The following is a 57,671-nucleotide window of genomic DNA, read 5'->3' on the forward strand; positions in this document are numbered from 1 at the left end:
AAGGTAAAGAGCAAGGCAATAGTATTACTATTGCTGGTAAAGGTATCAGTGTAACCCTTACCAAACAGCCATTTGACAAAACTAAGCATAAGATTACCAAGAAAAAATATAAATATTATGAGGAGTTAATCATTGATGGTAAGAGAGCTCAAGGTACGGACACCTCCTTTATACCTGAAGACCATTACAAGAGTATCATTGTAACTATCAACGGCAAAAATGTATCTATCCCTAAAAGTGCTTATGATGATTTGTACGAAGTAGCTATGTATACTGATAATAATGCGGTATATTATGACAAAGAGGAAGATACAATTTACATTATTGCCCATAATGGTAGTGGTGCCAACGCTTACGAAGTATGTTGGCAAGTAGTAAAAGGAGAGTATAAAACCCGTATAGTGGGAGATCCGTTCTGATATGGAAAAACAAGTACATTTTATTCCTTTCAATATAGAGGATAAATTTCCTTTTCGGTTGGAGTTTATTGAAAAGACAGTTTTCAAAAATACCTATTTTCAGATAACTTACTTAAAGTTTAAGGGGCGAATAAATACCCCTGATGAGCAACAATTATTGGGCTACTTTATAGAAAAGAATTTAGATGAAAACGCTAAAGCAGTATGTCGCATTTTAGATTTTACAGAATTGATTTTCAACACTGTTCCTAATATAAGAGAGGAAGTGATTATCTCACTTCAAAAAGTATTTTCCAATCCTTTTACAAGCAAACTGGATGCTATCAATTTTTTCCAAGAAAAGAACATCAAAAAGTTTCCCAATGCCTCATATAAGCATTATGAGCAATTGCCTAAAATGGAAAGATTAGAACGAGATAGCCAGCTAAGCAAAGTAACAATAGAAACATTGCTATCTGAAAATAATACTATTGGAATGCTTAAGCTCATAGGTATTTATCCTTATAAAGGAAGTTTAGAGGCTAATTATATTCAGAACAGTATAGATATATTTGTAGAACTGACTTCTATACAAGCACTTATAGTAGATATTACCGATTTCAGTTTAGAATATGATTGGGATAACGATTTGTATGACTTAAAACCTACCCATCCTAAATATGATCATATACCCATCTATTATTTGGATAAAGAAAAACGTGATTTTATGTCAGAACACAATAATATGATCCTCAATCTAAATGAAATTAATGGATTATACGAATTTTGAAAAGAAATTACAGAAATGAATACTATAACAGACCTCACAACTATTTGTGCCATACTTAAAGAATTCAAAGCGGATAGTGTTCTTCTGACTCAGTATGCTCCTACATTTAAGAGAGTAGTGCTGTACCTTACAGAAAAGGACACAACAGCAACCTTATATCTTATAGTCATAGGGAGTAAATATATACAAGGAAATTTCAGCTGGCACAATCCTTCTTTTGAGATTACCTATAATGAAATAACCCAAGAAAGCCTTATTGAAGATAAGGCAAATGGGTTTTGTCTTATCTGTGATGGAGGGATTATACTTGTAGAAAGTACTAAAGGAAGTAATTTTGAAATTATACAATGAAACAATGTATTTGTAACCAGTTAACAGATATTGTAGAGGGGGAATCAATCAAAAACTTTCAAAGCAAAATAGCTTATAAAGAGATAGCTTTAGAAGTTATGGGGATTTCTTATGCCAAAGGAGGAGACTATTGCTCAGAAACAATTAAGAGTTTTGCGGAAGGTTATTTGAAAACAGTTGAAATATGAAAAAAATCCTCACAACTTATGGAAAGCTCCTTTATATAGGGCTATTTGTAGTATTGTATGGGGTTTTCCGCTATGAGCCAACACTTACTGAGCAGTGGTATAGTATAGGGCTTTATCCCTATATAGGCAGAACAGTACGTTTTTTGCTCGGTTGGCTTCCTTTTTCTGTGGGAGATGTGCTCTATACAATACTTCCCTTGGGGGCGGTGTACTATATTGTTAGGTATTTTAAGCAGCTACGTAAGACTCCTCTTCGTTTCCTTAGGAAAGTAGGGGAGGGACTTGTTCTAGTGGTGAGCTTGTTTTATTTCCTTTGGGGGTTCAACTATTATAGGCAACCCTTATCAGTACAATTGGGTTGGGATTTTTCTTATACCGAGGCAGAACTAGAGCAGGCAACCCAAAGACTTATCAAGGAGGCCAATGCCTTACACGAACAATTAGAACCCTCAGCATCACAGGCGGCGAAGATGCCTTTTACTCCAGCAGAGGTGTATGAGAGGATACCTCAGGGATATAGGGTGCTTTCGTATAAGTTTCCCAGATTTGAGCTCTATACTCCTAGTCTCAAATCGTCTTTGTATAGTAAAGTGCTTACCTATATGGGGTATAGTGGCTATCTGAATCCTTTTACAGGAGAGGCGCAGGTCAATGCCTTGGCTACTCATTATAGCTTTCCAGTAACAGCAGCCCATGAGGTGGCACACCAATTGGGCTATGCCTCGGAAAAGGAAGCCAATTTTATTGGTTTTTTGGCTACTTATCACCATAAGGAAGCGTATTTTAGGTATAGTGCTACTCTTTTTGCCTTGCGCTATTGTATGAAGGAGGTAAGAGCACTATCTACAGAGCAGCATGATGCCTATAAGGCACAACTACGCGTAGGTATTTTAGAAAACTATACAGAGGCTTATCGCTTTTGGACACAGTATGAAAACCCTATGGAAGCGGTTTTCAAGCAAAGTTATGATACTTTCCTAAAGGCCAATGCCCAAGAAGGAGGCATACAGAATTATGATTATGTAACGGGAATGCTTATCTACTACCTCACTCATATAGACAGATGAAAAAGAGGACTTTAGAAAAGTCCGTGTATAGTGGTATTTATACGTTGGATAACTTCTCCTAAGTCCTCTTGGTTTTGTACAAAATCTACCTTATCTACATCTACAATCAGGAGCTTTCCCTTATTGTAACTACCAATCCAATCTTCGTAGCGCTCATTGAGCTTACTGAGGTAGTCTATAGAAATACTACTTTCGTATTCACGACCTCTTTTTTGAATCTGATTGACCAAATTGGCAATAGAACTCCTTAGGTAAATAAGCAAATCGGGGGGCTGTACGAAGCCTTCCATTAGTTCGAAAAGGGCGCGATAATTGCGAAAATCTCTTTCGGCCATCAGTCCCATAGCATGCAGGTTGGGGGCAAAGATATAGGCATCCTCATAGATGGTTCTATCCTGAATGAAATTCTTCTTGCTTTGGCGAATATCAATAATTTGACGGAAGCGACTATTGAGGAAAAATACCTGTAGGTTGAAGCTCCATCGCTCCATATTGGCATAGAAATCGTCCAAATATGGGTTGTCCGATACATCTTCGTAATGAGCCACCCACTTGTAATGCTTGGCAAGTAGGGCGGTCAAGGTGGTCTTGCCCGCCCCTATATTTCCTGCTATAGCAAAGTGCATACGATTAATTATTTTCGTCCAATATACACTTGATCATGGAAGTATTTTTGATACTTTGGATGGTGAAAGCACTCTGAATATTGGAGATAATATCCAATTTGGAGATCTTATGTACCACAAAGTTCTGATAGTCCTTCATGTCTCTTAGAATCAGTTTCAGCAGAAAGTCATATGGGCCGGCCATGTAGTAGGCTTCTTGTACTTCGTCCAGGCTGCGGACATATTCTTCAAACTTTTCGAAAAGGGTTTCTTGGTGGCGGACAAGCTTCACCTGGCAATAAGCCACTAAGGTCTTGCCTAAGGCATCGGGATTGACTACCGCCACATAGTTCTGAATCACATTGAGGGCTTCGAGCTTTTTGATACGCTCATGTACAGGCGTTATTGAAAGGTTGACTTTCTTAGCCAACTCTTTTACAGATTGTTTGCTATCTCTTTGTAATTCATCTAACAGAATCAAATCAATTTGGTCAAATGTTATCATATTTATGTATTTGTCGGCAAAGATACGACTTTATAGTTAATTATTCTACTTTTATCCATTCTCCCTTGTTACGGGTATTGTATTTGTTGCTATACATAGCCTCGGCATGGGTACCGGGTAGGTAATAGCTTCCTTTGTAGGAGGCGTTGAGCTTGAGGGTGAATTTCTTAGTTTCTCCAGCGGAGAGGTCGAAATAGATATAGGCTCTGTCGTCTCGAATATCGGCATAATCCCATCGGCTACTATCGGTATCATAGTCGGTATATCGGGTATTGACAATCTCCCAACCGGAGGGGACATATTGGGTCAGGGCTACATTGGAGATCCTACTCTGTGTGGTATTGGTAACCGAGATAGTGCAGGCGAACTGGGTACCTTGTGGGAGGGAAGCTACCGAAAGGGCTCCTCCCTTATTGGTATAAGAGGTGCTGATCTTCAGTCCATTCTCCTGAACCAGTTCCTTGCCTACAGGTAGGATACCACTGCTGATGACCCTGGCGTAGAGGGTCACCCCGGACTTGTTCTGTAGGGAGAGCTTGTGATTTCCTACAGAGGCGGCAAGAGCCTTAGAGGCATAGCCACTTTCGCTGCTCGATAGGGTACCTTGGTCTTTTGCTAACTGGTAGGAGAGGTTCCAGCTCTTACCGGTCTTGTTCTTGGCCACATAGCGCGCCATCGCATAGAGGCTGTAGGCGGTCGTCTGGGTGCTGAGCCACTCGGAGGAGGAGAGCTTATCGGAGAGCTCCAAGGCTAAGTCAGCAGCCAAATCCGCTTTGCCTAATAGGAGGGCGGTTTCCAGTCCCATGGCTTTATTGCGAAGGGGGGAGCCATAGTTGTGATAGTCATCTTCCTGAGCATCGAGCTTCACCTTGCTGAATAAGGTTTCGGCTACTTTCTTCTGACCAGCTAAGGCATAGGCAGCCGCCAAGCGTGCCCGTGCCGCATTGCTTACCATGGAGGAGGACATCTCCCTGAGCCTATTCATGGAGGCTATATCGGCACTATTGGCCAAGGCCAAGGTATAGAGGCGATAAGCCTGCTGGAAAGTAGAGTACTGCCCATCGAATACCCAATTGCGTGCCATCATCTTCTGATAACTAAGCCATTTGGCCTTGCTACCTGCTGGCAAGGAGAAGCCACGTTTTTCGGCTTCTATATAGAACTGACCTATGTAGGAAGTCGCCCACTCATCGGCATAGTCGGAGCCTTGCCAATAGGAGAAACCTCCGTTGGGTAGCTGATTTTCGGAGAGCTTGCGTATGGTGGCGCTTACATTCTGCTGTACTTCCATTTGTTGCTTGGTGGAAAGCTTCTCAAAATCAGCCAAATACAACTGAGGGAAGCCCTTGGAGGTCAGCTGTTCCGCACAGCCATGAGGATAGTCGATCAGGTATTTCAAACGCTGGGCAAGGTTTACCCCAGGGAAGGAGGAGACCTCTAAGACACTGTTAGGGGTGCCTTTTTCTCCGAATGCTTCAAATTCAATAGCTTGAGAGGCGTTGGGTTGTAGTACCACACGCTTTACCTGATAGGTCTTAGGATTGGGGTTGTACACATCCATTTCTACCTCATAGGAGGATTTCTCTCCTGCCGAGATAGCCTCTACCGTCACCTTACCGATACCGGTTTCATTGACCTTGAGGGAGAAATAAGCCATCTTCTCAGCGGGTTCGCTAAAGGAGAGTTGCTGCTGTGCTTGGCTGGATAGGGCAAATTTCTCATTCGTTTTCACCCGAACAGTAACATTTTTCACCTGTTTTTCATTGGCAAAGACGGTAACCGGTAGGGTGATGGTTTCCCCTGGTACGGCTTTTCTGGGTAGGGAAGCCAGTACCATTACCGGACTTGTAATGGTGGTGGTTTTCTCTGCACTACCGAAGGCATTTTCTTTGACATTGGAGGCTACTACCATCACACGGGCTGAGCCTATGTAGTTGGGGATGTCTATCTGATGGCTTTGGCTTCCTCCCTTGAGGAAGAAAGGCCCTTTTACGATGGTCAGCGGCTTGAAGCGGTTGGCTTTTTTAGCCTTGCCGACCCCTAAGTCTTCGTCACCCCCTATGCTAAATATCTGATTGATAGTACCTCCGAAAGCACCGATGACATGGGTATAGATATCCCAAGTCTTGACACCCAAGGCGGTTTTGGCAAAGAAGGTATTCCAAGGGTTGGGGGTCTTGAATCGGGTAAGGTCGAGCAATCCGTCCTCCACAATAGCCAAGGAATAACTCATCGGTTTGCCGGATTTTTCTCTAACCTTGATAGTCACTTGTTTTTCAGGGCGCAACACCTCGGGCATTTCTATAACGGGTTCCAGCTTCGTCTTGGGGTTGTATACCGAGATAGGCGCGATACCATAGAGGCGAATAGGCGCATCGTTTTGGGTCTGGGCATGGGGCTGCAAGAGCGTCACATACAGATAGGCATTGGGTGCCATTTCAGCAGTGACAGGTACCTCATAGCTGGTTTTTCCTTTTTGGGTATTGACCCAATAGGTGGAAAGCACCTTGCTACCATTCTCCACTGAGATCAGCGCACGACCATTGGCATCAGAGGGGAAGGAGACGGTTGCCTTTTCCCCGACCTTATAGTCTTTCTTATTGGTGGAGAGCATGAGCATGGTTGCCTCGGTACCGGCTTCATCACTATAGTCTCCCAAGGAGTAGAAGCGGGCACCAATACCAGCCTCATGATGGCTTTGCATATCTTCAACTAAGAGGAAGTAACGACCAGAGGAGGTTCCATCTACAAAGATATTGAAGGAAGCACGTCCATCGCCCCCTGTGGTGGCCTCTTCAGTGAAGGCTAAGGTCTTGGAGGAGGAGGAGTTATAATTGGAAATGTTATAGTCGGAAACATCCCACCACCAGTTATCATCGATTTTATAAGCATAGAGCTTCACCCTGTGACCTCCTAGAGGCTTTCCTCTTTCGGAGAGTACCACAGTTTGGAACTTGATATTTTGGCTGGTCTCATAATAATAATCCTCATTCGGTGCCTTAATCCCTACATAGGAGGCGAAGGGAGAGAAGGTTGCTGAGGTTACATCGGTACTGAAGTCACCCCCTTGCTCATTGGCTTGGGTAAGGAGGTTGATTTTCAGCATTTGGGTAGCATCCTTCAGTTCTTTGGGCAAGAAGAAGAACGAGGTTTTTCCTTGCTCATCAGTACTTCCGCTGAATATGGATAGCTCCTCAGAGGAGAAGCCAAAGGAGGTATTGTGGAAGGTATAGCTCTCATACCCCTTGAAAGGTTGGGTCTTGGGATAGAGCTTGCCTGTGATGTCTACCTTGATATTGCCTGCGGGCACTCCCTGTAGCCAATCCACTTGTAGGAAGGCGTTTTCTCCTTCGCTGGAAATCAATTTTTCCGAAAGACTATTGTTGATTTTCAATCGGTTGGGTTTGATGGTCTCTACCTTGATCGTTTTGGAATAAGTACTATTGCCTACTACAATTTGACATGTCCAATTACCGGTAAGGGCATTGGGATCGGTCTTGAGATGGAATAAGTAATGATTCTCGGGGGTTGAGGTCTTGACCAACTGTTGTACGACCTTCCCATTGGGGTCGGAGAAGGTGAGCTTGATAGGGAGATTTTCGGGGAGCTTATTGGCAAAATCATTGAAGATAAAGCCTACCGAGATCTCGTCTCCAGGGCGCCATACACCACGTTCAGTATAGATATAGCCATTACGTCCTTTATCAAGTTCTAAGCCATCTACCTCGTATTTGCTTACCGATAGGGAAGAACCGTCGTCTATCTTAGCATAGGTGTTGTTCTTATCCTTTCGGGCAATGGCAAAATAGGCACGTTTGGTAGTGGTAACAAAGGCTTTTCCTTGGTTATCGGTGGTAGCCTCGGCGATTTTTTGTTGTTGATAGTCATAGAGTTCTACCTTAGCACCACTTACCGGATCGGTAGTAAGGATATTATTGACCAAGGTGGTATACTCATTATTGGCTCCTCGCTTGACAATCATTCCCAAATCGGTAGCCAAGATATTGGTCTCTACAGCCCTATTGTAATAGAAGCTACTCTTGCAGGGGTCATCTCTTTCATCCCAGTTATAGTCATAATAGTCGTAGTCATCGTAATCACTATCACTCTCTTCAGCTATAGCCAAGTTCTCTTCCTTGATAGGGGTTTTGTCATCATTGCAATTGATTGCATATTCCTGCTTGAAATCTATTTTGATGCGATAGATAGCCCCAGGCTCTGGAGAGATGAGCTTGGAAAGATCGATGGCATGGGTACTCCATTTGGAAAGGGCTGTCTTTCCTGCGGCTTGGATAGGTAATACCTTACGAGCGATGGTAGCTCCCACACGGCGTAGGTTATAGGAACCATTGAGGTTATTGTCCTGCAAGAATTGCAGAATGTTGTTCTGATAGATTTTCATCACGCTCACCTCCACAGCCCTAAGGTTGATGGTCTGGAAGTTCACCTTTAAGTTTTGGGAGCTAGGCAGTATGGTACCGTTGCGGACAAAGCGTACTTCGGGCTTGATAGGATCGAAAGTTAGCTTACCGCTATAGTCATGGGTCATACGCTCCCCATATTGGCTTCGGATACCTTGGAAGACTCCTATGGTGAGTTCTTTCTCGAAGTTCTCATCGGCATAGAGCTTGAGGGTATTGCCGGAGAAGGTATAGCGGAGGTCTCCCTCATAACCACTCACTGCGATAAGGCCACGAAGGTCTTGGCTCTTGTCCAAGGGAGCAGAGAATACGATGCTGAAAGAGTTATACTCGCCCTCATTCTGAAGTAGTTGTACCACACCGAATTGGTCGTTGGAGGGAATAGTCAGGGAGCTTTCGCCCTGGCTTTCGATATCATAGTCGCTTCCGTCCCAGCTAACACGGAGGGTCTGGGGCTCCTTGGGGGAGTAGATACTATCTACGATAAAGGCGATGCGGGTGCTGCGCTCCGAGCCTTGGGGCTTGATACGAAAACGCTTTCCATCCATAGAAGCCGTAATTAGCTCCGGCAATAGCGCCGGATCGATATTGTCGCTGGCCTCCACATAACCATTGAGAAAATAATAATCTCGGTTATAGGACTGTAAGTCACGGAGATTGACCTCAAAAAGGAGACTTTGGGTACGTACATGGAAAACAAACGCTTTTAAGTCCTTTTTCACCTCAAAGAGTTTGTCCAAATGGAAGATAACGCCATACTCCTTATTGTGCTCCAAGCTCTTAGAAGGGTTGAAGCGAAGCAAGTTTCCTTCAAAGACAACCGAACCTTCCACTTTTTCTGAGAACTCGAAGAGCTGGGAGGGGTCTATATCTTTGATTTTGTCCTCATCAGGAGCTTCGGTGAGTACCACCTCTATAGGCCCATCGGCGGAAATAGTTCCTGCACTGAAGCCAGTGATATACTCCCGAAATAGGGCAGGGTCGCTATCCTTCAGTCCACTTTGCTTGGAACAGCCTACCAGTAGCAGCAGTGCTGATAAATAATAAAAAATGTTCCTCATAATTCTATTTTTGTAAGTGATTAAAATTCACCATTCAGTACTGCAAATGTACATATAAATTTGTAATTATACAAGCGTTATCTTAAAAAATTATAGAAAAAAATTCTTGAGATTGGGAAAGTGCTATAAAAAAAGCTACCCTATAGCGTATAGGATAGCTTTTACACACAAAGTTACTTGGTACTAACGTAGTCGGTCTGCTGATTTTACCAATTCTTCGTCCCTGCGGATGGCGCGATTGGCCAAGAACAAAAATACGATAGAAATGAATGGAACTACGAGCTGAACACCTTTCTCAGAAAACGAATTTTCTCCAGATGATTGTAGCACCCTCCACGAAAATACACCCAGTAAAATAAGGTTACTCAATATGTTGAATCTGTTCAAAACAAATTGATGTTGTCGATGTTGTTTTTTTAGTTGATGTTGTTCTTTTAAAAATACTATAACTATAGCAGCTATGGATAATAAGCAACTTGTAAGAAAAAGTAATAAAGATATCCAATCTCTAAAGCTATAAAAAAAAGCAATTCCACTTATAATGCTCACTATCAGCATGTAAACGGTCTGAATACGTTGGATCATGTTATTGAATTATTCGAGGGCAAAGGTAATAAAAAAATTTTTTATGAAAAAATGTTTTTCCTTAAAAAAAATGTGTATCTTTGCCATCTCAAAGCAAGTCTTTGAAAATTAAGGTAGTCTCCTTGTCGCTACCGCTGCTATTCTCAAAACATTCCCAACTATAATTTTCTCTAAAATCTCTTTCTGAAAAAGAAAATAAGTACCTATCCTATTTAAGGGGCTTATATGCAATATCTTTCTAAATAAAACTCATATCAACTTATACAGAATATATGTTTGAAATTTCCGATCTAAAGGAGAAGAAACTTCCTGACTTGCAAGAGATTGCACAGTCTTTAGGAATGAAAAAGTTCAAAACGCTTAAAAAAGAAGAACTTATCTATCGTATTATTGACTTCCAAGCCGAAAATCCTGCTTCTATACTATCTCCTCAAGTAGCTAATACTCAGGAGGAAAAAAAGGAAAAAACCACAGGACAGGCCAAGAAGAAGGAAGCGCGTCCCCAAAAAGAAAATAACAAAAAAGACTCCCAACCCAAGGAGAATAAGCCAGTTGCTGTAGAAAATAAGGATGCTTCACCGAAGACTACAGGGAAAACACCTGAGCAACCCTCCAAAGAAAACAAAGGGAAATATCCTCAAAATCAAAAGACTAATAAGGAAAAGAAATCGAATAATTTTCCTAAGCAAGAGCGCAAAGATGGGGAGACTCCTGCGCTGGTTGCCAAGAAAGGAGAAGCTCCTACTTCAGTGAAAGCAACTTCAGGGGAGAGTGCGCCTCAGCAGCCCAATCACTTGGCTTCTCAACAGCAAAATACACCTCAGCAGCCCACTGCTTCCCAGCCCAATATCCTTTCCCAGCCTAATAATACAGCACCTAATCACAATAATACCCCTAAGGTTACCATTGAGAATTTCGATAAGGAAAAGAAAAACCGCTATCGCTCTCCCGACTTTGAGTTTGAGGGGATTGTAGAGTGCGAAGGGGTCTTCGAGATGGTCGCTGATGGCTATGGCTTCCTCCGCTCTTCGGATTTCAACTATTTGGCCTCTCCGGATGATATCTATGTTTCTCCCTCCCAGATTCGCCTTTTTGGCTTGCGTACAGGAGATACCGTATTGGGTACCGTGCGACCTCCTAAGGAAGGAGAAAAGTACTATCCTCTGATTAAGGTATTGAAAATCAATGGTTGTGACCCCCAATCGGTAAGAGATAGGGTGACTTTTGATAACCTAACTCCGATATTCCCCAATGAAAAATTTAATCTGTCAGGACGTAGAAGTTCTATCTCTACCCGTATCATTGATCTTTTTGCACCTATAGGAAAAGGACAGCGCGGGATGATTGTCGCCCAGCCTAAAACCGGGAAAACGAGCTTGCTCAAAGATATTGCCAACGCTATATCCGATAACCACCCCGAGGTGTACCTGATGGTACTGCTTATTGACGAACGTCCTGAGGAGGTGACTGATATGCAGCGCAGTGTGCGCGGGGAGATTATCTCCTCTACCTTTGATAAGGAGGCTACCGAACATGTCAAAATAGCCAATATTGTATTGGAAAAAGCCAAGCGCTTGGTAGAGTGTGGCCACGATGTGGTCATCCTCTTGGATTCCATTACCCGCCTGGCACGTGCCTACAATACTGTACAGCCTACCTCCGGAAAAGTGCTAACAGGTGGTTTGGATGCCAATGCCCTGCATAGGCCGAAGCGTTTCTTCGGGGCGGCTCGTAATATAGAAAACGGAGGCTCCCTCTCCATTATCGCTACTGCTCTTACTGATACTGGTTCCAAGATGGACGATGTCATCTTCGAAGAGTTCAAGGGTACTGGTAACATGGAATTGCAGCTCGACCGACGTATTGCCAACAAGCGTATCTTCCCTGCTATTGATTTGGTAAACTCTTCTACCCGCCGTGATGACCTCTTGCAAGATGAAAAGACCCTCCAGCGTATATGGATTGCTCGCAAGTACCTATCCGATATGAACTTGGTGGAAGCAATGGAATTCATCCATGACAGAGTGAAGAAAACAAGAGACAATGAGGAGTTCCTTATGAGTATGAACGAATAACAAAAATCGGGAGAAAGCTCCCGATTTTTGTTCTTTTTGAATAGTTAGTCGTCTATACGTAAGAATTTGCCATTTTTGTCAAATTCTAAGTCAGTACCTCCGGTGAGTTCCACCTCGTAGCCATAGCGTTTTTTAGAAATTTTCTTGATGTTGTTGCCGCTGAATTGTTGGCTTACATACTGGGAAATACTTCCAGGGATAATCTTGGCAGGAATTTGAGTACCACGAGCTTTGACCTCTTTCCAATCTCCATTGGAGTAGAACTCAATTTCAGTACCATTGTTTAGCACCACAGTGTAATCCTCCACAACGAGTAGTTCAGTATCTTTCCATACGGAAGCTACATCGTTCTGAGAAAAATGAGTTTTTACAAAGGTTTGCGCCTTCTGTGGCAACTCGCTGAACTGGATTTGCATGTCTTTAGCTGTAGCAAAATTCACGGCGAAAAGTACGGTAACTACCGTCGCGATTTTTCTGAACACGTTCATAAAAATAATTTTATATAGTTTTATGTGGCAAAAATAAAATATATATTTGAAAAAAAATCAGAATAGAAAGCTATTTTTTTTGTAAATTTGCAGTCCTAAATAACAACGATGAAAATGTACTTTATTATAGAGAGGATGAAAATACACTCCAGCGTATGTGGATTGCTCGTAAGTACCTATCCGATATGAATATAGTGGAGGCTATGGGCTTATCCAAGATGGAATAAAGAAAACAAAGGACAATGAAGAGTTCCTTATGAGTATGAATGAATAAAAAAATCGGGATGTACTCCCGATTTTTTTATTTTTGATTAGTCGTCTATACGTAGGAATTTTCCGTTTCGGCTAAATTCTAAATAAGTTCCTCCAATGAGTTCTACTTCGTATCCATTGCGTTCTTTACTGATTTTCTTAATAGGATGACCACTGTAATTCTGGCTTACATATTGGGCAATCCCATTAGGAATAATCTTTGCAGGAATTTCAGAACCTCTTGATTTTTTTATTTCTTTCCATTCTCCATTAGGAAGGAATTCTACTTTGGTTCCATTGCTTAGAGCTACTGTATAATCCTCTACACGAAGCATTTCTATTTCTATGTCTTTCCATACTGAAGCGACTTCTTCTTTAGGGAAATGGGTTTTTACAAAACTCTGAGCCTTGGCAGGAAGTTCGTCAAAAGTGATTTGTACATCATCTTTAGGGGAATAGGCTTTTACAATACCCTCATCCTTGGCAGGAAGTTTGTCAAAAGTGATTTGTACATCATCCTGTGCCATAGCAGCCTGCAAGGCAAAAAGAGCAGTAACTACGGTTACCATTTTTCTAAATCTGTTCATAAAAATAATTTTATATAGTTTTATGCAGCAAAGATAAAACATATAATTGAAAAAAAAATCAGAATAGAAAGCTATTTTTTTGTAAATTTGCAGTTCTAAATAACAACGATGAAAATACACTTTATTACAGAGGGAGAACCTTTCTTGCAATCCCTTGTAGCAGCACTATCGTCTGTGCATGAGGTTTCAGTAAGTACTTCAGGGGAAACACTCACTCCAAATATAGAAGCAGTAGTGGTGGCAGAGGGTATCTCAACTACACATCCACAATGGCAAAAGGCACAGGAGCTCCAATTGCCTATTTATTCTTATGGAGCTTTTCTCTATGAATTGCATAAGATGAAAACTAGAGTAGTCATCTCTGGTACTCAAGGAAGAAATATCATAGCGGCAATGGTATTGCATACCATGGACTATTTGTCAAGGGAGATAGATTATTTTTTAGAATCGCCCATAGGGAACACTCCTAGTTGTAAGTATTCTTCTGAGGCGGAATTTGTACTTATTGAGGGTAATGATACTCCCACACAGATAGAACAAGTGCCTATATTTCAGCTTTATCGTCCAACTCTTGCACTGATTAGCCATATAGAGGAAGATAAGCAGCAGATGTATGCCGATTTTATAAATACCATTACCAAAGGGGGAATATTGTTGTATAACGACGAAGATACAGCCCTTAAAGCTGTGGTAGAAAGTACAGAAAACCAATTGCGCCTGATGCCCTATGGGACAGCTCCACATCAGGTCAGTGGAGGCACTACTTACCTGGTTACCCCTGAGGGTGAAATGCCCCTAATGATTTCAGGCAAGGAGCATATGAATTACCTATCAGGCGCCAAATGGCTCTGCCAAAATCTCGGTATAGACGAACAAGATTTCTATGAAGCAATAGAGACTTTTCAGTAAAGGGCAAAAAAATAAAAAAGCACTACCTTTCGGGCAGTGCTTTTTCTTATGAATGTAGCGTTTTATAAAGTATTCACATTGTTAAGGTCTTCGAAGGCTTTCTTTACACGTGCAATGAAAGTCTTTTCGCCTTCTCTAAGCCATACACGAGGGTCATAGTGCTTTTTGTTAGGGACATCAGCTCCTTCAGGGTTGCCTATTTGGCCTTGGAGATAGTCGGCTTTTTGCTTCATATAGTCACGTACGCCTTCGGTGAAGGCATATTGGAGGTCAGTATCTATATTCATCTTCACCACACCATAGCTGATGGCTTCTCGGATTTCCTCAAGGGTAGAGCCGGAACCTCCATGGAATACAAAGTCAATAGTGTTGTGAGCTACATTGTATTTCTTAGAAATATACTCTTGTGAGTTTCTTAGGATCTTAGGGGTAAGTTTCACATTACCTGGCTTGTATACTCCATGTACATTACCGAAAGCCGCTGCAATGGTAAATTGTGGGCTTACCTTGAGCAATTGTTCGTAAGCATAGGCTACATCCTCAGGCTGGGTGTAGAGGCGGGATTCGTCCGCATCGGAATTATCCACCCCATCTTCTTCCCCTCCAGTGATACCGAGTTCTATCTCAAGAGTCATTCCCATTTTGCTCATTCGCTCGAGGTATTTCTTACAGATTTCGATATTTTCTTTGAGTGGTTCCTCAGAAAGGTCTATCATATGAGAGCTGAAAAGGGGTTTACCAGTAGCCTTGAAGTGTTCTTCAGAGGCATCCAAAAGTCCATCAATCCAAGGGAGTAACTTCTTGGCACAGTGATCGGTATGTAGGATAACAGTAACTCCGTAGGCTTCGGCCAACTGGTGTACTTGTTTCGCTCCTACAATAGCTCCTAAGATAGCCGCCTTTTGACCTTCGTTAGAAAGGCCTTTACCAGCCATAAATTGGGCTCCTCCGTTGGAGAATTGGATAATTACAGGGGCTTTCATCGCAGCGGCAGCTTCTAATACGCCATTGATACTGTTGGAACTGATGACATTGGTAGCAGGAAGGGCAAAACCTTTTTGCTTTGCATATTGGAAAATCTCTTGTACTTCTTTTCCTACTGCAACTCCGGGTTTGATGTTGTGATTCATGGTATTATCTTTAAAATTTGCCACAAATGTAATGTTTTTTCTCCAAACCATAAAATATATTTGGAAAATTATTTAAAAAATAACTCACTCACCTTTCCTTGTCCCGCCCACTGCATATCATAGACCTCGTCGGCAAGGACGGGATCCGTTTCTATTTGTAGACCTTGGGCTTTGGCTTTGAGTTTTAGTAGTTTTCCGATAGTGAGCTTGCTATTGAGTTTCTCTAAGAGCGTTTTTACGCCACTTATAGAAAGTGTTTGCACTACTTGTCCTTGGAAAGGGAGTTCCATCCAGATAATTTCCTTAGCCTCTACGTCCAACACCCCAAAGAGTAGCCCCTTCTGCAAGGGCTGGGTGATACGCACCTGATGAATCACCGCGGAAGGGTCATAAGCAACCCCTGTGCGTTCGGATACTTTCATCTTATGCTTGCTATCCATCCAACCTACTACTAAGTTAGGCGACAAAGCACCATTGGAATACGCATTGCAGACAAAGGTTACATATCTGGCCTTATGCTGACGCAAGGTATTGACATCAATATTGATATACTCGGCCGTACCTACTTTGTCAGGAATACTGCGAATATCGCCACTATGCTGGCAACCTAAGGTGGTAAGTCGTCCAAAAGAGCAAGTATCCGTCCTATCCTGATAGACAATACGGCAGGACAAGTCCATATCGAGATGCTGAGCAGGTAGGTCTTTTCCCCATTGCATAAAAAGGCGTATCTCATTACCCTCTAATGGGAAACGAGTTCCCATAAGGGTCGCGTTGAAGTCATGTACATTATGGCTTCTATCCCCTATAGGTAAAGGAATATGATAGAGTTGTGGGTCTATATAGATAAAATGGTGCTCATTTTCCTCCTTAGCGAACTGATGCTGTATTGTCCATAAGCAAAGATCTTCTATCTTAGCCTTCATCTCAGCCAATTGCGCCTCATTATAGCTCTCTATAACTAAAGGATGCTTAGGAATTTCTACTCGAGTTCCCAAAATAGTCTGTACACTACGCTTTCCCTCCTTGCTGAAGTACAAATCGGCATACATATTCAGGGTAAAGAGTAGGCGAGTAGGTACTTGGTCTATGATTTCCTTGAAGGCATCGAGCGTCTCGTCGGCTCCCAGCCAAAGCATACAAGCAAAGAGAGAGCGGGCAAAGACCCCAGGGCGCTGTTTGAGTAGGGAAAAAGCCTTTTCGCTATCCATATTCAGGTAAGCGGCATTTAGCTCGGCTTGCCATACACTATAACGCTCGTTATAGAAGACATCTAAGAGGGTACCGAGCTTTTCAAAGCCCTTCTTCTTGCTGTATTCTGCCAAGCGCAAGGCACGAATAAAGCGCACCCACATCTCACGCTTAGGGTGCATGATCTCACACGCCTTTTCTGCCGAAAGCGGTAAGACATTGAGCCAACGTGCCACCCTGGCACATTCTTGGCGGGAGTACTTGAGCTTGAGTTCTTTTTGCGCCCTTTCTTTGGCAGAGAGGTGTTTGTCTAAAGATTTGGTAATATGGCTGTAATTCTTAGATTCTTTCTTGATGATTGTCTTGGGCTCTACAATTTGTAAAAAGCTGGTTTTCTTATACCACAAATAGCGCAATATATCAGTAGGAGAGCTAAAACAAGCTCCTGCCTCGGCCTCCTTAGCCTGAGCAATATAGCTATCTACTACTAAGACAAGTGTCTCCTTCATACCAATACGAGTCCCAGCAGCCACCGAGAAATAAGGTAACAGCAGCTTAAGGGAATCGGCCTGAGTGGCATCCAAGGCTGTTTTGGAGCTTAATAGGTTTTGGAAAAAGGTATTGGCCTCCGCCTCACGCCAAAGGTCGAGAATTTTGAGTTTGCTACCTTGTCCTTGATATTCTATTTCTCCCAATTCAAAAGGGGTACCACAGAAAGGACAACCATTGTAGCGCCACAGTGGGAAAGTACCATAAGGAATATAGTGTCCACAGGCTAAAAAACGTTCTTGCTTAGGGATATCATAGTCCTTGTAGCTTTCATCTTCTTTTTCATAGTAATAATAATCTTCATAAAACTCATTGTCATATTTGATCAGCTCTGGATTTTGATTGAAAAAAGCAGTGATAAGATGATCTATGTAACTTTCCCCTGTAGGGACTTCCCAGTTTTTGATAAGGGGCGCCCAGTTGAGTTTCACATGAAGTACCTCCTTTATCACCTTGACAACTGTTTGGCGGTATTCATTGGTAGTACCATTGATAGCATGCAAAAGGTCTTCAGTAACCCCAAAGCCATATTGGCGTAGGGCAGCTATCAATTCCAAGGTACCTGGCTGTATAGCTCTTTGTGAAACCATAGAATCAGGGACAAATAAAGCGTTTTGTCTTAGAGCAACTTTCAGTAGGGCGGTTATCTTTTCCATAGCATTATACAATAAAAAAAAGAAAGGTAATCACAGAAGTAAATCTTAACCTAAAAGAGAGAAGTAACTTCTGTTTGACCTTTCTTAGTTGTTTTTTGTAGGACAGACGGGACTCGAACCCGCAACCAGGGAGTTAGAAGCTCAGAAGTAAATGGTAATTGACCTGCTAAAAGAGTATAATCTCACCATTACCTGCTCTACCCAATTGAGCTACTGTCCTATGTTAATCTCTCTTTCTGGGTGCAAAATTACAACCCTGCTGCGCAATGTTTTTGCGTAGCTATAGAAAAAGATAGAGATTAATAAAAATATAACATTGTTATGATTTATACCGCTACATTAAAATCCCTAAGTGCTTCGTTAAGTGAAGTTTTTAGGTCGGTAGAGGCTTTGCGTTGCCCGATAATAAGAGCGCAGGGCACTTGGTAGGCACCTGCTGGGAATTGCTTGGTATAGCTCCCTGGAATCACCACGGAGCGGGCAGGGACATAGCCCTTGTATTCTACAGGTTTTTCGCCTGTTACATCTATGATCTTGGTGGAGGCAGTCAGCACCACATTAGCGCCTAAGACCGCTTCTTTCTCTACACGTACCCCTTCTACTATGATGGAGCGAGAGCCTAAGAAGGCGCCATCTTCTATGATAACAGGGGCTGCTTGTAGGGGTTCCAATACGCCACCGATACCTACCCCTCCGCTGATGTGTACATTTTTACCTACTTGGGCACAACTTCCTACCGTAGCCCAGGTGTCTACCATAGTACCGCTATCCACATAGGCACCAATATTCACATAAGAAGGCATCAATACCACTCCTGGAGCTAAATAGGCGCCACGGCGCGCGGTAGCAGGAGGGACTACCCGTACCCCCTTGTCCTCATAGTTATGTTTGAGAGGGATCTTGTCATAGTATTCGAAGATACCCACTTCTTTGGTTTCCATTTTGCGGAAAGGAAAGTATAGGATGACTGCTTTTTTGACCCATTCATGCACTTGCCAACCCTGTTCGGTGGGGGTAGCTACTCGTAATTCGCCACGGTCAAGTAGGTCTATAGTGGCATCTATAGCGTTCATAGTGGCTTCGTCGGAAAGCAAGCGGCGGTTTTCCCACGCAGTCTCTACTTTCTCTTGTAAATCTTTTATATTCATAAGATGACTTATTTCTTATCTGCAAAGATAGTGAAAATAATGGTAAATAATAAATGTTTAATGATTAATTAACGCCTTAAGACTGGTATATCAGGTGCTTGTAGGGAGCTCCAGCGAGCATCTTCATGTCGGCATATACAAAGCCCATGCGCAGGTAGAGCTTTTCGGCTTGGGGGTTGTCCATGGAGACTAATAGCCCTATGGTCTCTCCTTTGAGCTGTTCCTTGAGGTGGAGTAGTAGGGAGGAGCCGATACCTTTGCCTTGCACCTTGGGGGAGACACTGAGGGTATCTATATAATACTCTCCGGCTTGGGTCTCTTTCTCCAAACGGACGTCATGTCCGTAAGAGGTTTTGACAAAGTCAAATACCGCCTCGGAGAGAGGTGCTATATGGGCACCATTGTAATAGACTAGTGAACCGAGAATTTGTGACTCTTTTTCATAGACTAAAGTATTCTGATACGAATACTGGTTGTTCTCCTGAATAAAGAGCCTTTCCAAAAAGCGGATGGCTTCTTGGGAATCTTCTTGTTTGATCAGTTTGAAAACAATTTCAGACATGGCCTGAAACATAAGGGGAGCCACGAAGGGGGCATCCGAGGGGGTGGCGGTACGTATCATTGGAATAGGTAAGTAATAGTTCCGACTTGTTTGTTTTTGTCGCTCCTATCAAAGCGTGCCTTGCGTGCGTAATGGATGGCATTATCAATCAGGCAACCGTTAGCCGTGGTAGAAGCACTTTTGTTATAGGAGGCATCGGTGACGTACCCTTGGCCATCCACGGTGATATTGACAACCACCTTGCCGGATTCCTCACAGGTATAGATGGGGTTGGGCAGTTCGGTGATAGCCTCTCTGTCACTTAGGTAATAAGAAATCAGGGTGCGCTTGTTGGCTCTTTTTTGGTCGTTGGCAAGGGGTTTGTATTTTTCTAATTCCTTGAAGGACATGCCATCGTTCACTTTGTAGGGTTCCACCTTTGCCTTAGAATCACCTATACCTTCTTCTGTTTGGGGGGCTTCAGAGGTTTGGGCTTGTTGTGCCTTCTGTTCGGCCAAAAGCTCATCCAAGCTTTTGAGCGCTTCGGTATGCTGGATACGCTTATCGGCTTGGTTATAGGCTTGGGTGGTAATAGGGGAATTGTTGGTTACGAGGGGCTCCTCCGTATTTTCTACCTTCTTTTCTTCCTCTAAGAGCTTGGCTACTTCCTCGGCAGGGGGGATTTCAAGCCAAATTTCCTCAGGGGTGTTTCTGACTTTTATGATGATGAAGCAAACCAACATAGAGAGCATGATGACTAAGGTAATGACAAAAGCCCTTTCCTTACCGGTCATACTTAGGGCGGATAGCTCGCGTTTAAAGAATTGTTTTAGGGTCATCTAAGGTATGGTTTAAGAATTGCTGTACAAATGCCTCTGGGGCATAGGCCTCTGCCACGGAGTGGGTGCCTATTTGGGTACGCCTTAGCGAAGTTAGGTGGGCACCACTGCCTAAGGCCTTACCAATATCATGGGCTAAGGAACGGATATAGGTACCCTTGCTACAATGTACCCTGAAGCTCAGCTCTTTTTCGGCTGTGCGCTCCAGCGCCAATTCATGGATGGTAATGGCTCTTAGGGGTACCTCAGTGGTCTCTCCCTTGCGAGCCAACTCATAGAGGCGCTTTCCGTTTTTCTTAATAGCTGAAAATAGGGGAGGGGCTTGGGTGAGTTCGCCTATAAATTGTCGCTTTACCTCCTCGATGAGGACATCGGTAATATGTTCGGTAGGGAAGTAGGCATCGACCTCTGTTTCCAGGTCGTAAGAGGGGGTGGTAGCTCCCAATTCAATGGTACCGGTATATACCTTGGGGGCATCCTGTATTTGAGGGATTTGCTTGGTATATTTCCCAGTACAGAGGATGAGCAGGCCGGTGGCCAAGGGATCAAGGGTGCCAGCATGGCCTATCTTGAACTTCTTGAGGCGATATTTCTTCATAATAGCCCACTTGAGCTTATTGACCGCTTGGAACGAACTCCAGTGTAGGGGCTTGTCTATCAGTATGATTGTGCCTTCTATAAGCGATTGCATAAATGAAATGACTTTTAAGGGATGAAAGTGGTGGCAAATATACTGCTATTTTTTTGATTTTAATAGTTTTTTCAAGGAAAATTAAGTAGCCAAAAGTCAGCCATTAGTGGCTATATTCTAATCAAGAAATACGACCTCTAAATCTTTTATATTTCGGATGTAAAAGTGTTAAATTTATCTTTATTTAGAATGAGAACAAAATAGGTGTGAAGTAAGGTTTTCCCTTTGTAAAATTAAAAAAAAGACATATTTTTGCAACGGAAATAAGAACTAAATATTAACAATATGCCAACGTCTTCTCAAGAAAATGTCCCTAAGAAAGGCCGGCTTGTTCGGTATCTGATTCCTGCTTTTGTAGGAATTATATTGGGCTTGTGTGGGTATATCTTTTACCTATCTAAGGCGCATTCTTATCTTTCGGATGACCCCAAGGCGTGTGTCAATTGTCATATCATGGAACCTTAATATGCCACTTGGTCGCACTCCTCCCATGGTCGTAATACGGTGTGCAACGATTGCCACGTACCTCATGACAATGTCTTCCGTAAGTATTACTTCAAGGCCAATGACGGTTTGCGACATGCTACCATGTTCACCTTCCGCCTCGAACCTCAAGTGATTAAGATGCATGCCCCAGGGCAAAAGGTAGTACAGGAAAACTGTATTCGCTGCCACAGTACCCTTGTCTCCGAAGTGAGGTTAGGAAAAGTAACGGCTCCTATGGCGCATGCCGATAACGGTAAGCTCTGTTGGGAATGTCACCGCGAAGTACCTCACAGTCGTGTACGCGGATTGAACTCCGCACCACACTCTCCTGTTCCTATCATTGATGATATGGGGGAAAATACCCCACAATGGATACAGGACTTAATAAAAACAGAAAAAAAATAATTGATTAAAAACAAACTAATTGATACAACGATGAAAAAGAAAAATTGGTTACTAGTAGGAATATTAGCTGTAGTGACGTTCCTTTTAGGTTTGTTAGCTAATTCCATCATGAATAGGTCTCATGAGGCCGAATTTATAGCCAAAGGAGGTAATAACTTGGAAGACCAAGAGTGCCGCAATGAGCTTTACAAAGAGTTTTACCCTCGTCAGTATGACTCATGGGAAGCTACTGCCGATACCACTTTCCGCTCTAAGTATATGAGCAGTCAAGATGATGACCTCTTGGCACTACGTCCTGAAATGGTAATCCTTTGGGCGGGCTATGCCTTCTCTAAGGAATACAATGCACCTCGTGGGCACATGCATGCCATAGAGGATGTTACCAAAATCCTCCGTACAGGATCTCCTTCTGAGACTACCCACTCTCCACAGCCAGGTACTTGCTGGACTTGTAAGAGTCCTGATGTACCTCGCCTTATGAAGAAAGTAGGTTTGGAAGAATACTATAGTGCTCCTTGGGACAAGTGGGGTAGCGAAATAGTGAACCCTATCGGTTGTGCTACTTGCCACAATACTAAGACTATGAAATTGGAAGTACACCAACCAGCGTTGGCTGAGGCTTTTGCTCGCCAAGGAAAAGACATCAACAAAGCAACTCACCAAGAAATGCGTTCCCTTGTATGTGCCCAATGCCACGTAGAATACTACTTCAAAGGAGATAAGAAATACCTTACTTTTCCATGGGATGAAGGTATGACTGTAGAAAAAATGGAAGAATACTACGACAAAGAAGGCTGGACAGACTATGTTCATAAAGTGAGTCGTGCTCCTATTATCAAGGCACAACACCCCGATTATGAGCTTTCTCAGCTCGGTATCCACGGACAGCGTGGAGTATCTTGTGCAGACTGCCACATGCCTTACAAAACCGATGGTGCTGTGAAATTCTCTGACCACCAAATCTCCAGTCCTTTGCGTAATATTTCTGCCAGTTGCCAAACTTGTCACCGCCAAAGTGAAGAAGACCTTAGAAAGAATGTATATGACCGACAAGATGCTGTATATGGTATGCGTATGAAACTTGAAAAGGAATTGGCTAAAGTACATTTTAAAGCTAAATTCTTGTGGGACAATGGGGCAACTGAAGAACAAATGAAACCTACCTTAGCTCTTATCCGTAAGTCTCAGTGGCGTTGGGATATGGTACACTCCTCACATGGAGCGGCTTTCCATGCTCCTATAGAGTCAGAGCGTCTCCTTAGTGATGGGCTTATTTATGCTCTTGAAGCTGAAAAGAACTTGGATGTGCTTAAAGAAAAATTGCATATCGCAGCTGAGTTCGTAATGCCAGACATTAGTACTAAAGCCAAAGCTCAAAAAGAAATTGGCTTAGACATACCTAAGGAAGAAGCCGCTAAGAAAGAATTCTTGAAGACTATCGTTCCTAAATGGCTCGAAGAAGCTCGTAAAGAAGGCCGCTTAGTTACACAAAGATAGTACGAACAGCATACAATGTAGGGGCGAATGGCAATTCGCCCTTACTTTTTATAAAAATTAGTCATTAATCATTAATCATTAGTCATTGATGAAGTCTTATCCTTTTGCCATTCTTTTTTCCCTTGCCGCCGTTTTGGTAGGCTTTGGACTACAACTCTCGATAGGGAGTATTAGCAAGAGCTGGTTTAGCTTTCCTTACAATGTAGTAGGGGGAGCTATTTATGTATTATTGGCTACGGGGAGCTATTTCCTTTGGCGTAAGACCAACTTTATCCTTCGCTTCTCCTCGGCTCCTTTTGCTATTGTTACGGTGGTAACACTTGGGGTACTGACCATTGGGCTGGGAAGTATCAATGTAAAACCTCAGGAACTTACAGGTATCTGGGGCAAGTTGGGCTTGGACGACCTTACCAAGACTTGGTATTTTGGCCTTGTTTTCTTTTTGACCTTAACCAATCTTTGGTTTTCTATCCTTAAGCGTTCTATGGTCTATCAGCGTAAGAATATTGCCTTTTTGCTCAATCACTTTGGGCTGTGGCTTACGATGTTTGCCGGGGTCTTGGGACAGGGTGATATTGTACGCCTTACCATGGACTTGAAAAAGGACATCCCCCAATGGCAGGCCAAAACTGCCGATCAGCAGACTATCAATCTTCCTATAGCCATACAGCTCAAGGACTTCTCTATTGATATCTATCCGAACAAACTCTTTGTGATTGATACCACAGGTACTTCACTGCCCAAGGGCAAGCCCATTGGCTTTATGCTCGAGCAGGAAGGAGCCCAAATGACCCTTTTGGACTGGAAGATTACCCTACACAAGTATTTGGAAAGGGCGATTCCCGATACGGATTCTACTTATATTCATCATACCATGTGGGGGGCAACCAATGCGGCTTTGGTTACTGTCGAGGATTTGAGTACGCACCAAACCAAGACGGAATGGATCTCGGCCGGGAATTTCCAACTTCCCCCCCGTGCGATAGATTTGGATAAGGAACATACCCTTGTGATGGCTCCCCCAGAGGCGCGCAAATTCCAATCCGAGGTGCTCATCTATCAGAAAGGTAGCAACCGTATATTGGAGGAAAAAATAGAGGTCAATCACCCTATCACCGTCGGGGGATGGCGTATCTATCAGCTTAGTTATGACGAACGTATGGGGCGTTGGTCTGACCTTAGTGTCATCGAACTGGTTTCCGACCCTTGGCTTCCTATCGTATATACCGGTATCTTCCTGCTTATCGCAGGAGGAATAGCATTACTCTTTGAAGTAAAAAAGAATTAGTAGTTGTCAGTCTCAAAAAACTAATCACTAACCACTAATCACTATTCGTTATTCACTAAATTATGTGGTCATATTTTAACATTATCACCTACCTTACTATAGCCCTATGGCTTGTGGGAGGAGGACTTATTTATAGTAAAAGCAAAGCTCTAAGAGGCTTTGCTATTATTAGCCATTTGGTGGCAACAGTGCTCATAGGAGGCTTTATTGTCGCCTTGTGGAAAGGATTGGAGCGCCCACCCTTGCGTACCTTAGCCGAGACACGCATATGGTATGCCTTCTTCATGGGGCTGATAGGCTATGCCATCTACCTGCTCTATAGGCAAAAATGGATGCTTAGTTATTCGGCAGTGATGGGAATCGTCTTTGTCGGACTGACCTATACCCACCCCGATACGATGAACAAGGCGCTGATGCCTGCCTTACAAAGTGTGTGGTTTATCCCCCATGTGATCGTCTATATCTTTGCCTATGCCATGCTTGGTATGGCTTCCCTGACGGCCTTTTATGGAATTTATCGCTATAAGAGGGGACAGGAGATCCTTTCTGTTTTTGCCCTAACCGACCAGCTGATCAAAATTGGCTATGTATTTCTTACCTTTGGACTGCTTTTCGGTGCTCTTTGGGCGAAGGAAGCCTGGGGGCATTATTGGACTTGGGATCCTAAGGAAACGTGGGCTTTTATTACCTGGCTAGGTTATTTGGTCTATCTACACCATAAGTATAATCATAAAGAGAAAAAGCCCTTACAGAGTTTTATCATTGTAGGGATTGCTTTTATATTGCTCCTTATCTGCTGGTTTGGGGTCAATTACCTCCCCACCGCCCAGCTAAGTGTACATACTTACGCGGGCTAATAAATTAATGAGACAATGAGTCAATTTGCCAATTGGTAAATTGACTCATTAACAAATTGTCAAATTACCAAATTATTTGTACTTTTGCCCTCTGAAAAAATAAATCTATGAACTTTCATGTTCCTACTATGGCCGAGCTTAGTGCTCAGGGGATCAAGCCCGATGTCCTTTTCTGGATAGGCTGCGCCGGCAGCTTTGATGAGCGTGCACGCCGCGTAACTAAGGCCATGGCCAAGATACTCCATAAGGCGGGTATATCTTTTGCGGTATTGGGTGCCGAAGAGGGCTGTACCGGAGATCCTGCCAAGCGCGCGGGCAATGAGTTCCTTTTCCAAATGCAGGCCTTGACCAATATAGAAACGCTCAATGGCTATGGCATTACCAAAATAGTAACGGCCTGCCCGCACTGTTTCAATACCTTGCGCAACGAATATCCTGCTTTAGGGGGCAAGTATGAGCTCTTACATCATACCCAACTCCTACAACAACTCTTAGAGGAGGGACGCCTGAAGGTAGAGGGAGGTATGTTCAAAGGGAAACGTATCACCTTTCACGATCCTTGTTACTTAGGGCGAGGCAATGGTGAGTATCAGGCACCAAGGGCTATCCTGGAGAAATTGGAAGCCGAAATAGTAGAAATGAAAAAAAGCAAAGCCCGCTCTTTCTGTTGCGGAGCTGGAGGCGCTCAGATGTTCAAGGAAGCTGAAAAGGGAACCGGAGAGATTAACAATGCTCGTGCCGCTCAAGCCCTTGATGTACGTCCTGAGATTATCGTAACGGCTTGCCCCTTCTGCAATACCATGCTCACCGATGGAGTGAAAAACCAACAGAGGGAAATAGTCCCCGTTAGCGATATCGCTTTGCTTATAGAACAAGCGGAAGAACTTTAATTAGTGACAAATGACAAATGACAAGAGACAAATCACTATTCACTATTCATTGTTCACTATTCACTTAAAAAATGGGAAGTAAAAACAAACTCAAACGATTCAAAGAAAACGAAACCTTTGCCAATGTGATTCAGCCTAACCGAGAGGAGGTAATCGCAGGGACGTTCCCCCTCAAAGGAGTGTGGGCAAAGGAGTTTTTCAAAAATGACCATCCTATCGTCCTAGAATTGGGCTGTGGGAGAGGAGAATATACGGTAAATTTAGCCAAAGAATACCCCGATAAAAACTTTATAGGGGTCGATATCAAAGGAGCTCGCTTCTGGAGAGGGGCAAAAACAGCCCTCGAGGAGCAAATCCCCAATGCGGCCTTCCTTAGAACCCAAATAGAGCTTATTGACTACCTATTTGCTCAAGGGGAAGTGGCCGAGATATGGATTACCTTTCCCGACCCTCAGATCAAGTACAAGCGTACCAAGCATAGGCTTACCAATCAGGAGTTTTTAGCCCGATATAAGCATATTCTTTCCCCTGAGGGGCTCATTCACCTCAAGACCGATAGTGAGTACCTACACGGATATACCTTGGGGCTCCTTCACGGTATGGGGCATGAGGTGCTCTATGCCAATCACCATATCTACCGCAATGAAGGTGCCCCCAAGGAAGTGCTTACCATCCAGACGACCTACGAAAAGCAATACCTTTCTCAGGGTAAGCCGATTACCTATATCCGTTTTAGGCTAAGATAAACTCTTAGCATCAGAGAGGAATTTCTCCAAGCCTATATCGGTCAAGGGGTGCTTAAGGAGGGCTAAGATGGCCGAAAGGGGAGCGGTAACCACATCGGCTCCTATCTTGGCACATTCTATAATGTGCATAGGATGCCTTACCGAAGCGGCTAATACTTGGGTGTCATAGCCATAGTTATCATAGATCTGGCGAATGTCGGCAATCAGTTCCAGCCCGTCGGTGGAGATATCGTCCAAGCGACCGATAAAGGGGGAAACATAGCTCGCTCCTGCCTTGGCGGCCAAGAGGGCTTGTCCGGCAGAAAAAACTAAGGTACAGTTGGTTCTGATTCCCTTTTGTGAGAAATGGCGAATGGCACGTATCCCGTCCTTAATCATGGGTACCTTTACTACAATCTGAGGGTGGAGCGCCGCTAAGGCTTCTCCCTCTTGGATAATCCCTTCATAATCTGTCGAAATGACCTCAGCAGAGACATCGCCTTGTACCATTTGGCAAATCTTCTTATAGTGTTGTAGGATGTTTTCTGCCCCACGGATGCCTTCTTTGGCCATCAGGGAGGGATTGGTGGTTACCCCATCCAAAACCCCTAAGTTTTCAGCTTCTTCTATCTGAGTTAAGTTGGCTGTATCAATAAAAAATTTCATCTATATAGTATTTTAGTTACAAAGGTACTATTTTCTTTTGAGATAGCCTAAAAAAATAGAAAAATCTTTTTCACTGAAAGTTTTTTAATCTCCATAAATAATCGTATCTTTGGCATTCATATAATAGTCTAAAATAAAACACACTATGGGAACTTATATCCTGGGGGATAGGGATTTCGAGGAAATTCCCTCCTTGAGTGCGAAGGCACTTCGTATCAATCTGAACAAACATATTTATGGGACTTTCTCTGAGATAGGGGCTGGGCAGGAGACGGTGCGCTATTTCTTCCGTGCAGGAGGGGCTTCGGGTACGATCGCCAAGGCGGTGAGTGCCTATGATAAGAACTTCAGTGATGCCCTCTATGGAGCGGAAAAGGATGGGCGCTATGTCACCGAAGGCCGTCTCAAGAAGATGCTTAGTCATGAGATCAAGCTCTTGGAGGAACGCCTGCCTCGGGACAAATATCCCGATAAGCTCTTCTTTACCTATGCCAATACGGTCACTACCATTGACTTTGCCAAGCGCTACAAAGGACATGGCTGGGTGGGCATCCGCTTCCAATCCGAACCCGAAGGGGGGTATAATGATATTATTCTACACATCCGCTTCCACCAAACCGAGACTCGTGCTCAGCAGGAGACACTCGGTAAGCTCGGGGTCAACCTTATCCATAGTGCTTTCTATAAGGCCGATAAGCCTCAACGTATCGTCAAGTACCTTTACGACCATATCGACAAAGACCTCATAGAGATTGATTTGATTAACTTCTCCGGCCCTAAGTTTGCCAATGTAGATAACCGCTTGATGAGCCTACAGCTGATCAAAAATGGCATGACCGAAGCGGTGATGTTTGCTCCCGATGGAAATAACCAACTCCCAGCCGAACAGCTCTATAAAAAGAATATCCTCACCCTAAGGGGAAGTTTCCGACCAGTGACCAATGTCAATATAGATATGCTTGAGCGTTCTTTACAGCTTTTCCTTGCAGAAAAAGGGGTAGAGAAAGACAATACCCAAGTAATCTTCGAGATTACTCTCTCCAACCTCTTAGCCTCTGGAGAGCTGGACGAACAGGACTTTCTCGATCGGGCGCGTATTCTCTGTTCCTTGGGCTATAAGGTGCTCATATCCAACTTCAAAGAGTACTACCGCTTGGCTGAATACTTCTCCAACTATACCAAAGCACAGATGGGAATGGTCATGGGGGTGGACAACCTTATTGCGATTTTCGAGGAAGAGTACTATACCCACTTAAGTGGAGGGATCTTGGAGGCCTTTGGAAAGCTTTTCTATCGGGATATCAAAATATACCTCTATCCTATGCGGGATAAGCAAACCGGACAGATTGTCACCAGTAACAATATTCATGTATCACCTCGTATGAAGGAGCTGTATAAGTTCTTCAAGTTCAATGAGAAGGTCGTGGATATTAAGGAGTATGATGCCAAAAACTTAGATGTCCGCTCTCGTGAGATCGTACAGAAGATAAAAAGGGGAGAAGAAGGTTGGCAGTCCGCTCTACCCAAAGGGGTAGCCGAAATGATTGAAAAGAATGGCTATTTTGGCTGGAATAAAGAAAAAGAAGCAGAGGATAAATAACAAGGAATAGAAATAAAAAAAAGCCCCTAAATGGGGCTTTTTATTTTTACATGGTTTGGAAGAATTCTTCCATACTTTCTCTCACCTCTCTAGCCAGTTCCGGATCGATAAGGATACGCCCGCTGTGCTCATCGGTGATGATCTTCTTACGAGTGGAGATTTCTACCTGTACCTGTGGTGGAATGACAAAGAAAGACCCTCCAGAGGCACCACGCTCTACCGGTACGATGGCCAAGCGATTGACCACACTGTTACGAATGCGTTGGTAAGCACTCAGAAGGCGTGGCTCTATTTGGGAAGAAATATCCATTTGTTTCTTAAGGAGGATTTCTTCATCCTTTCGGGTTTCCTCAAGAATGGAGGAGAGTTCGTCCTTCTTGTGCTGTAGGTGTTTCTTGCGCTCGTCGAGCTGTTCTTTTATCTTGGCAATAGCTTGTTTCTTTTGCTCAATATCGGCCTTGAACTCCTTGAGATGCTTTTCGGCCAACTGGATTTCGAGTTCTTGGAACTCTATTTCCTTGGATATAGCATTGAACTCACGGTTGTTACGTACATTTTTCTGCTGTTCGGCATATTTTTTGATCAACTCTTTGCTTTCCTCAATTAGGTTCTTTTTGGTAGAAATATCCACATTGATTTTGTCAATATCGCTGGTAAGGCGTTCCATGCGGCTTTCTAGTCCTGCCACCTCATCTTCCAAATCTTCTACCTCCAAAGGGAGTTCGCCACGTACATTTCTTAGTTCATCTATCTTGCAGTCAATCAGTTGCAAGGAATATAGGGTTCTTAGTTTGTCCTCTACGGATACTTCTTTTTTTGTCATAACTATAAGTAGTTGATAGGATTCGTATTTGTATTAGCTAAATAAAATGCAAAGGTAGTAAATTTTTCCGTAAGTTGTTCCCATAAAAGCAATTTTGTGAATTGTTCGCTTTCATAATGTCCTATATCAGCAAGGAGCAGACGTCCTTCGGCCTTGAAAAACTCATGATACTTCACATCGGCAGTCAGGTAGGCATCACAACCGGCCTTCAGGCAGGCTCCTATAGCATCGGCGCCACTACCGCCCAATACAGCGACCTTCTCTACGGGCTTTCCTCTAAGGGCAGAATGCCTGATACAGCTGGTTTGCATGCGCTCTTTGACATATTTGAGAAAAGTGGTCTCTTCCATAGGCTTCTCCAAATAGCCAATCATTCCTAAGCCTATATGTTGGTGGGTATTCTCCAAGGTATAGATCTCATAGGCAACTTCCTCATAAGGATGATGGGCAAGGAGTGCCTGTAGGATACCTCGTCTTAGGTGCTTAGGGAAGATAACACTGATACGGGTCTCCGCTTCCCTATGGAATACCTCGGGGACTCCTATGGTGGGATGGCTTTCAGCATTGCCTTTATAAGTGCCTATACCCTCTATATTGAAGCTACATTCGCTATAGTTACCTATATGACCAGCCCCTGCCTCAAAAAGGTGTTGGCGCAGGGCTTCCGCACCTTCCTTGGGAACATAGGTGACCAATTGTTCTATCGTATGGGCTTGAGGTAGCAGTATCTCTCGCTTATGTAGGCCTAAGCGGTCACAAATACGCGCATTCACACCCCAAAAGGAGTTGTCCAAGGCCGTATGGATGGCATAGATGGCAATATGGTGTTCTATCGCTTTGATTACAGCACGTTCTACATAGCTCTGACCGGTGAGCCGCTTGAGTCCACTGAAAATAATAGGATGAAAACTCACAATAAGGTTGCAATCCTTAGCGATGGCTTCCTCTACCACCTCTTCCAAGGTATCCAAGGTAATGAGTGTACCTCGTAGTGGGGTATCTGGATTCCCTACCAATAGGCCTACATTGTCAAAATCTTCTGCATAGCTAAGGGGGGCAAGGCTTTCCAAATATTGGATGACATCTTGTATTTTCATACGACTAAAGTGAGTTAGAACAACTTGTTAGAAGGTATTGTTACGCGTAAGAGAGCTTATTTTGAGGTATTTGGACGAAGAAAGATATCGCTTATTATTGTAATAGGCAAAGACCATAGTACCTTCCTTGATCGTTTCGATGACTTCTTTGTAGATATGGGTAGGCAGTACAGGACAACCCAAACTACGGCCATAGCGTCCGTTTTTCCTTAGGTAGTCTTCATTCATATAATCGGCCGTATGGATGACAATACCCCGCTTATAGGCATTCGAATTGTAATTAGGCTCATTGCCATAGAGCTTAAGGCTGAAGCCTGCATCTCCATTGTAGGTTTTACCAGTAACATAGAAGCCTAAGCTGCTCTTGTGCGATTCACTTTCGTTCGAAAAATAAGAGGAACTGGAAGTGCCGGTCTTTTTGCCATGGGCTACATAGGTATAGTAGAGTATTTGTCGGCTATCTAAGTCAATCGTATAGAATCGTTTTTTGCCACTATCCTTATTAAAATCAATGATAGAAAGCAGTCGCTTGTCATTGAGCTTATGTTGCAATTTTAGGTTCTGATAGCCTATATAGGCATAGCGGAAGGCCTTGAAATCAAGGTCATGTTCTCGCCCCTGAATGTCTTTGTAAATTCGCTTAATTGCATACTCAAAATTCTCATGCGGAGAGAGTAAGCTATCCAGTACGATGTTGGATACTCTAGAGGAAATGGCTTGTGATTGTTGTCCATAGAGCTTCGTAGCCCCTATAAGACAAAGAAATGATAAAGAGCAAAATACAAATTTTTTCATACTAAAGAAGTTTATTGATAGAAGTAAACCAAAAGAATGTGGCAAAATTCTGAAAAACTCACGAGATATACAAATGTTATTTTCCACTAATTGTTAATAACTTTTTCTTGTGTTGATAATCAAACACTTTATATAAGTTGTAAGTTGTTGAAAATAAATAAAATATGTAATTATTTATAAGTAGTCAAAATATTTTATAGCTATAAAACTTTAACTTTTTCGATTGGAAAAATAACATTTTTAAACTTTCTGAGTAGGGCTGTCTTTTGTTTTATTAAAAATAATGCAACACCAATAGCCTACCGCAATAATAAATGGACTACTCAGGACTACTAATAGAAGGTAATAGTTGTCTGGAAGGGGCAAATCTCCCCATATAGCCACTCCCTTATAGGTAATAAGAGCTTCACTCCCTACAAAGGCAGTAGCATAGAGCGAAATACTCCAGTAAGGAAAGCGAATATGTAGGTGTTTCTGTAGGAAATGGAGCACCCCGAAACCAATAACCCCTAAAAAGGTGAAGTGTAAGTAGCTGATGATAAACTCTCGATTGGCTAGTACCTCCTTGGCTATCCAAGGAAAGGAACCTAAGAACATACAAACGGTCTTGATGGCTAGCAGTAACAAAAACACCTGCATCAGCAGGGCTGGCCGTTCTAGTCTTATATAAGCTGTATAGAGGTTATAGACACTTATCAAAAGCAGAAAGCCAGAAATATTCCCAATGATATACAGCAGCGGTTGATCGAAAAATCCTACCCAAGAGAGGGTTACCGAGCCTATGGTGCCTATAACGAAACAGTATAAGGTAGTGCTAAGTTGCTTACTACTTAGCAGGCTCTTATGCTCAATCTCACTGACCAAAAGGCCTAACAACACAGCCAAAAACCAACCATTGTACTGGAAATGGAGAAAGAAATATAAAGCGCTATTGTACCAATCACTTCCCTTGCCTGCCTTTACAATAGTTACAGGAAGTAGCCATATTCCTAAGCTTGAGAGGATAAGAAAATAGACCCCCCAGCGTACAAACTTTAGTGAAAGGGGACACTCCGGCTCTGTATCCACACTCTTGGTAATGGAAAAGCGGATGAAAGCATACTTCTTACTCCGCCTGAGAAAAAAAATACTAAACCAATAGGTGCAAAGGACAAAAAGGGATGAAAAAATAATAGAATACAGAAAATACCCCCCAAAAGGAAAGGAAAAAAGCATCCCAAAAATAGAGAGCTGTGTACAGATGAATAAGATAAGATAAGGTTTTCTATCTTCCTTTCTTAAATAATGTTGGCAAATTAGGGAAGTGAGAATGGTATAGATCCATCCCAATAACCCTATATGAGAATGAGAGTGTGTTACATGGCGCACATTGAAGAAAACGTCAGCTATATAAGACACTCTAAGCGAAAGTCCTAACAGAACAGTGATGACAAAATAGAGGAAAGCCCACTGAACATCCTTGCGAGTATCCATGATGAATAAGGTCTTTTCTTTGAATAAATGGCAAAATTAAAAAAAAATGATGATATAGCCATCTTTGTAATGCTAAAGTTATTATATCAAAAATATAATTAAAAACAAAATAGCCTGCTTGAGTAAAAGCAGGCCATTTTGAACTAATAAAAATCAAACTATAAGAGATGAATACGTAATTTAATAGATTTTATAGGAAGTAGCGTTCCTTCTCTCCATTCTTATTCAGAACTACAATAGCAATACGTTGCGAGTTATTGTTCTCAAGAATGTTTTTCACGCTATCTACATCAGTGACATCTTTTCCATTGATGGAGAGGAGTACTTTTTCATCCAAATTGACTCCATTTTCTATAAATAGAGGACTTGTTTTGGTGATTTTCACTCCATTTTTTAATTTGAATTCTTTTTTGTCCTTTTCGGATAGGTTTTTTACGATTACACCTAGATCATTAGCGACAAAGGATTCGTTCTTTTGGAGTTTTACACTTACTTCTTTTTCTTTTCCATCTCTTAGGATCACTACATTGACACTGTCATTAGGTCTTTTGGTATTGATATGGCCACTAAGATCAGAGAAGGAACGTATTTTGATGTTGTCCATCTGGGTAATGATGTCGCCTTTTTTAAGTCCGGCCTTTTCAGCACCGGATTCATCCTCTACACCATCTATATAGAAGCCTTCAGTTTGCTTGATGTGGAGTTTTTCTGCCACTTCGGAGTTGAGCTCTGTACCGGATACCCCTAAGATACCTCTTTGTACATTACCATATTCGATAAGGTCTTCTACAATCTTTTTTGCGATATTGCTAGGAACAGCAAAGGAATAGCCTACAAAAGTACCGGTATTGGGAGAGGCAATAGCGGTATTGATACCGATAAGATCCCCATTGAGATTGACCAAGGCGCCTCCGCTATTACCGGAATTAACAGCAGCATCGGTTTGGATATAGGATTCTATCTTTCCGTTGTACTGATTGCCTAAGTTTCTAGCCTTGGCACTGATGATTCCGGCTGTTACGGTTGAGGTAAGGTTGAAGGGATTTCCTACAGCCAAGACCCATTCGCCTATCTGGGTGTTGTCCGAATCGGCAAAGGTAAGGAAAGGTAATTTTTCTTCTGTTTTGATCTTAAGCAAGGCAATATCGGAACTGTTATCGGAGCCTATGATCTCGGCTTTATAGGTTTTGTTGTTGTTCAGGGTCACTTGTACTGAAGAAGCTCCCTTGATTACGTGATTGTTGGTTACTATATAGCCATCAGGAGAGATAATCACCCCCGAACCGGTACCTGCCAAGCGCTCTTTACCGCTGCGCTGAGGTGTCGCTCCGCTGAAGAGGTCAAAGATGGAGGTGATCTCCGGTGCTATCGTCATATTCTTCACGTGGACAACACTATTGACCGTCTTGTTGGAGGCATTGATAAAGCTGTTTTCATCAAAATTGAAATGAGCTACCTGCTGGAAGTTGGTACGGACACTCCCTACACTGTCAGGTTGTGAAGTACTGAAAGAAAGGGAAGGGGTTTCTTTTTCTTTGAAAATAAAATGATAACCTCCTAAGGCAATGGCACCTCCTAAAATAGCAGAGAATACCGATGTGAATTGTTTTTTCATAGCTGAAATCTTAAAATAATTGATAATATCTATTTTTTTAACTCTAAACTTACGAATACTCATTTACAAAAACGGTGCCAAAAAGATTAAATTCAGAAATTTAACTTTTAATTAATAAGATGTGCAATTATATACTTGATTTTCTTATAGATAACGTATAGAAGTATAGGAGGGGAAAATTTGTAAGGGAAAATTTTTTTATCAATAGAAAAAATTGTAAATTTGTACCAAATATATGATACGACTTAAATGTTCTAATTATGAAGCCATTAAAAGAGAAAATGAATGATTCAGAATCAGCTTCTTTGGTAGATAGGGTGGAGAAGCATATCATAGATTATATCAAGGAAAATGCCTTACGGGCAGGGGATTCGCTTCCTAAGGAGTTAGAATTTGCTGAGGCCTTGGGGGTGAGCAGGACTGCCATTCGTGAGGCGATGTTGCGCCTTAGAACCTTAGGACTGATAGAGTCTCGCAAGCATAGGGGGATGGTAATTTTGGAACCCGATTTGGTTCATAATTTTGAAAAAATGCTTGACCCTGCTCTTATCGATGTTAAGCGACTTTCGAACCTTTTCGAGTTGAGACTGATGTTGGAGGTAGGAATGGCCGATTTTGTCTTTGCTCGTAAAACTGCCAAACAGCTTAAGGAATTGGAAGATATAGTAAAAAATTCAGAGGAACAGCGCTGCGATAGCTTTAATTTCTACTTGGAAGAAGAGAAACAATTCCATGGAAAGCTATATGAAATGGCAGGAAATGACCTACTTAAGAATTTTCAGAATGTCTTCATGCCAATTTTTCAGTATGTGCATGACCTGAATCGCTACCAAACCGCCTATATCCTTCCAGAAGGTAGCAAACAGATTTCTCATCGAGACCTCTTGGAAGAACTCAAACAGGGGACTCCTGCCTCTTTCAGAGAACTTATGCGCGAACACCTAAACCCTCATTATAGTAAGGTACTGGGAATAAGCTGTTGATAAGTAACAAATGATAAATGACTAACGACTAATTACTAGTCGTTAGTCATTTATCATTTGTTACTATTAAAAGTCGATTCCTTCGGAATCATCACCTACCGCTTCTACAGGGTCGTTACCTTTACAATCGAAGTCACTACCAGTGAGAGAGGGGGTGCCATCATTGCTCTTAGGAATCTCGAAGGCGGCTTTGGATACATCTATACTTGGGTCGCTATATAACTTCTTCATATAATATCCCCAAATAGGCAGCGCCATGGTAGCTCCTTGTCCATAGCGGATCCCCTTGAAGTGTACCGAGCGGTCTTCGCCGCCTACCCATACACCGGTGACTAAGTTGGGTACCATTCCCATGAACCAACCATCGGATTGGTTTTGGGTTGTCCCAGTCTTCCCTGCGATAGGATTTTTGAAGGCATAGGGGTAGCCTGTAATTACATTCTTATACATGCTGTCATAGCTATCAGCTCCTTTGGTACGCAGGCGAGCTCCGGATCCGGACTGGGTAACTCCTTCCATGAGTTTGACCACTCTATAGGCATCTTCTGCCGAAATGGCAGAGGTAGCCTGAGTAATATGTCGGTATATGATACGTCCTTCCTTGTCTTCTATTCTAGTGATAAAAGTAGGTTGGAGGTAGTTTCCGGCATTGGCCAAGGCTCCATAAGCTCCTACCATTTCCAAGAGGGTAATATCAGCCGCTCCTAAGCAGATGGAGGGGAGGGAAGGGATGTGTTCGGTATTGATACCCAAGGCTGCTATCAGTTCGAGTACACTGGCAGGGCCTACCTCATCCATGAGTTTGGCGGTGATGGAGTTGATCGAATTGGCCAAGGCTGCCTTAAGGGTAAGCATGCGGCCACTATAGCTGCCATTGGTATTGCGGGGGCACCACTCTTTGGCATTGCCCCATTTGCCTGCTTCTATACAGGTTTTCACATCGGGAATTTGGTAACAAGGGGAGTGGTGGTGGTGCTTGATGGCAGTAGCATATACAAAGGGCTTGAAGGCCGACCCTACTTGGCGAGCACCCTGATATACTTGGTCGTACTTGAAATCATTATAGCTGATCCCGCCGACCCATGCCTTGATATGTCCATTCTTGGGATCCATGGAGGCGATGGCTGTACGCAAAAAGCTCTTATAGTAGCGGATAGAATCGTAAGGGGTCATTATCGTATCGATGGTACCATGCCAGGAAAATACCTGCATAGGGGTTTTCTTATAGAAGGAAGCACGGATTTCCTTGTCGGACTTGCCTTCGGACTTGAGCTGAGCCCAGCGCTCGGAACTTCTCATGGAGCGATCCATCAGTTCGTCTATCTGCTTTTGGGAGAGCTTCACGAAGGGGAAAGTCTTATTCTTAGTAGGGTTATTTTCCTCAGCGAAGGCCTTTTGGAGGTTTTTCATATGCTTTTGTACAGCCTCTTCGGCGGCAGCCTGCATACGAGAATCTATGGTGGTGTATATCTTCAGTCCATCGGAATAGATGTCATACTTGCTGCCATCGGGTTTGGGATTGTTCTTAGCCCATTCCTTCATATAGTTACGTAGGTGTTCGCGAAAATAAGTAGCGATTCCTTCATTGTGTCCTTCGGGGTGGAAGTTGAGCTTTAGAGGGAGCTTCTCTAAGGAGTCTTTTTCCTTGATAGTGAGGTAATGGTTTTTGACCATTTGTGCCAGTACTACATTGCGGCGATTGATGACCCCTTGGGGGTTACGGCGTGGGTTGTATAAGGAGGAGTTTTTGAACATACCTACCAAGGTGGCTCCTTCCTCTATTTTGAGATCTCGGGGTTCCTTACCAAAATAAATACGAGAGGCCGAGCGGATACCATCGGCATTGTTGTTGAAGTCATATTCGTTGAAGTACATGGTAAGGATTTCCTTTTTAGTATATTGTCGCTCCAGGCGAATGGCGATGATCCATTCTTTTATTTTCTGTAGGGAACGCTCGGAGGTTTTCTTAGCTCCCTCGCGGTGAAAGAGTAGCTTGGCCAGCTGTTGGGTGATGGTAGAGGCACCTCCGCGCTTGCCTAAGTACACCACTGCACGAAGGGTACTGCGCATATCGATTCCTGAGTGCTCCTCGAAGCGTTCGTCCTCGGTAGCAATTAGCGCATTGACCAAATGGTCGGGGAGATCTTTGTATTTGACAGGGGTACGGTTGTCATTGAAATAGAATTTTCCCAATACCTTGCCATCAGAGGAATAGATGCTCGAAGCTAAGTTTGACTCTGGGTTCTCCAAACGCTTGAAGTCGGGCATTTCTCCGAATACTCCCCAGTCGGCCAAAAGGAAGACTAAAACAATGGATAGGATACCCGCGAAGAAGGTACCCCAAAAGATTTTCAATAATTTCTTTCGAGTAGAAGGATTTGGTTTCTTATGGGTGTCTTTAGTTGCCATAGGTTATACTTGAGTTATAAAGAGTCGAAATAGGGGACAAAAATACAACATTATTTAGAATTATCGGCTTTCCAATAGGAAATTATGAATAATTTAGAGACCGGCGCCCCGTAACCGAAGCCAAATCTTTGTATGGAATTAATAATTAACAACTTGGTTACTGATAAAAATATCGCTAAAAACCGCTGGAACTGAAATGTTTTTCTTACCTTTGCCAAAAGAACAGTAAGCAGTGAACAACTACTCAAAACTCAAAACCTCACCCTTGAAATATTCTTTTATAGTACCGGTATATAACCGTCCTGAGGAGGTGAGAGAACTTTTGGAAAGCATAGTGGAGCAAAGCTATATGGGTGATTTTGAGACCCTTATCATAGAGGATGGCTCAACGCTCTCCTCAAAAGAGGTGGTGGAGACCTTCGCCGATAGGACTAAGATAGTCTATCTGGAGAAGGAGAACTCCGGCCCTGGGGATTCGCGTAACTATGGTATGCAAAGGGCTTCGGGAGATTACTTTATCATCTTGGATTCCGATTGCTTGTTGCCACCTCATTACCTGGAGTCGGTGGATGACTTTCTCTCCCACCACTATGTGGATTGCTTCGGTGGGCCAGATGCAGCCACGGAGCACTTCACCGATCTTCAGAAGGCGATTAACTACGCGATGACCTCCTTGCTCACCACCGGAGGTATACGAGGGAATAAGCACCATGTGGGCAAGTTCGAGCCACGTAGCTTCAATATGGGGCTTTCCCGAAAGGCTTTTTCCCTTACTGGAGGCTTCGGCAGGATACACCCAGGGGAAGACCCTGACCTGAGTATTCGCCTGTGGAAGGCTGGGCTGCAAACCGCCTTTGTAGAGGAGGCCTTCGTCTATCACAAGCGCCGTATCAGTTGGTATAAATACTATATACAGGTGAAGAAATTCGGACAGACCCGCGCTATCCTTAACCGCTGGCATAAGGAATCCAGAAAATTAGTACACTGGCTGCCGACACTTTTTCTTATAGGTTTTCTCTTTTCCTTAGGGATGTTAGTCATAGGACAATGGGCTTTTCTCTTTGTATATGTAGCCTACTTCCTGCTTATTTTTGCCGATAGCAAGCGCCTCAATCACAGCAGCAAGATCGGAATTTGGTCTATATGGGCAGTTTGTATCCAATTTTATGCCTATGGTACAGGCTTTTTAGGAGCCACATTGCGGTTATTTTTCTCAAAAAAGGAGCCTGAGGCTTTATTTCTTAAATTATTTTTCAAAAATAAAAAACTGTAAATCAATGAGTTAAAAAATATTTTCAAAAAAGACGAAAAAAAATACTCAGAAAGTTTGTCAGTTTCAAAAATTGTTGTACCTTTGCACCCGGAAAGTTGAGAGAAAAACAAACTTCTCCAAAAAATAAAACATTCCTCCTTAGCTCAGTTGGTTAGAGCATCTGACTGTTAATCAGAGGGTCACTGGTTCAAGTCCAGTAGGGGGAGCAACAAGGTAACGCACTCATTATAAGTGCGTTACCTTTTTTTTAAGCCTAAAATCTCGTTTGTACTTTCACTAAAACGTCATGGTAAACGGGATGATTAAGGGGCAATGTTGTGTGAGATGAGTCACTAACCACTAACAACTCATAAAAAACTATGGAAAAAATTTGGTAGTCTAAGAAAAAAAATATACTTTTGTCTCACGAAATGAAAACACTTTTTAGTATTAAAAAATCATTTAAACTATATACCAATGGAATATCGTATTGAAAAAGACACCATGGGTGAGGTAAAAGTTCCCGCAGACAAAATATGGGGAGCTCAAACAGAACGTTCTCGTAACAACTTCAAAATAGGAGCACCTGCTTCTATGCCTAAAGAAGTAATCTATGGATTTGCTTACCTGAAAAAGGCTGCCGCTTATGCCAATTGCGAATTGGGTGTGCTCCCACAGGAAAAACGAGACCTTATAGCAAAGGTATGTGATGAAATCTTGGAAGGCAAACTGGACGACCAATTTCCTTTGGTTATTTGGCAAACAGGATCCGGTACTCAGTCCAATATGAATGTGAATGAGGTGATTGCCAACCGTGCGCAGCAGTTGGCTGGCCGAAAAATAGGGGAGGGAGAAAAAGTCCTTCAGCCAAATGATGATGTAAACAAATCTCAGTCCTCCAATGATACTTTTCCTACCGGTATGCACATTGCTGCCTACAAAATGGTGGTAGAGGTAACCATTCCGGGCTTAGAAAAACTTAAAAATACACTCCAAAAGAAGTCAGAGGCCTTCAAAGATGTGGTAAAAATAGGTCGTACCCACCTGATGGATGCAACACCTTTGACCTTAGGTCAGGAGTTCTCTGGTTATGTTTCTCAGTTAGAACATGGTATCAAGGCCTTGAAGAATACCTTGGCACACCTTAGTGAATTGGCTTTGGGAGGTACCGCTGTAGGGACAGGTATCAATACGCCTAAGGGGTATGATGTGTTGGTAGCCAAGTATATAGCTCAATTTACTGGACTACCCTTTGTCACTGCTCAAAACAAATTTGAAGCCTTGGCCGCTCATGATGCCATGGTAGAATCCCACGGAGCGCTTAAGCAAATCGCCGTATCACTCAATAAGATAGCCAACGATATTCGCTTGATGGCCTCTGGCCCTCGCAGTGGTATAGGGGAAATCCTGATCCCAGCCAATGAGCCAGGAAGTTCCATCATGCCAGGAAAGGTGAATCCTACTCAGTGTGAGGCGGTGACTATGGTGGCCGCTCAGGTGATGGGTAATGATGTAGCAATAAGCGTAGGGGCTACCCAAGGACACTATGAACTAAACGTATTTAAGCCGGTCATTTGTGCCAACTTCCTACAGTCAGCGCGCTTGATTGGGGATGCAGCAGTGAGCTTCGAGGAACATTGTGCTGCCGGAATTGAGCCTAACTATGCACGTATCAAAGAGTTGGTTAATAACAGTCTCATGCTCGTTACGGCACTCAACACTAAGATAGGCTACTACAAGGCTGCCGAAATCGCCAATACAGCTCATAAGAACGGTACTACTCTTCGTGAAGAAGCTATCCGCTTGGGCTATGTTACCCCAGAGGAGTTCGATGCATGGGTACGCCCTGAAGATATGGTAGGAAGTCTCAAATAAGAAAGTAAACAAATAAATATATTTAATAAATATGGCAAGTACAGCTGATATTAAAAAAGGATTATGTATCCGTTTCAATCATGACATTTACAAAATCATCGAATTTCTCCATGTAAAGCCTGGAAAAGGGCCTGCTTTTGTGAGAACCAAACTCAAGAGTGTTACCACTGGGAAAACCATAGACAACACCTTCTCTGCTGGACATAAAATCGACGATGTGCGAGTGGAGACACGCTCTTTCCAATACCTCTATCCTGAGGGAGAAGAGTTGGTATTCATGAATGTAGAGGACTTCAACCAAGTGCATATCCGCCGCGATATGCTGGACTATCCAGACTTGCTCAAAGAAGGGGAAGTGGTGATGATTATATTCAATGCCGAGGATGAAACCCCCCTTTCAGTGGAAATGCCTGCCAATGTGATTCTTACCGTAACTCATGTGGAACCAGGAGTAAAAGGAAATACCGCTACCAATGCTACCAAACCTGCAACCGTGGAGACAGGCGCCTTGGTCAATGTGCCTCTTTTTATCAACGAAGGAGATCGCATCAAGGTGGAAACCGAAAAAGGTACCTATGTGGAGCGTATGAAAGATTAATTCTTTCTTTTCTGTCAGAAAAAAACCTTTGAGCCCAAGGCTCAAAGGTTTTTTTAGTATTTTATTTCAGAAAAAGCGCCATCTTTTCTTCTTCTTTAGCACGCATCTGTTGGGCTTGTTCTTCCGTCTTGTCCTTATAACCACATAGGTGCAGGATCCCATGAGCCATCACCCTAAGTAGTTCCGTGGCAAACTCCACCTTATAGGAGGCGGCATTCTCCCTTACTCGGTCGATAGAGATATAGATATCACTGGAGAGCAGATTGTCCTTGCCATAATCGAAGGTGATGATGTCCGTAAGGGTATCATGCTGCAAGTAGTCTACATTGATCTTGTGTAGATAAGCATCATTGCAGAAGATATAGTTGATATCTCCTTCTTTCTTGCGCTCGGAGGCAATAATGAGCTGTACCCAACGACGAAAATCACTCTCTTCCTCAGGTAATTCAAAAGGAAGCTCATAAAAGAAATGTATCATATAATAAAAACAAGTTTTGCTAAGCAAAAGTATAAAAAAAGCTCGAAAATAGAGTAGTTTATTTTTCCAAAATACAATCTATCTTTAGTAAAATATCTTGAATGGAAATTGTCTCTATAGATTTTTCGTAGCCTTCAGGGTATTTGTTTCCAAAGACAGAGGTTGGGATGAGCGGATATTTGGCTCTGTCGGCTACCAGGCAATAGTCCTGAGGCTGCCCATAAGGGGCAAAGCCCGCATAGGGGTGGGTAACTCCCCATAGGGTGAGGGTGGGAACACCATACTGAGCTGCCAGATGAGCATTACCGCTGTCCATGGCGAGCATCAGTTGTAGGTGAGCAATTAGGGTTAGTTCCTGCGAAAAACTCAACTTGCCAACCATCGGTACTACATTGGGATAAGAGGGCATTCCATTTACTAATGCTTTTTCTCTTTCTCCACCTCCGAAAATAAAGATTTTCCCATTAGGATAGTGCTGTGAGAGGTAAGCGAAGACCTCCTTCATACGCTCAAAAGGGTATTCCTTACCTCGGTGGGAGGCAAAAGGGGCAATTCCTATGTTTATTTCAGGACTAAGGAGGAATTTTATTTCCTCATCTAAGGTTGGTTTAGGAGAAAAATAGGTCTTATCCCATGCTATAGGGTAGCCCAAATCTGCAAAAGTATCAGCATAGCGCTGATAAGAGGGTTTCAAAGGTGCGAAAACCTTATTTTGGGCACGCGTGAGGGCTTTTTTCTCCTTTCTTCCCTTGTCTATTTGCTCAAAAGGGATAGCTGTAAAGGCGAAGAAGCACTTTAAGATGTTTGTTCTCAATACATTATGTAGGTCAGCTACCTGAGTGATTCCTTTTTTTCTCAGGGCCTGGAACAGCCGATAGAGGCCGATTATGCCTTTGTGAGCTCCTTTCACCTCTATGGGGAAGACGGTTGTCTGGGGTAGGTGGGCGAAGAGGGGCACCCATTGGGGGCGGGTGAGTATGGTGAGCCTTAGTCCTGGATACTGTGTGGTAAGGGCGTTGAGTACCGGAAGGCTGATGGCTACATCGCCCATAGCCGAGAGACGGATGACCAAAAGGTGGGCTTTATTTTCCATTGGCAGGAGAGATTTCGACTAAGATAGGGCAGTGGTCGCTGTGCTTGGCCTCGGGGAGGATAGCGGCCCGTACCAAACGATCGGCCATGGGCTGGGCTACTAAGCAATAGTCGATACGCCATCCTTTGTTGTTTTGGCGCGCATTGGCACGGTAGCTCCACCAGGAATAGTTATGCGGTTCCTTGTGGAAGAAGCGGAAGCTATCGATGAAGCCGCTCTTGAGGAAATCGTCCAACCACTTGCGTTCCACCGGAAGAAAGCCCGATACATTGGCATTGCGTACCGGATCGTGAATGTCGATCGCCTCGTGACAGATGTTGTAATCCCCACAGATGACAAGGTTGGGGTAGGACTGCTTAAGCTGGTTGATATACTGCTGAAAATCAGCCATAAACTGTAATTTGTGATCCAACCTATCTATGTTGCTACCCGAGGGCAAATAGAGGCTGATAACCGAGAGATCCTCATAGTCCGCCCTGAGGATACGTCCCTCCTGATCCATATAGTCGATACCGGAGCCTACTTCCACATGCTTGGGTTCGGTCTTGGAGAGGATCGCTACTCCGCTGTAGCCTTTCTTTTGGGCTGAGTGGAAGTAGTGATAGGGATAGCCTGCGGCCTCTAAGGCAGAGAGGTCTATTTGGCTTTCTAAGGCCTTGATCTCCTGCAGACAGATTACATCGGGCTGGGCGGCGGAAAGCCACTCGGTAAAACCTTTGGTCATAGCTGCTCGTATCCCATTTACATTATAAGAGAATATTTTCATGGTAATTAATTAAGAGGAGTCTTTTTATAGGTTCAAGAAGTTCATAAAAATATGTTTTGAGAGACAAAGATAAGAATAATTTGTCAATTCCAATTAGCAAATTATTATTTTTTCTTTGCAGAAAAATTTGTATCTTTGCACCAATTGTAGCCTAAAAGATCTTATATGGCAAAAATCAAATACTACTATGACCCCGAGACCCTCTCTTTCAAACAGATAAACAATAGAAAGAGAAGGCTCAAGTATATACTTTTCTTCTTGCTTTCTTCCTTGCTTTTTGCGCTGATTATCATCCTTATCCTCTATAATATCAATTTCATGCAGACCCCTAAGGAGCTTTCCATGAGGCGAGCCCTGAAGGAGAACGAAACCCAGTTTGCCATTCTCAATAGGAAAATGCAGCAAATGCAGGAGGTGCTCGACCGTATTGCCGAGCGAGACAATACCCTTTACCGCACTTATTTCGAGATGGCTCCCATCCCTGATTCCCAGCGAAAAAGCGGCTTCGGAGGGGTGAACCGATATGAAGAATTGGAAAAATATACCAACTCTACCCTGCTTATCAATATGACTAAGCGCTTAGAAACCTTACAAAAACAGCTGGCCATACAGTCCAAGTCCTTGGATGATATTGCAGCCTTGGCCAAGGAAAAGGAAAAGCTCCTACAAGCCCTCCCTGCTATTCAACCTGTACAGAACAAAGACCTCAAGCGTATGGCATCGGGCTATGGCTTCCGTACTGACCCCTTTACCAAGGTTAAGAAATTCCACTATGGGATGGATTTCTCTGCTCCTACCGGTACCTCTGTCTATGCTACAGGAGATGGGGTGGTGACCCGAGCTGATAATAATTCTTCCGGCTATGGCGAACATATCCGTATCGATCATGGTTATGGCTACGAGACCCTCTATGGGCACCTAAGCCAATACAACGTTCGCCCAGGACAGAAGGTCAAGCGAGGCGATGTCATCGGCTTTGTAGGCAGTACTGGCCGTTCCGAAGCACCTCACTTGCACTATGAGGTGAAGAAAAATGGCGAACACCTCAACCCTATCAACTTCTACTATGGTAGCCTTTCGGCTGAGGAATACGCTGAAATGCTTAAGAAATCTACCCAAGGAAACCAATCTTTAGACTAATGGAGGTGCCCAATCCTAAGCGTTATTACTCCATAGGCGAACTGGCCAAAGCCTTTGGGGTCAATCCTTCCAAAATCCGCTTTTGGGAGAAGGAATTCGACTTCCTTTCTCCCTCCAAAAGTCTTAGCGGTACCCGCCGCTATAGTCAAAAGGATGTGGAAAAATTTCGCTTGGTGTACCACTTAGTCGAGCAGGAGGGCTATACCCTCGAAGGAGCGAAAAAGAAGCTCAAAAATGAGCCTAAAGAACTACTCTCTACCCTTGAAATCATCCAAAGGCTCCAGGCCATCAAGGCAGAACTTCAGGCAATTAAGGACGAACTATAGGTCATCTCTAAGCTCTAAAAGTGCCACATTCTCAATATGATAGGTCTGTGGAAACATATCTACAGGGCGTATCTTCACCACCTTATACTTCTCTTCCATCAAGGCTAAGTCTCTGGCTTGGGTGGCGCTATTGCAGCTGACGTAGACCACACGCTCAGGGGCGATACGTAGAATCTGGGCTACTACGTCCTTGTGCATTCCATCACGTGGGGGATCGGTGATAATCACCTGTGGGGTGCCATGGGTGGCGATAAAGTCCTCGGTGAAGACCTGCTTCATATCTCCTACGAAAAAGGCAACATTGTCTATTCCATTGACCCGCGCATTCTCCTTGGCATCGGCGATAGCCTCGGGAACAGCCTCTACACCTATCACCTTCTTGGCTTTGCGAGCGACAAACTGGGCTATGGTACCGGTACCGGTATAGAGGTCATAGACGAGTTCCTCCCCGGTGAGGGCAGCAAAATCACGAGTCACCTTATAGAGTTCGTAGGCCTGGGTAGAATTGGTTTGGAAGAAGGACTTGGCGTTGATCTTAAAGCGCAGTCCCTCCATCTCTTCATAGATAAAATCGCGCCCATGATAGCAGATGACCTCCTGATCATAGATGGTATCGTTGGGCTTGCTATTGATGATGTACTGCAAGGAGGTAAGGGAGGGGAATTGGGCTAAGAGATAGTCTAAGAGCTGCTCCCTATTTTCCTTTTGTTCTTCTAAGAATTGGATCACCAGCATCAGCTCCCCGACGGAGGTGATACGGATCATCATTGTGCGCAGCCAGCCACTGTGCGTACGAGGATTGTAGAAGCTATATCCGTTGGCAAGGGCAAAAGCCTTGATACTGTTGCGAATAGCGTTGGACGGATCCTCCTGAAGGTGGCACTTACGGATGTCCAAAACCTTATCCCAAGCCCCAGCGATATGGAATCCCAAGCCCTGACGTACCTCGATCTCCTCCTGAGAGGCGATTTCCTCTGGGGTGAGCCAACGGGTTTCGCTGAAGGAAAACTCTATCTTATTGCGGTAGAAATACGGCTTCTCACAGCCTAAGATCGGCAATACCTCTTCGGGGGTAATCCCTCCCAAGCGCTTGAGGTTGCTCACTACCTCCTGCTGCTTGTAGTGCAGTTGGCTCGGATAGTTCATATGCTGCCATTGGCATCCTCCACAGTAGTCAAAGTGCTCACATACAGGGGTTTCTCTCAAGGGAGAATAGCGATGGAACTTCACGGCTACCCCCTCGTAGAAGGCTTTTTTCTTTTTGGTAATCTGAACATCCACTATATCCTCAGGAACGGCATTGCTGATAAAAATCACCCTCCCATCAGGAGCATGTGCGATGCTTTTTCCCTTGGCACCGGCATCGGTTACCGTAATATTTTCTAGTAATTTCATTTGCACGTCATTAGTCACTAATAAAGGGGCAGGGACAAGCAATACTTATCCCTGCCATTAATGGTTGTGATTCTAAATTTATAAAAATAAGATTATTGAGCCAATACAATGATTTTATTATCTTTTTGCTCTACGACACCTTCGGAAATTTTTAAGCTACGTTCTCCACGAGGGGAGTGGTCGCTCTGGGCGAAGTATTCCTGGGCAAAAACCTTAGGGGCTTCACTTTCGGCAAAGGTGATGGTGCCTTTTTCTAAGAGTGCTACAATAGGGGCGTGGTTTTCAAGGATTTGGAAAGATCCCTTTGCACCAGGCAGGGTGATGATACTCACCTTACCCTTGTAGAGCACTGCCTCTGGGGTTACTATTTCTAATATCATAATAGGTCTTAGTTTTGGGCTTCGGCAAGCATTTTTTCACCGGCCTCGATTACTTCTTCGATCGTTCCTTTAAGGTTGAAAGCGGCTTCGGGTAGGTGGTCAAGCTCTCCATCAAGAATCATATTGAATCCGCGGATAGTGTCCTTAATATCTACAAATACCCCAGGGATACCGGTAAACTGTTCGGCTACGTGGAAAGGCTGAGAGAGGAAACGCTGTACCCTACGAGCGCGTGCTACGGCGAGCTTGTCCTCTTCGGAGAGTTCCTCCATACCAAGGATGGCGATGATATCTTGGAGTTCTTTGTAGTGTTGGAGTAATTCCTTCACACGTTGGGCGCATTCATAGTGGTCTTTGCCCAAGATTTCAGGGGTAAGGATACGAGAAGTAGAGTCCAATGGGTCTACCGCAGGGTAGATACCCAGCTCGGCGATTTTACGGGAGAGTACCGTGGTGGCATCAAGGTGTGCAAAGGTAGTAGCAGGTGCCGGGTCGGTAAGGTCGTCCGCTGGTACATAGACCGCTTGTACGGAGGTAATGGATCCTTTTTTGGTAGAGGTGATACGCTCCTGCATAGCCCCCATTTCAGTGGCCAATGTAGGCTGATAACCCACAGCCGAAGGCATACGGCCGAGCAAGGCAGATACCTCAGAACCCGCTTGGGTGAAGCGGAAGATATTATCCACGAAGAAGAGAACGTCTTTGCCATCCCCTTCGCCAGCGCCATCGCGGAAATACTCGGCTATGGTAAGTCCCGAGAGGGCTACACGGGCACGTGCTCCAGGGGGTTCGTTCATCTGTCCGAATACGAAAGTTGCTTTGGAATCCTTAAGGGCTTTTTTGTCCACCTTGCTAAGATCCCATCCACCTTCTTCCATGGAGTGCATGAAGTCATCCCCATATTTGATAATTCCGGATTCGAGCATCTCTCTCAGTAGGTCATTCCCCTCACGAGTACGTTCGCCCACTCCAGCAAATACGGAAAGTCCTCCGTGTCCTTTAGCAATATTGTTGATAAGCTCCTGGATAAGAACCGTTTTTCCTACCCCAGCTCCTCCGAAGAGCCCGATTTTACCACCTTTGGCATAAGGTTCGATTAGGTCAATTACCTTAATCCCAGTGAAAAGGACTTCGGTAACGGTAGATAAGTCCTCGAATTTGGGAGCTTTACGGTGAATGGGTAGGCCATTTTCTCCACTTTTAGGCAGGTTGCCTAGCCCGTCGATACCATCACCGATTACATTGAACAAACGTCCAAATACTTCCTGACCGATAGGCATTTGGATAGGGTGCCCAGTGGCCACCACTTCCATTCCACGGCTAAGCCCTTCGGTAGCATCCATGGAGATGGCTCGTACCGTATCTTCCCCTATGTGGGACTGTACTTCCAAGATCAGCGGCTTGCCTTCCTTGCTAACAATCTCCAATGAATCATAAATTTTAGGCATTTCCTTCTCCGAAGGAAACGTAACATCTACCACAGGACCAATCACCTGTGCTATTTTACCTTTGTATTGTGCCATATCTTTTATTTAAAAAAAGCGCATTTATTTTTGTGTGCAAAGATACATTTTTTATTTGAGAATAGCAAAAATATTTTTAGTTTTTTAGTGATTAGTTCTTAGTTCTTAGTTTTTAGTGGTTAGTGGTTAGTGGTTAGTGATTAGTGGTTAGTTTTCAGTTGTTAGGAATTGAGTGCCTTGTAGGGGCTAATGGCAATTAGCCTTCATTAACCATTAATCATTAACCATTAATCATTAATCATTAACCATTAAAAAAAGATTTGTTCATTAAAAAATAAATATGTACCTTTGCCCCCGATTATTAATAGAGGTCGTGTACCTCACAAGTCTTATTATATGCCTGTAAAAATTAGATTACAAAGACATGGTAAAAAGGGGAAACCTTTTTACTGGCTAGTAGCCGCTGATGTACGTGCTTCCCGCGATGGTAAGTTCCTTCAAAAAATTGGTACTTACAACCCTAACAGCAACCCCGCTCAGATAGACCTTGATATAGATGAGGCTATTAAGTGGTTAGGCTTTGGGGCGCAACCTACTGAAACAGCGCGTCGTATCCTTTCTTACAAGGGTGTATTGCTCAAATACCACCTACAAGGAGGCGTGAAGAAAGGTGCCCTTACCCAAGAGCAAGCCGATGCTAAGTTCGAAGCATGGCAAAAAGAAAAAGAACAAAAAATTACTGCTAAGAAGGAAAATCTCCACAAAGGAAAGGTATCCGCTAAGCAAGAAAGCGTAAAGGCTGAACAGGCCTACAACCAAAAACGCAAAGAAGCGCAAGCCGCTAAGGCTCAGGAAGCTGCCGCAGCTCCAGCCGAAGAAGCTACTGCTCCAGAATCAGAAGCTTAATGAGGAAGGAAGACACTTTCTTTGTCGGTACCATTGTATCCAAATTTAGCTTCAAAGGGGAAGTCCTCGTCAAAACAGATGGGGATGATCTCTCCTTGCTCGAAAATAGGGAATCAGTCTTTGTCGAACTCGGCAAGGATCTGATTCCTTTTTTTATTGAAAAATGCAGCTATCACAAGTCCAATTTGCTTAGAATCAAGTTCGAAGAGGTCGATACCGAGCGCGATGCCGAAGCACTGCTCCGTCATCATCTCTTCCTACCCCTCTCCCTACTGCCTAAGCTTACGGGCAATAAGTTCTACTATCATGAAGTGATTGGCTTTGAGGTCTTTGACGTTCATTATGGTAGGGTAGGGGTCATCACCCATATCAACGATAGCTCTTCCCAACCTATCTTCGAAATAGCACACCAAGGCCAGCAGATTCTCATCCCTCTACATGACGATTTCCTTAAGGAAGTCAACCGTAAAGACAAGAAAATTACGGTACAAACCCCCGATGGGCTTATTGAACTCTATATTAATGGCTAATTGTTAATGGTTAATGATTAATGATTAATTATCAAAGGTTAATGAGGGCTATTACCATTAGCTACTAACCCCTAACCACTAATCCCTAACCCCTAATTTGGTATGATTTTTGTGGTCAAAAAACTAATTTTGCATACTTAAAAAGAAATCTTATGGCTTATACACTTACTATTACCAATGAAAGTCCTCAGGCCTTGGCTTTTATAAAAGAAGCTAAGAAACTTGATTTTGTAAAAATAACCAAGACCAAGGAAACCAAACCAAAGGTAGAAACCTCTGTGGGGGATGAATCTCGTGTATACAATGCACAGCAAGAAAAATTTAGAAGAAAACTTCTTAAGGCTCTCAAGCAAGCTGATGATGTCCGTACAGGTAAAATAAAGGCTGGAAAATTAGACGATCTACTTAATGAACTATAGTTTTGACTTTATACCTGATTTTAAAAAGGATTTAAAAATCTTAGCCAAGAAATATAAGAGTTTAAAACAAGATATTGAAAATCTTAAGGCTGAAATAGAAGCAAATCCTGATATTGGTGTTCATTTGGGAGGAGGGCTCAGAAAGATACGTCTTAATATTACTTCCAAAAATCAAGGTAAAAGTGGAGGTGCACGTGTTATTACCCATGAACTCCTTGTAAAAATAGAAAATGAAGAGGAAATGTCTGTTCTTTTTATTTCTATCTATGACAAATCAGAATATAATACAGTTGATTTGAGTATAATTAGAGAAGTCGTAAAAGAATATAGAACAGAGAGTAACAACTAATCACTAACCCCTAACCCCTATTTTATGCGCTATCTTCCTTTACTTCTTCTCCTTTTAGTGGCTTGTCATGCTCCTAAGGCGACACAGCAACACAAGCATACGAAAACCAACTCAACGGTTTCGAAACCCACTACAAAGCCTTCAGAGAAGCCAGCGGCTAAGGCTGCTATAGGGGAGCGTAAGGCCAATGCAGTGGCTACCTATTACCATAATAAGTTCAACGGACGAAAGACTTCCAGTGGAGAAGTCTTTAGCAATCAGAAATTTACAGCAGCCCATCGCACTTTGCCCTTTGGCACTCAGCTTCGGGTGACCAATCCGCTCAATGGTAAGTCGGTGGTGGTAAAGGTCAATGACCGTGGCCCTTTTACCAAGGGTAAAGATCTTGACCTCTCCCATAAGGCCTTTATGCAAATCACCGACAATCCTAACAAAGGAAACCTTTCTGTCCTTATAGAAGTCCTATCAGAATGAAATACAAGGGCGTTCTCCTTTTCCTAATTCGAGAGAATATCATCGTAGCTACTGCCGTCACAGCCTTGGCTATCAGTACCTTGCACCTCTTCCACCAACCGATGGCCTATGCAGCGCTTTGCTCCCTATGGGTGGGAACGATACTTTCCTATTCCTTGGCCAAGGAAGGCCAATTGCGATACGACCATCCTTGCTGGTGGGTTTTGGCAGCTATTGCCTGTGGGGCTTTTCTTTTTCTCTCTAAAGTAGGGCAGGGGCTGCTGCTGCTCTCCGGGCTGCTTAGTATGGCTTACAATGCCCCCTACCGATGGGCAAATCTCCGTCACCTACCCTTTCTCAAGGTGCTCATCGTCGCCCTTTGCTGGGTCTTAGGGAGTGTATATCTTCCCCTTTCTGAAACCCCGATTCCCTTGTTTTCCAAGCCTGTAAGTCTGCTCGCCCTACAGTATTTCCTATGGGTGGTGGTGCTTATCCTTCCCTTTGACATCCGTGACCGTTCCAGCGATGCGGCCTCCCTGTACACCCTCCCCACCGCCTTGGGTACCGTGAAGACTAAGGTTATCGGTAGCTTCCTTATGCTCCTCTATATGTGCATCGCCTACAGGAGTTATCCCCTGTCGCTTCTGCTAAGGCAAGGAATCGCCGCCTTTCTTACTCTCATACTACTGCTCTGCGCCCATGAGCGACAGTCCCCCCTCTATAGCGGCCTATGGGTGGAGAGTATACCGATTGTATATACTTTTTTAGTGACCAATGACGAGTGACCAATGACCAATGATGCAAATCAATAGTTATAGTCAATCAGAAATGGCTTACAAAAGATTGATATGAGTAAGTGTAGGGGCTAATGGCAATTAGCCTTTAAAAGAGAATAAATGAAAGTTTGTTACCTTGTATAAGCATTTAGAAATATTTTTATTGCATAAATTCTTACTTCTCACCCACCTTTTCCTTGACTTTACTTCTTAGATACCGTACCTTTGCAGCTGTAAATAAGGTCACTATTCACTACCCCCTAATCACTAACCCCTAACCCCTAACCCCTAACCCATGGAAGAGGCTATTCAAATACTATGGACTTATGCACGTCGCGAGCCAATCAACTGCAATGGGAAAATGGTAGTACCCACCGTCAATAATAGCATTGCAGCCATCCGCATTATTGCTCGCTTAGAAGGATGGTTTCAAAAAAGTGAAAAAAGAAGATGGAATAGTGAAGAGCGAAACGGAAAAAATGAAAAATCAATAGAACCCTTTAATTATGAGAATACGTATAAAAAAGAAAATAATCACCTAAGTAAAGATATTGAACTAACCCACAAATATAATGAAATAAACAAATAAAATACTACTATAGCGCCAAAAATAGTAGAAAATACCGATGTAGAACCTGTAAAGAAAACAACAACACCTAAAAACTATGAAACCTATAAAAATAAAAACAGAAAAAAAAGCAACTACAAAAGCTTTAGATTTAGAAAATGCAAAGAACATAGCTTCAAACATAGCTTCCTACATACCTATACCCCTAATTTATATGCTAAAAGCCACTTAACGACCGCCTATACCTATCATACAGCCCCTATAGCCCCTACCTATAGTAGCAAACCTACTTGTTTACATGAGCTTCCACCTTAGCGCGTACACTAAAAATATCCTATATGTTAAAATTTTAACTTGTAGAAATAGTGTTTTTTTAAGCAAAAAATATTTTTCGAAGAGATAAGTCGTAAAATTGAAAAAGAATTAAAAAAGGTGCTTATTATTATTTTTTCAATTTTTGATGATTAATAATTGGTCACTCGTCATTGGTCATTGGTCACTAGTCACTCGTCATTAGTCACTGGTCATTCGTCACTAGTAACTAGTCATTAGTCACTCGTCACTCGTCACTACCTCCTTGTTATTATAAAAAGGTTATTAACAATTAACATTTTTCGGTGGATAAAAAAATAGAAGAAAAAGTTCGTAGGTTGAAAAAAATGATTATCTTTGCCCCTTGAATAAGTTAAATACTTTTAATTGTTTAATTATGAAGAAACTAAATGTTATTAGGTGTATCTTCTTGATAATTATGCTTTTAGTGCCTTTCTTCCCCTCTGTTAGAGCGCAGAATTGCGATCCGAATATTCTCAAGGCATTGGAGCAAACACGTGTTACAGCCTTTGACAAGGTAACTAAAGGGGAGATAGGGAGTCTCTTTATCAAGTATCCTATGAAAGGAGTTACTTATACCTTTACGGATCAGGCGGGAACAAGCTATAGCTATACCCATTCAGGAGGATCTAATTCCGCGGATGTATCGGTGGGTGTGGTTAATACCGAGCGTAAGTTCGCCCTCAAGGCAGTCATGGGAGATTGTGTCTATCAGACCAGCTTTATTTACAAACTCACTCCTGTAACTACTCTTGGTATTGCAGTAAGGGTAGAACATGAGTGGTGTAATGGTGCAGGTGCTCTCTACTATAAGATAGTAGGTGGGGATACTACTAAGTATGACTTCTATCACAGATTGCAGGGAGGAGCTTATGCAGGGCTTTCTTCTCCTGTGGGTGGGGTGACTACCTTAACTTCAGGAACTTATGAAGTGAAGGCCGAACCTAAAGCAGGTGCTCCAGCAGTAGCTCCTGTTTCAGGACTTCAGATAAGATCTTTGAAGCAAACAGTGGATTATACCCTTACCGATCTTCCTTCTAAATGCACAGGGCAACAACCTGGATTACGTGTGAATGTTACCTCCGGAAGTTATCCGCTCCTTTTTAGTCTTTATGATAATACAGGAACAACGCCTGTACCGGGTTTTTACCGACAGACTTCTAATGTTTTTACCAATGTACCTCCTGGCAACTATAAGGTAAAGGTAGAGGACTTTTGTGCAATCACAGGGGGTGATGCTACTGTAAAGGGTCATGTTGTGCCTAATACGATGATTGATTTTACGGATACCTACCTTAATACTATGCAAGAATATGGTTGTGATTACTTAAGTTTCAGTCAGCTAGGGGTTAAAGGTGATAATTTGAGAGCAGCTTTTGAAGCAGGGAGTTTGCCTTTTCCTTTTACTTTGAAATTTGAGCTAAAGGAACCAGCTCCTTCAACTACTGTTCATACGGTAAGCCGTACCTTTAACAACCAGAATGATGTATCTTTATTTTTATATGCTCATCCATATGCTACAGACCTACTGCTTGTAAAAGAGAATCTCAGGGGGGAACGTATCCCTAAAAAGGCGGGACAATGGGAAATAAAAGCAATTGTCTCTGCTTGCGGGGTCAATAAAACCTTAACGGCTAAAACAGTTACTTTTAAGAGTCTATTTGATGACTTTGCAGTCTATGAAGGAGGTGCTTCCCAAACTACGGCTTGTCATTCCACAAACATAGTACTTTCGAATACCACTCGTATGGACATCAGTATAGATATATATGTGGTAGTGGATCAGGCACCAGCCGGTTTCAAAAACGAAGAAGCAGGTTTTTTCAAATTGACTACAAGCAATCCTCTATTACATAACAAATATGTGAAGAAGATCCATTACTATGGAGCTGCTAATAACGCTTATCCTATTGTAGCTCCTGAATTTATAAGTCAAGGGGATCAGTTTAAGTTCCGTGTGGTAGATGCCGAATGTGATCCAGATCGTAATTCAGGAGAACTTCCTTTGACAATTACTCACCCAACTAATAATGAACCTACTGATTTATGGATTCATAATACACAAAGCTGTAGAGGAGTTACCTCTACAGGGGCTCCTTACGGAACATTCTTATTTAGTAGAACAAGAGGAAGTGAGATTACTGAGATAAAAATTCTCTCTTTTGATGGTAATCCTTCTGATTTGAATTTTACTTTGCCCTATACTTTACCCATATCTAATCGTATTAATAGTGATACTTGGGCACTTTATGATCTTCCTGCTGGTAAGTATGATATCTCAATTACCAATAGGTGTGGGAATACGAAACTGTGGCCTAACCAAAAACTTTTTGGGGAAACCTTTTCCTTTACTTGGTCAGAAGGTTGTACACCCTCTCTTGCTGCTATTATTGGTCAGCCAGAGGTAAGAGCTTACCAATCCTATTCAGTAAATTACTTTGTACAGCATTTTGAGAATGGGGAATGGAAAGATGTGGAGCGTATAAATTTGAATTCATCAGCTCTATCCACTTCTTACAATAAGACTTTTACCGAAACTAGACTAAAAGAAGGAAAGTTCCGTGTGTTGCGTAAGATTAAGTATGGAGACAATGGTAAGATTTGTGATATTGTAGTATCTGAAAAGGAATATATAGGAGATTTGAAAAATCCAACGGCTATAGGCGCTGGTTGCCCTAATGGCAAATACCATATTGCTATCATAGCCAATGGAGGTACTCCTCCTTATACCTACGAATGGGTTTCTACGACTCCCGTGGGCTCTACGACTCCTGTACCTTCAGGACATCCAGCGCAGACCAATGATAATTTCTTTGTTGATCTGACTAATAGTGACCCTAATACCACTTATACTTTTGCCGTAACCGATGCTTGTGGAAATAGAAGAACAGTAGATACTAGTCTTGCTGGTGTAGCTACGCCTGAAATTAAAGTTGATGCAGGAGAAAACGCATTCTATTGTACAGGACAACAAGCTACCCTTTCTTTGCCTAACATAAAAGGTATTACCGTAAAATGGTATCGTTCTGATGCTCCTAGCACTATTTTAGGAACAGGTAACTCCTTGACTATAACGGTTGCTCCTGATGATTTTGTTACAGGAAATACGTATATGGTAGAATTGGAAATGCCTGCTAGGCCTGATGTAGCCTCTTGCATTAGTGATGCTATTAATAATAATTTTGCTTATCAGTTCAAATCAAAGAACTTTGTTACTCCTATTCCTCCTACACGAAAGGATATAACCATCTGTGCAGAAAATAATACCACTCAAGACCTGACACAGTTGTTCCAAAATATCCCTACGCTCTCTCCTGGAGTAACTGCTACTATCCGAGAGAAAACGGGAGCTATTTATGTGCCTGATAATAATACTATTACTATCGGAAATATGAAAGGAGAGTATACCTTTGTATATACGCTCTATGAACCTTGTAGGAAAGTGATAGGCACTCCTGTGGAGGCTACTCTTACAGTCAATCGGAAGATAAATCCGAATACCAAGCCGAACATAAAGATCTGTGATCCATCTATTACGATGGATGTGCTTAAGTCTTTAGTGCTTGCAGGTAGCCCAGAGGTAGCTTCATTAGCTCTTGATTTTCATTGGTATCAAAATAATACAGATGCACAAAATCAGCAAAATGAATCAGCGGGAAGTTACGCTATATCACTGAGTCCAGGTCAGAAAAAGACCGTATATGTACGTTACTCTAAGCTCGGTTATTGTTCAGGAGAACCAAAGCCTGTTGAAGTTGAGAGAGAGGCAACAGTAGCACCTAAAGCATTGACTAACCCAGACTGTAGTGTCACTACAGTAAGGACGCTAAAAGCTTTAGTAGACCCTGTGGATAGTGCCAACGTAATTATTTATAAAAATGGTACTGAACTAGGGGATGATATGTTGATAGAGGAGTATACTCCTACTATGTATA

The 57,671-nt window shown here is 43.0% G+C and carries 52 protein-coding genes, 2 tRNA genes and 2 pseudogenes (1 of these 56 running past the window's edge); 30 read left to right on the forward strand and 26 right to left on the reverse strand.

Annotated elements, in window-relative coordinates; genetic code table 11:
• The 5 genes and pseudogenes from HMPREF1551_RS10555 to HMPREF1551_RS10575 all read left to right on the forward strand — a co-directional run.
• Window positions 1-419: pseudogene (locus HMPREF1551_RS10555) on the forward strand (SH3 domain-containing protein); the annotation flags it as partial.
• A 1-nt stretch (window position 420) separates the two neighbouring features.
• Window positions 421-1,188 (forward strand): hypothetical protein, encoded by a 768-nt coding sequence (locus HMPREF1551_RS10560; RefSeq protein WP_021629130.1) that lies wholly within the window; start codon window positions 421-423, stop codon window positions 1,186-1,188.
• A gap of 15 nt (window positions 1,189-1,203) precedes the next feature.
• A complete protein-coding gene (locus HMPREF1551_RS10565; RefSeq protein WP_021629131.1) occupies window positions 1,204-1,539 on the forward strand; it encodes a hypothetical protein in 336 nt (111 codons plus the stop codon).
• Entirely contained in the window at window positions 1,536-1,727 is a 192-nt protein-coding gene (locus tag HMPREF1551_RS10570) for a hypothetical protein (RefSeq protein ID WP_021629132.1), read from the forward strand. Before HMPREF1551_RS10565 ends, HMPREF1551_RS10570 begins: the two co-directional genes overlap by 4 nt.
• Entirely contained in the window at window positions 1,724-2,794 is a 1,071-nt protein-coding gene (locus tag HMPREF1551_RS10575; RefSeq protein WP_021629133.1) for a DUF3810 domain-containing protein, read from the forward strand. Before HMPREF1551_RS10570 ends, HMPREF1551_RS10575 begins: the two co-directional genes overlap by 4 nt.
• An 11-nt stretch (window positions 2,795-2,805) precedes the next feature.
• Here the strand turns inward: HMPREF1551_RS10575 and HMPREF1551_RS10580 are convergent, their stop codons facing one another.
• The 4 genes from HMPREF1551_RS10580 to HMPREF1551_RS10595 all read right to left on the reverse strand — a co-directional run bounded on the left by HMPREF1551_RS10580 (window position 2,806) and on the right by HMPREF1551_RS10595 (window position 9,971).
• Window positions 2,806-3,420 carry a deoxynucleoside kinase gene (locus tag HMPREF1551_RS10580; protein WP_021629134.1) on the reverse strand — a complete coding sequence of 205 codons (615 nt, stop codon included), beginning with the start codon at window positions 3,418-3,420 and terminating at the stop codon, window positions 2,806-2,808.
• A 4-nt stretch (window positions 3,421-3,424) separates the two neighbouring features.
• Entirely contained in the window at window positions 3,425-3,904 is a 480-nt protein-coding gene (locus tag HMPREF1551_RS10585; RefSeq protein WP_021629135.1) for an Lrp/AsnC family transcriptional regulator, read from the reverse strand.
• Window positions 3,905-3,944: 40 nt separating this feature from the next.
• On the reverse strand, window positions 3,945-9,386 hold the full coding sequence (locus tag HMPREF1551_RS10590; RefSeq protein ID WP_021629136.1) for an alpha-2-macroglobulin family protein: 5,442 nt from the start codon (window positions 9,384-9,386) through the stop codon (window positions 3,945-3,947).
• A 183-nt stretch (window positions 9,387-9,569) separates the two neighbouring features.
• Window positions 9,570-9,971 carry a DUF4293 family protein gene (locus HMPREF1551_RS10595; protein WP_021629137.1) on the reverse strand — a complete coding sequence of 134 codons (402 nt, stop codon included), beginning with the start codon at window positions 9,969-9,971 and terminating at the stop codon, window positions 9,570-9,572.
• Between the two features lie 272 nt (window positions 9,972-10,243).
• On the opposite strand from HMPREF1551_RS10595, the gene rho reads away from it, so the two are divergent.
• Window positions 10,244-12,046: a transcription termination factor Rho gene (gene rho / locus HMPREF1551_RS10600; RefSeq protein ID WP_021629139.1), complete on the forward strand. Its 1,803-nt coding sequence runs from the start codon at window positions 10,244-10,246 to the stop codon at window positions 12,044-12,046.
• A gap of 44 nt (window positions 12,047-12,090) precedes the next feature.
• On the opposite strand, the gene HMPREF1551_RS10605 is transcribed toward rho, so the two are convergent.
• On the reverse strand, window positions 12,091-12,534 hold the full coding sequence (locus HMPREF1551_RS10605) for a PepSY-like domain-containing protein (protein WP_021629140.1): 444 nt from the start codon (window positions 12,532-12,534) through the stop codon (window positions 12,091-12,093).
• Between the two features lie 311 nt (window positions 12,535-12,845).
• Window positions 12,846-13,373 carry a PepSY-like domain-containing protein gene (locus HMPREF1551_RS10610; protein ID WP_034544632.1) on the reverse strand — a complete coding sequence of 176 codons (528 nt, stop codon included), beginning with the start codon at window positions 13,371-13,373 and terminating at the stop codon, window positions 12,846-12,848.
• Window positions 13,374-13,481: 108 nt separating this feature from the next.
• On the opposite strand from HMPREF1551_RS10610, the gene HMPREF1551_RS10615 reads away from it, so the two are divergent.
• Window positions 13,482-14,282, forward strand: coding sequence for a hypothetical protein (locus HMPREF1551_RS10615; RefSeq protein ID WP_021629142.1), 801 nt, complete (start codon window positions 13,482-13,484; stop codon window positions 14,280-14,282).
• Between the two features lie 62 nt (window positions 14,283-14,344).
• Here HMPREF1551_RS10615 and fbaA read toward each other — a convergent pair whose 3' ends face one another.
• From fbaA to truB, 7 genes are all read right to left on the reverse strand, one after another.
• On the reverse strand, window positions 14,345-15,412 hold the full coding sequence (gene fbaA, locus HMPREF1551_RS10620; protein WP_034544633.1) for a class II fructose-bisphosphate aldolase: 1,068 nt from the start codon (window positions 15,410-15,412) through the stop codon (window positions 14,345-14,347).
• A gap of 68 nt (window positions 15,413-15,480) precedes the next feature.
• Window positions 15,481-17,808, reverse strand: a complete 2,328-nt coding sequence (locus tag HMPREF1551_RS10625) for a hypothetical protein (protein WP_021629144.1) — start codon at window positions 17,806-17,808, stop codon at window positions 15,481-15,483.
• 98 nt (window positions 17,809-17,906) lie between these two features.
• Window positions 17,907-18,028 (reverse strand) — tRNA-OTHER (locus tag HMPREF1551_RS13720).
• 106 nt (window positions 18,029-18,134) lie between these two features.
• A complete protein-coding gene (locus HMPREF1551_RS10630; protein WP_021629146.1) occupies window positions 18,135-18,956 on the reverse strand; it encodes a 2,3,4,5-tetrahydropyridine-2,6-dicarboxylate N-succinyltransferase in 822 nt (273 codons plus the stop codon).
• A 76-nt stretch (window positions 18,957-19,032) separates the two neighbouring features.
• A complete protein-coding gene (locus HMPREF1551_RS10635) occupies window positions 19,033-19,578 on the reverse strand; it encodes a GNAT family N-acetyltransferase (RefSeq protein ID WP_021629147.1) in 546 nt (181 codons plus the stop codon).
• Window positions 19,575-20,336 (reverse strand): energy transducer TonB, encoded by a 762-nt coding sequence (locus tag HMPREF1551_RS10640; protein WP_021629148.1) that lies wholly within the window; start codon window positions 20,334-20,336, stop codon window positions 19,575-19,577. Before HMPREF1551_RS10640 ends, HMPREF1551_RS10635 begins: the two co-directional genes overlap by 4 nt.
• Window positions 20,314-21,027: a tRNA pseudouridine(55) synthase TruB gene (gene truB, locus HMPREF1551_RS10645; protein ID WP_021629149.1), complete on the reverse strand. Its 714-nt coding sequence runs from the start codon at window positions 21,025-21,027 to the stop codon at window positions 20,314-20,316. The genes HMPREF1551_RS10640 and truB overlap by 23 nt, the downstream gene beginning before the upstream one ends.
• A 285-nt stretch (window positions 21,028-21,312) precedes the next feature.
• Between truB and nrfH the strand changes: the two are divergent.
• From nrfH to trmB, 6 genes and pseudogenes are all read left to right on the forward strand, one after another.
• A pseudogene (gene nrfH, locus HMPREF1551_RS10650) lies at window positions 21,313-21,918 on the forward strand (cytochrome c nitrite reductase small subunit).
• 30 nt (window positions 21,919-21,948) lie between these two features.
• A complete protein-coding gene (gene nrfA / locus HMPREF1551_RS10655; RefSeq protein WP_034544634.1) occupies window positions 21,949-23,415 on the forward strand; it encodes an ammonia-forming cytochrome c nitrite reductase in 1,467 nt (488 codons plus the stop codon).
• Window positions 23,416-23,503: 88 nt separating this feature from the next.
• Window positions 23,504-24,703 (forward strand): cytochrome c biogenesis protein ResB, encoded by a 1,200-nt coding sequence (locus tag HMPREF1551_RS10660; protein WP_021629153.1) that lies wholly within the window; start codon window positions 23,504-23,506, stop codon window positions 24,701-24,703.
• A gap of 62 nt (window positions 24,704-24,765) precedes the next feature.
• Entirely contained in the window at window positions 24,766-25,560 is a 795-nt protein-coding gene (gene ccsA / locus HMPREF1551_RS10665) for a cytochrome c biogenesis protein CcsA (RefSeq protein ID WP_021629154.1), read from the forward strand.
• 107 nt (window positions 25,561-25,667) lie between these two features.
• Window positions 25,668-26,450, forward strand: coding sequence for a (Fe-S)-binding protein (locus HMPREF1551_RS10670; protein WP_021629155.1), 783 nt, complete (start codon window positions 25,668-25,670; stop codon window positions 26,448-26,450).
• Window positions 26,451-26,521: 71 nt separating this feature from the next.
• The gene (trmB, locus tag HMPREF1551_RS10675; protein WP_021629156.1) at window positions 26,522-27,196 is read left to right on the forward strand and encodes a tRNA (guanosine(46)-N7)-methyltransferase TrmB; all 675 of its coding nucleotides are present in this window, start codon (window positions 26,522-26,524) and stop codon (window positions 27,194-27,196) included.
• Here trmB and fsa read toward each other — a convergent pair.
• Window positions 27,188-27,841, reverse strand: coding sequence for a fructose-6-phosphate aldolase (gene fsa / locus HMPREF1551_RS10680; protein ID WP_021629157.1), 654 nt, complete (start codon window positions 27,839-27,841; stop codon window positions 27,188-27,190). The genes trmB and fsa overlap by 9 nt on opposite strands.
• Window positions 27,842-27,986: 145 nt before the next feature.
• Between fsa and HMPREF1551_RS10685 the strand changes: the two genes are divergently transcribed.
• Window positions 27,987-29,441, forward strand: coding sequence for a hypothetical protein (locus tag HMPREF1551_RS10685; RefSeq protein WP_021629158.1), 1,455 nt, complete (start codon window positions 27,987-27,989; stop codon window positions 29,439-29,441).
• A gap of 46 nt (window positions 29,442-29,487) precedes the next feature.
• Here HMPREF1551_RS10685 and HMPREF1551_RS10690 read toward each other — a convergent pair whose 3' ends face one another.
• The 5 genes from HMPREF1551_RS10690 to HMPREF1551_RS10710 form a co-directional block, all read right to left on the reverse strand.
• Complete coding sequence (locus HMPREF1551_RS10690) at window positions 29,488-30,264, reverse strand: zinc ribbon domain-containing protein (protein WP_021629159.1); 777 nt, start codon at window positions 30,262-30,264, stop codon at window positions 29,488-29,490.
• A 2-nt stretch (window positions 30,265-30,266) separates the two neighbouring features.
• Complete coding sequence (locus tag HMPREF1551_RS10695; protein ID WP_021629160.1) at window positions 30,267-31,361, reverse strand: Nif3-like dinuclear metal center hexameric protein; 1,095 nt, start codon at window positions 31,359-31,361, stop codon at window positions 30,267-30,269.
• Between the two features lie 27 nt (window positions 31,362-31,388).
• On the reverse strand, window positions 31,389-32,156 hold the full coding sequence (locus HMPREF1551_RS10700; RefSeq protein WP_021629161.1) for a murein L,D-transpeptidase catalytic domain family protein: 768 nt from the start codon (window positions 32,154-32,156) through the stop codon (window positions 31,389-31,391).
• Window positions 32,157-32,396: 240 nt separating this feature from the next.
• Window positions 32,397-33,629 (reverse strand): hypothetical protein, encoded by a 1,233-nt coding sequence (locus tag HMPREF1551_RS10705; RefSeq protein WP_021629162.1) that lies wholly within the window; start codon window positions 33,627-33,629, stop codon window positions 32,397-32,399.
• Window positions 33,630-33,819: 190 nt separating this feature from the next.
• Window positions 33,820-35,244, reverse strand: a complete 1,425-nt coding sequence (locus HMPREF1551_RS10710; protein WP_034544647.1) for a S1C family serine protease — start codon at window positions 35,242-35,244, stop codon at window positions 33,820-33,822.
• A gap of 260 nt (window positions 35,245-35,504) precedes the next feature.
• Between HMPREF1551_RS10710 and HMPREF1551_RS10715 the strand changes: the two genes are divergently transcribed.
• Entirely contained in the window at window positions 35,505-36,227 is a 723-nt protein-coding gene (locus HMPREF1551_RS10715; RefSeq protein WP_021629164.1) for a FadR/GntR family transcriptional regulator, read from the forward strand.
• Window positions 36,228-36,293: 66 nt separating this feature from the next.
• On the opposite strand, the gene HMPREF1551_RS10720 is transcribed toward HMPREF1551_RS10715, so the two are convergent.
• Window positions 36,294-38,636, reverse strand: a complete 2,343-nt coding sequence (locus HMPREF1551_RS10720) for a penicillin-binding protein 1A (protein WP_021629165.1) — start codon at window positions 38,634-38,636, stop codon at window positions 36,294-36,296.
• A 265-nt stretch (window positions 38,637-38,901) separates the two neighbouring features.
• On the opposite strand from HMPREF1551_RS10720, the gene HMPREF1551_RS10725 reads away from it, so the two are divergent.
• From HMPREF1551_RS10725 to efp, 4 genes are all read left to right on the forward strand, one after another.
• Window positions 38,902-39,909, forward strand: coding sequence for a glycosyltransferase (locus tag HMPREF1551_RS10725; protein WP_034544648.1), 1,008 nt, complete (start codon window positions 38,902-38,904; stop codon window positions 39,907-39,909).
• A 132-nt stretch (window positions 39,910-40,041) separates the two neighbouring features.
• A tRNA-Asn gene (locus HMPREF1551_RS10730) sits at window positions 40,042-40,115 on the forward strand.
• A 250-nt stretch (window positions 40,116-40,365) separates the two neighbouring features.
• Window positions 40,366-41,763, forward strand: coding sequence for a class II fumarate hydratase (gene fumC, locus HMPREF1551_RS10735; protein WP_021629167.1), 1,398 nt, complete (start codon window positions 40,366-40,368; stop codon window positions 41,761-41,763).
• Between the two features lie 31 nt (window positions 41,764-41,794).
• On the forward strand, window positions 41,795-42,361 hold the full coding sequence (gene efp / locus HMPREF1551_RS10740; RefSeq protein ID WP_021629168.1) for an elongation factor P: 567 nt from the start codon (window positions 41,795-41,797) through the stop codon (window positions 42,359-42,361).
• Between the two features lie 61 nt (window positions 42,362-42,422).
• Here efp and ybeY read toward each other — a convergent pair whose 3' ends face one another.
• From ybeY to HMPREF1551_RS10755, 3 genes are read right to left on the reverse strand one after another with little or no spacing between them, the layout of a single operon-like run.
• Window positions 42,423-42,839, reverse strand: coding sequence for an rRNA maturation RNase YbeY (gene ybeY / locus HMPREF1551_RS10745; RefSeq protein ID WP_021629169.1), 417 nt, complete (start codon window positions 42,837-42,839; stop codon window positions 42,423-42,425).
• 58 nt (window positions 42,840-42,897) lie between these two features.
• Complete coding sequence (locus HMPREF1551_RS10750) at window positions 42,898-43,932, reverse strand: glycosyltransferase family 9 protein (RefSeq protein WP_021629170.1); 1,035 nt, start codon at window positions 43,930-43,932, stop codon at window positions 42,898-42,900.
• Window positions 43,922-44,698: an exodeoxyribonuclease III gene (locus HMPREF1551_RS10755; protein ID WP_021629171.1), complete on the reverse strand. Its 777-nt coding sequence runs from the start codon at window positions 44,696-44,698 to the stop codon at window positions 43,922-43,924. Before HMPREF1551_RS10755 ends, HMPREF1551_RS10750 begins: the two co-directional genes overlap by 11 nt.
• A 165-nt stretch (window positions 44,699-44,863) precedes the next feature.
• On the opposite strand from HMPREF1551_RS10755, the gene HMPREF1551_RS10760 reads away from it, so the two are divergent.
• Window positions 44,864-45,838: a M23 family metallopeptidase gene (locus tag HMPREF1551_RS10760; RefSeq protein ID WP_021629173.1), complete on the forward strand. Its 975-nt coding sequence runs from the start codon at window positions 44,864-44,866 to the stop codon at window positions 45,836-45,838.
• Window positions 45,838-46,164 (forward strand): MerR family transcriptional regulator, encoded by a 327-nt coding sequence (locus HMPREF1551_RS10765; protein ID WP_021629174.1) that lies wholly within the window; start codon window positions 45,838-45,840, stop codon window positions 46,162-46,164. Before HMPREF1551_RS10760 ends, HMPREF1551_RS10765 begins: the two co-directional genes overlap by 1 nt.
• On the opposite strand, the gene rlmD is transcribed toward HMPREF1551_RS10765, so the two are convergent.
• From rlmD to atpD, 3 genes are all read right to left on the reverse strand, one after another.
• Window positions 46,159-47,559: a 23S rRNA (uracil(1939)-C(5))-methyltransferase RlmD gene (gene rlmD, locus HMPREF1551_RS10770; RefSeq protein WP_021629175.1), complete on the reverse strand. Its 1,401-nt coding sequence runs from the start codon at window positions 47,557-47,559 to the stop codon at window positions 46,159-46,161. The genes HMPREF1551_RS10765 and rlmD overlap by 6 nt on opposite strands.
• Window positions 47,560-47,651: 92 nt before the next feature.
• Window positions 47,652-47,939: a FoF1 ATP synthase subunit delta/epsilon gene (locus HMPREF1551_RS10775; protein WP_021629176.1), complete on the reverse strand. Its 288-nt coding sequence runs from the start codon at window positions 47,937-47,939 to the stop codon at window positions 47,652-47,654.
• A gap of 8 nt (window positions 47,940-47,947) precedes the next feature.
• Window positions 47,948-49,462: a F0F1 ATP synthase subunit beta gene (gene atpD, locus HMPREF1551_RS10780; protein ID WP_021629177.1), complete on the reverse strand. Its 1,515-nt coding sequence runs from the start codon at window positions 49,460-49,462 to the stop codon at window positions 47,948-47,950.
• 336 nt (window positions 49,463-49,798) lie between these two features.
• Between atpD and HMPREF1551_RS10785 the strand changes: the two genes are divergently transcribed.
• From HMPREF1551_RS10785 to HMPREF1551_RS10820, 9 genes are all read left to right on the forward strand, one after another.
• Entirely contained in the window at window positions 49,799-50,308 is a 510-nt protein-coding gene (locus HMPREF1551_RS10785; protein WP_021629178.1) for a 30S ribosomal protein S16, read from the forward strand.
• The gene (gene rimM / locus HMPREF1551_RS10790; protein ID WP_021629179.1) at window positions 50,308-50,838 is read left to right on the forward strand and encodes a ribosome maturation factor RimM; all 531 of its coding nucleotides are present in this window, start codon (window positions 50,308-50,310) and stop codon (window positions 50,836-50,838) included. Before HMPREF1551_RS10785 ends, rimM begins: the two co-directional genes overlap by 1 nt.
• A 152-nt stretch (window positions 50,839-50,990) precedes the next feature.
• Window positions 50,991-51,257: a hypothetical protein gene (locus tag HMPREF1551_RS10795; protein WP_021629180.1), complete on the forward strand. Its 267-nt coding sequence runs from the start codon at window positions 50,991-50,993 to the stop codon at window positions 51,255-51,257.
• Window positions 51,247-51,606 (forward strand): hypothetical protein, encoded by a 360-nt coding sequence (locus tag HMPREF1551_RS10800; protein WP_021629181.1) that lies wholly within the window; start codon window positions 51,247-51,249, stop codon window positions 51,604-51,606. The genes HMPREF1551_RS10795 and HMPREF1551_RS10800 overlap by 11 nt, the downstream gene beginning before the upstream one ends.
• Window positions 51,607-51,630: 24 nt before the next feature.
• Window positions 51,631-52,080 (forward strand): septal ring lytic transglycosylase RlpA family protein, encoded by a 450-nt coding sequence (locus tag HMPREF1551_RS10805; RefSeq protein WP_021629182.1) that lies wholly within the window; start codon window positions 51,631-51,633, stop codon window positions 52,078-52,080.
• Window positions 52,077-52,844: a hypothetical protein gene (locus HMPREF1551_RS10810; RefSeq protein ID WP_021629183.1), complete on the forward strand. Its 768-nt coding sequence runs from the start codon at window positions 52,077-52,079 to the stop codon at window positions 52,842-52,844. Before HMPREF1551_RS10805 ends, HMPREF1551_RS10810 begins: the two co-directional genes overlap by 4 nt.
• A gap of 286 nt (window positions 52,845-53,130) precedes the next feature.
• A complete protein-coding gene (locus HMPREF1551_RS10815) occupies window positions 53,131-53,424 on the forward strand; it encodes a hypothetical protein (protein ID WP_021629184.1) in 294 nt (97 codons plus the stop codon).
• Between the two features lie 76 nt (window positions 53,425-53,500).
• Window positions 53,501-53,635 carry a hypothetical protein gene (locus tag HMPREF1551_RS14370; RefSeq protein ID WP_021629185.1) on the forward strand — a complete coding sequence of 45 codons (135 nt, stop codon included), beginning with the start codon at window positions 53,501-53,503 and terminating at the stop codon, window positions 53,633-53,635.
• 477 nt (window positions 53,636-54,112) lie between these two features.
• Window positions 54,113-57,671, forward strand: part of the annotated coding region (locus HMPREF1551_RS10820) for a hypothetical protein (RefSeq protein ID WP_021629186.1) (this coding region is incomplete at its 3' end). 3,432 nt of the annotated region lie beyond the right edge of the window; 3,559 of its 6,991 annotated nt are in view.

The sequence above is a fragment of the Capnocytophaga sp. oral taxon 863 str. F0517 genome, assembly GCF_000466425.1.
Taxonomy (GTDB): domain Bacteria; phylum Bacteroidota; class Bacteroidia; order Flavobacteriales; family Flavobacteriaceae; genus Capnocytophaga.

Coding starts and splice junctions, on each gene's coding strand:
- ccsA (WP_021629154.1), top strand. CDS start 24,766: ATGTGGTCATATTTTAACATTATCACCTACCTTACTATAGCCCTATGG.
- HMPREF1551_RS10565 (WP_021629131.1), top strand. CDS start 1,204: ATGAATACTATAACAGACCTCACAACTATTTGTGCCATACTTAAAGAA.
- trmB (WP_021629156.1), top strand. CDS start 26,522: ATGGGAAGTAAAAACAAACTCAAACGATTCAAAGAAAACGAAACCTTT.
- HMPREF1551_RS10570 (WP_021629132.1), top strand. CDS start 1,536: ATGAAACAATGTATTTGTAACCAGTTAACAGATATTGTAGAGGGGGAA.
- rlmD (WP_021629175.1), bottom strand. CDS start 47,559: ATGAAATTACTAGAAAATATTACGGTAACCGATGCCGGTGCCAAGGGA.
- HMPREF1551_RS10690 (WP_021629159.1), bottom strand. CDS start 30,264: ATGACAAAAAAAGAAGTATCCGTAGAGGACAAACTAAGAACCCTATAT.
- HMPREF1551_RS10635 (WP_021629147.1), bottom strand. CDS start 19,578: ATGATACGTACCGCCACCCCCTCGGATGCCCCCTTCGTGGCTCCCCTT.
- HMPREF1551_RS10815 (WP_021629184.1), top strand. CDS start 53,131: ATGGAAGAGGCTATTCAAATACTATGGACTTATGCACGTCGCGAGCCA.
- HMPREF1551_RS10560 (WP_021629130.1), top strand. CDS start 421: ATGGAAAAACAAGTACATTTTATTCCTTTCAATATAGAGGATAAATTT.
- HMPREF1551_RS14370 (WP_021629185.1), top strand. CDS start 53,501: ATGAAACCTATAAAAATAAAAACAGAAAAAAAAGCAACTACAAAAGCT.
- HMPREF1551_RS10685 (WP_021629158.1), top strand. CDS start 27,987: ATGGGAACTTATATCCTGGGGGATAGGGATTTCGAGGAAATTCCCTCC.
- atpD (WP_021629177.1), bottom strand. CDS start 49,462: ATGGCACAATACAAAGGTAAAATAGCACAGGTGATTGGTCCTGTGGTA.
- HMPREF1551_RS10700 (WP_021629161.1), bottom strand. CDS start 32,156: ATGAAAAAATTTGTATTTTGCTCTTTATCATTTCTTTGTCTTATAGGG.
- HMPREF1551_RS10750 (WP_021629170.1), bottom strand. CDS start 43,932: ATGGAAAATAAAGCCCACCTTTTGGTCATCCGTCTCTCGGCTATGGGC.
- HMPREF1551_RS10765 (WP_021629174.1), top strand. CDS start 45,838: ATGGAGGTGCCCAATCCTAAGCGTTATTACTCCATAGGCGAACTGGCC.
- HMPREF1551_RS10710 (WP_034544647.1), bottom strand. CDS start 35,244: ATGAAAAAACAATTCACATCGGTATTCTCTGCTATTTTAGGAGGTGCC.
- HMPREF1551_RS10585 (WP_021629135.1), bottom strand. CDS start 3,904: ATGATAACATTTGACCAAATTGATTTGATTCTGTTAGATGAATTACAA.
- HMPREF1551_RS10785 (WP_021629178.1), top strand. CDS start 49,799: ATGCCTGTAAAAATTAGATTACAAAGACATGGTAAAAAGGGGAAACCT.
- fsa (WP_021629157.1), bottom strand. CDS start 27,841: ATGAAATTTTTTATTGATACAGCCAACTTAACTCAGATAGAAGAAGCT.
- HMPREF1551_RS10640 (WP_021629148.1), bottom strand. CDS start 20,336: ATGACCCTAAAACAATTCTTTAAACGCGAGCTATCCGCCCTAAGTATG.
- efp (WP_021629168.1), top strand. CDS start 41,795: ATGGCAAGTACAGCTGATATTAAAAAAGGATTATGTATCCGTTTCAAT.
- HMPREF1551_RS10670 (WP_021629155.1), top strand. CDS start 25,668: ATGAACTTTCATGTTCCTACTATGGCCGAGCTTAGTGCTCAGGGGATC.
- HMPREF1551_RS10800 (WP_021629181.1), top strand. CDS start 51,247: ATGAACTATAGTTTTGACTTTATACCTGATTTTAAAAAGGATTTAAAA.
- HMPREF1551_RS10755 (WP_021629171.1), bottom strand. CDS start 44,698: ATGAAAATATTCTCTTATAATGTAAATGGGATACGAGCAGCTATGACC.
- fumC (WP_021629167.1), top strand. CDS start 40,366: ATGGAATATCGTATTGAAAAAGACACCATGGGTGAGGTAAAAGTTCCC.
- rimM (WP_021629179.1), top strand. CDS start 50,308: ATGAGGAAGGAAGACACTTTCTTTGTCGGTACCATTGTATCCAAATTT.
- HMPREF1551_RS10695 (WP_021629160.1), bottom strand. CDS start 31,361: ATGAAAATACAAGATGTCATCCAATATTTGGAAAGCCTTGCCCCCCTT.
- HMPREF1551_RS10795 (WP_021629180.1), top strand. CDS start 50,991: ATGGCTTATACACTTACTATTACCAATGAAAGTCCTCAGGCCTTGGCT.
- HMPREF1551_RS10610 (WP_034544632.1), bottom strand. CDS start 13,373: ATGAACAGATTTAGAAAAATGGTAACCGTAGTTACTGCTCTTTTTGCC.
- HMPREF1551_RS10760 (WP_021629173.1), top strand. CDS start 44,864: ATGGCAAAAATCAAATACTACTATGACCCCGAGACCCTCTCTTTCAAA.
- HMPREF1551_RS10575 (WP_021629133.1), top strand. CDS start 1,724: ATGAAAAAAATCCTCACAACTTATGGAAAGCTCCTTTATATAGGGCTA.
- HMPREF1551_RS10705 (WP_021629162.1), bottom strand. CDS start 33,629: ATGGATACTCGCAAGGATGTTCAGTGGGCTTTCCTCTATTTTGTCATC.
- HMPREF1551_RS10625 (WP_021629144.1), bottom strand. CDS start 17,808: ATGGAAAAGATAACCGCCCTACTGAAAGTTGCTCTAAGACAAAACGCT.
- HMPREF1551_RS10605 (WP_021629140.1), bottom strand. CDS start 12,534: ATGAACGTGTTCAGAAAAATCGCGACGGTAGTTACCGTACTTTTCGCC.
- HMPREF1551_RS10715 (WP_021629164.1), top strand. CDS start 35,505: ATGAAGCCATTAAAAGAGAAAATGAATGATTCAGAATCAGCTTCTTTG.
- HMPREF1551_RS10590 (WP_021629136.1), bottom strand. CDS start 9,386: ATGAGGAACATTTTTTATTATTTATCAGCACTGCTGCTACTGGTAGGC.
- HMPREF1551_RS10630 (WP_021629146.1), bottom strand. CDS start 18,956: ATGAATATAAAAGATTTACAAGAGAAAGTAGAGACTGCGTGGGAAAAC.
- truB (WP_021629149.1), bottom strand. CDS start 21,027: ATGCAATCGCTTATAGAAGGCACAATCATACTGATAGACAAGCCCCTA.
- HMPREF1551_RS10805 (WP_021629182.1), top strand. CDS start 51,631: ATGCGCTATCTTCCTTTACTTCTTCTCCTTTTAGTGGCTTGTCATGCT.
- ybeY (WP_021629169.1), bottom strand. CDS start 42,839: ATGATACATTTCTTTTATGAGCTTCCTTTTGAATTACCTGAGGAAGAG.
- HMPREF1551_RS10720 (WP_021629165.1), bottom strand. CDS start 38,636: ATGGCAACTAAAGACACCCATAAGAAACCAAATCCTTCTACTCGAAAG.
- HMPREF1551_RS10660 (WP_021629153.1), top strand. CDS start 23,504: ATGAAGTCTTATCCTTTTGCCATTCTTTTTTCCCTTGCCGCCGTTTTG.
- HMPREF1551_RS10595 (WP_021629137.1), bottom strand. CDS start 9,971: ATGATCCAACGTATTCAGACCGTTTACATGCTGATAGTGAGCATTATA.
- rho (WP_021629139.1), top strand. CDS start 10,244: ATGTTTGAAATTTCCGATCTAAAGGAGAAGAAACTTCCTGACTTGCAA.
- HMPREF1551_RS10810 (WP_021629183.1), top strand. CDS start 52,077: ATGAAATACAAGGGCGTTCTCCTTTTCCTAATTCGAGAGAATATCATC.
- nrfA (WP_034544634.1), top strand. CDS start 21,949: ATGAAAAAGAAAAATTGGTTACTAGTAGGAATATTAGCTGTAGTGACG.
- HMPREF1551_RS10580 (WP_021629134.1), bottom strand. CDS start 3,420: ATGCACTTTGCTATAGCAGGAAATATAGGGGCGGGCAAGACCACCTTG.
- fbaA (WP_034544633.1), bottom strand. CDS start 15,412: ATGAATCACAACATCAAACCCGGAGTTGCAGTAGGAAAAGAAGTACAA.
- HMPREF1551_RS10775 (WP_021629176.1), bottom strand. CDS start 47,939: ATGATATTAGAAATAGTAACCCCAGAGGCAGTGCTCTACAAGGGTAAG.
- HMPREF1551_RS10615 (WP_021629142.1), top strand. CDS start 13,482: ATGAAAATACACTTTATTACAGAGGGAGAACCTTTCTTGCAATCCCTT.